Origin of the sequence: Clostridium sp. Marseille-P299 (assembly GCF_900078195.1) — a bacterium.
Taxonomy (GTDB): Bacteria; Bacillota; Clostridia; order Lachnospirales; family Lachnospiraceae; genus Lachnoclostridium.
The window spans coordinates 576716-634386 of sequence record NZ_FJVE01000007.1 but is presented as its reverse complement, the minus strand read 5'-3'; the positions used below and the strand labels follow the sequence as shown (position 1 = coordinate 634386).

At 32.7% G+C, this 57671-nt stretch carries 40 protein-coding genes and 1 riboswitch (2 of these 41 running past the window's edge); of the genes, 13 read left to right on the top strand and 27 right to left on the bottom strand.

Annotation, left to right across the window (positions count from 1 at the left end; all coding sequences use genetic code 11):
• A protein-coding gene (locus BN4220_RS10955) for an MFS transporter (RefSeq protein ID WP_066716027.1) crosses the window boundary here: on the top strand, positions 1-30 show its end. It extends 1143 nt beyond the left edge of the window; the window shows 30 of its 1173 coding nt (coding positions 1144-1173); its start codon lies beyond the left edge, outside the window; it ends in the stop codon at positions 28-30.
• Positions 31-138: 108 nt separating this feature from the next.
• Here the strand turns inward: BN4220_RS10955 and BN4220_RS10950 are convergent, their stop codons facing one another.
• The gene (locus BN4220_RS10950; RefSeq protein WP_066716026.1) at positions 139-1065 is read right to left on the bottom strand and encodes a bifunctional metallophosphatase/5'-nucleotidase; all 927 of its coding nucleotides are present in this window, start codon (positions 1063-1065) and stop codon (positions 139-141) included.
• 302 nt (positions 1066-1367) lie between these two features.
• The gene (locus BN4220_RS10945; protein ID WP_347477083.1) at positions 1368-2759 is read right to left on the bottom strand and encodes an MATE family efflux transporter; all 1392 of its coding nucleotides are present in this window, start codon (positions 2757-2759) and stop codon (positions 1368-1370) included.
• Between the two features lie 290 nt (positions 2760-3049).
• Here BN4220_RS10945 and BN4220_RS10940 point away from each other — a divergent pair, with 290 nt between their 5' ends.
• The gene (locus BN4220_RS10940; protein WP_066716024.1) at positions 3050-3841 is read left to right on the top strand and encodes a Cof-type HAD-IIB family hydrolase; all 792 of its coding nucleotides are present in this window, start codon (positions 3050-3052) and stop codon (positions 3839-3841) included.
• Here BN4220_RS10940 and BN4220_RS10935 read toward each other — a convergent pair.
• The 12 genes from BN4220_RS10935 to BN4220_RS10880 all read right to left on the bottom strand — a co-directional run bounded on the left by BN4220_RS10935 (position 3829) and on the right by BN4220_RS10880 (position 24263).
• Positions 3829-4461, bottom strand: a complete 633-nt coding sequence (locus BN4220_RS10935) for a histidine phosphatase family protein (RefSeq protein ID WP_066716022.1) — start codon at positions 4459-4461, stop codon at positions 3829-3831. The genes BN4220_RS10940 and BN4220_RS10935 overlap by 13 nt on opposite strands.
• 220 nt (positions 4462-4681) lie before the next feature.
• Positions 4682-6160 carry an Ig-like domain-containing protein gene (locus tag BN4220_RS20085; RefSeq protein WP_066716016.1) on the bottom strand — a complete coding sequence of 493 codons (1479 nt, stop codon included), beginning with the start codon at positions 6158-6160 and terminating at the stop codon, positions 4682-4684.
• Between the two features lie 115 nt (positions 6161-6275).
• Entirely contained in the window at positions 6276-11399 is a 5124-nt protein-coding gene (locus BN4220_RS10925; RefSeq protein WP_066716014.1) for a fibronectin type III domain-containing protein, read from the bottom strand.
• A 308-nt stretch (positions 11400-11707) separates the two neighbouring features.
• Positions 11708-12178 (bottom strand): dihydrofolate reductase, encoded by a 471-nt coding sequence (locus BN4220_RS10920; protein WP_066716012.1) that lies wholly within the window; start codon positions 12176-12178, stop codon positions 11708-11710.
• Between the two features lie 255 nt (positions 12179-12433).
• Entirely contained in the window at positions 12434-13639 is a 1206-nt protein-coding gene (locus BN4220_RS10915; RefSeq protein ID WP_066716010.1) for an ABC transporter permease, read from the bottom strand.
• Entirely contained in the window at positions 13629-15677 is a 2049-nt protein-coding gene (locus BN4220_RS10910) for a hypothetical protein (protein ID WP_066716008.1), read from the bottom strand. Before BN4220_RS10910 ends, BN4220_RS10915 begins: the two co-directional genes overlap by 11 nt.
• Before the next feature lie 19 nt (positions 15678-15696).
• The gene (locus BN4220_RS10905; protein ID WP_066716006.1) at positions 15697-16545 is read right to left on the bottom strand and encodes a carbohydrate ABC transporter permease; all 849 of its coding nucleotides are present in this window, start codon (positions 16543-16545) and stop codon (positions 15697-15699) included.
• A 14-nt stretch (positions 16546-16559) separates the two neighbouring features.
• Complete coding sequence (locus tag BN4220_RS10900) at positions 16560-17438, bottom strand: carbohydrate ABC transporter permease (RefSeq protein ID WP_066716004.1); 879 nt, start codon at positions 17436-17438, stop codon at positions 16560-16562.
• A 38-nt stretch (positions 17439-17476) separates the two neighbouring features.
• Positions 17477-19678 (bottom strand): ABC transporter substrate-binding protein, encoded by a 2202-nt coding sequence (locus tag BN4220_RS10895; RefSeq protein WP_066716002.1) that lies wholly within the window; start codon positions 19676-19678, stop codon positions 17477-17479.
• A gap of 37 nt (positions 19679-19715) precedes the next feature.
• A complete protein-coding gene (locus tag BN4220_RS10890) occupies positions 19716-21929 on the bottom strand; it encodes an extracellular solute-binding protein (RefSeq protein ID WP_066716001.1) in 2214 nt (737 codons plus the stop codon).
• 338 nt (positions 21930-22267) lie between these two features.
• Positions 22268-23569: a sensor histidine kinase gene (locus BN4220_RS10885; protein WP_066716000.1), complete on the bottom strand. Its 1302-nt coding sequence runs from the start codon at positions 23567-23569 to the stop codon at positions 22268-22270.
• 1 nt (position 23570) lies between these two features.
• Positions 23571-24263, bottom strand: a complete 693-nt coding sequence (locus BN4220_RS10880) for a response regulator transcription factor (protein ID WP_066715998.1) — start codon at positions 24261-24263, stop codon at positions 23571-23573.
• A gap of 266 nt (positions 24264-24529) precedes the next feature.
• Here BN4220_RS10880 and dpsA point away from each other — a divergent pair, with 266 nt between their 5' ends.
• Both dpsA and BN4220_RS10870 read left to right on the top strand, forming a co-directional pair.
• Positions 24530-25411, top strand: coding sequence for a dipicolinate synthase subunit DpsA (gene dpsA, locus BN4220_RS10875; protein WP_066715996.1), 882 nt, complete (start codon positions 24530-24532; stop codon positions 25409-25411).
• A gap of 16 nt (positions 25412-25427) precedes the next feature.
• The gene (locus BN4220_RS10870; RefSeq protein WP_066715994.1) at positions 25428-26018 is read left to right on the top strand and encodes a dipicolinate synthase subunit B; all 591 of its coding nucleotides are present in this window, start codon (positions 25428-25430) and stop codon (positions 26016-26018) included.
• Positions 26019-26357: 339 nt separating this feature from the next.
• Here BN4220_RS10870 and BN4220_RS10865 read toward each other — a convergent pair whose 3' ends face one another.
• From BN4220_RS10865 to BN4220_RS10850, 4 genes are all read right to left on the bottom strand, one after another.
• A complete protein-coding gene (locus BN4220_RS10865) occupies positions 26358-29495 on the bottom strand; it encodes an AAA family ATPase (protein WP_066715993.1) in 3138 nt (1045 codons plus the stop codon).
• Positions 29492-30634 (bottom strand): exonuclease SbcCD subunit D, encoded by a 1143-nt coding sequence (locus BN4220_RS10860; protein ID WP_066715991.1) that lies wholly within the window; start codon positions 30632-30634, stop codon positions 29492-29494. The genes BN4220_RS10865 and BN4220_RS10860 overlap by 4 nt, the downstream gene beginning before the upstream one ends.
• Before the next feature lie 207 nt (positions 30635-30841).
• Positions 30842-31612: an amino acid ABC transporter ATP-binding protein gene (locus BN4220_RS10855; protein ID WP_066715989.1), complete on the bottom strand. Its 771-nt coding sequence runs from the start codon at positions 31610-31612 to the stop codon at positions 30842-30844.
• Between the two features lie 17 nt (positions 31613-31629).
• Positions 31630-32289, bottom strand: coding sequence for an amino acid ABC transporter permease (locus tag BN4220_RS10850; RefSeq protein WP_242867783.1), 660 nt, complete (start codon positions 32287-32289; stop codon positions 31630-31632).
• A gap of 284 nt (positions 32290-32573) precedes the next feature.
• Between BN4220_RS10850 and BN4220_RS10845 the strand changes: the two genes are divergently transcribed.
• Entirely contained in the window at positions 32574-33917 is a 1344-nt protein-coding gene (locus BN4220_RS10845) for an MATE family efflux transporter (protein ID WP_066715987.1), read from the top strand.
• Positions 33918-34220: 303 nt separating this feature from the next.
• Here BN4220_RS10845 and BN4220_RS10840 read toward each other — a convergent pair whose 3' ends face one another.
• Positions 34221-35090, bottom strand: coding sequence for an amino acid ABC transporter substrate-binding protein (locus BN4220_RS10840; RefSeq protein ID WP_066715985.1), 870 nt, complete (start codon positions 35088-35090; stop codon positions 34221-34223).
• A 203-nt stretch (positions 35091-35293) separates the two neighbouring features.
• A riboswitch (glycine riboswitch) is annotated at positions 35294-35390 on the top strand.
• Positions 35391-35518: 128 nt separating this feature from the next.
• Between BN4220_RS10840 and BN4220_RS10835 the strand changes: the two genes are divergently transcribed.
• Positions 35519-36925: an alanine/glycine:cation symporter family protein gene (locus BN4220_RS10835; RefSeq protein WP_066715983.1), complete on the top strand. Its 1407-nt coding sequence runs from the start codon at positions 35519-35521 to the stop codon at positions 36923-36925.
• A 260-nt stretch (positions 36926-37185) separates the two neighbouring features.
• Here BN4220_RS10835 and BN4220_RS10830 read toward each other — a convergent pair whose 3' ends face one another.
• The 3 genes from BN4220_RS10830 to BN4220_RS10820 all read right to left on the bottom strand — a co-directional run bounded on the left by BN4220_RS10830 (position 37186) and on the right by BN4220_RS10820 (position 41551).
• Positions 37186-38709, bottom strand: a complete 1524-nt coding sequence (locus tag BN4220_RS10830; protein ID WP_066715980.1) for an ATP-binding protein — start codon at positions 38707-38709, stop codon at positions 37186-37188.
• A gap of 31 nt (positions 38710-38740) precedes the next feature.
• Entirely contained in the window at positions 38741-40585 is a 1845-nt protein-coding gene (locus tag BN4220_RS10825; protein ID WP_066715977.1) for a vWA domain-containing protein, read from the bottom strand.
• 75 nt (positions 40586-40660) lie between these two features.
• On the bottom strand, positions 40661-41551 hold the full coding sequence (locus tag BN4220_RS10820; protein ID WP_066715975.1) for a leucine-rich repeat domain-containing protein: 891 nt from the start codon (positions 41549-41551) through the stop codon (positions 40661-40663).
• A gap of 421 nt (positions 41552-41972) precedes the next feature.
• On the opposite strand from BN4220_RS10820, the gene BN4220_RS10815 reads away from it, so the two are divergent.
• The 5 genes from BN4220_RS10815 to BN4220_RS10795 all read left to right on the top strand — a co-directional run bounded on the left by BN4220_RS10815 (position 41973) and on the right by BN4220_RS10795 (position 47225).
• Positions 41973-43145, top strand: a complete 1173-nt coding sequence (locus BN4220_RS10815; RefSeq protein ID WP_066720871.1) for an iron-containing alcohol dehydrogenase — start codon at positions 41973-41975, stop codon at positions 43143-43145.
• 228 nt (positions 43146-43373) lie between these two features.
• The gene (locus BN4220_RS10810; protein ID WP_066715973.1) at positions 43374-44564 is read left to right on the top strand and encodes an IS256 family transposase; all 1191 of its coding nucleotides are present in this window, start codon (positions 43374-43376) and stop codon (positions 44562-44564) included.
• Positions 44565-44750: 186 nt separating this feature from the next.
• Positions 44751-45221: a large conductance mechanosensitive channel protein MscL gene (mscL, locus tag BN4220_RS10805; protein WP_066715971.1), complete on the top strand. Its 471-nt coding sequence runs from the start codon at positions 44751-44753 to the stop codon at positions 45219-45221.
• Between the two features lie 80 nt (positions 45222-45301).
• Entirely contained in the window at positions 45302-46570 is a 1269-nt protein-coding gene (locus BN4220_RS10800) for a hypothetical protein (protein ID WP_066715968.1), read from the top strand.
• Positions 46557-47225 carry a DUF6320 domain-containing protein gene (locus tag BN4220_RS10795; RefSeq protein ID WP_066715967.1) on the top strand — a complete coding sequence of 223 codons (669 nt, stop codon included), beginning with the start codon at positions 46557-46559 and terminating at the stop codon, positions 47223-47225. Before BN4220_RS10800 ends, BN4220_RS10795 begins: the two co-directional genes overlap by 14 nt.
• 143 nt (positions 47226-47368) lie before the next feature.
• Here the strand turns inward: BN4220_RS10795 and BN4220_RS10790 are convergent, their stop codons facing one another.
• Positions 47369-47770: a DUF2500 domain-containing protein gene (locus tag BN4220_RS10790; RefSeq protein WP_066715964.1), complete on the bottom strand. Its 402-nt coding sequence runs from the start codon at positions 47768-47770 to the stop codon at positions 47369-47371.
• Between the two features lie 420 nt (positions 47771-48190).
• Entirely contained in the window at positions 48191-49894 is a 1704-nt protein-coding gene (locus tag BN4220_RS10785) for a methyl-accepting chemotaxis protein (RefSeq protein WP_066715962.1), read from the bottom strand.
• A gap of 302 nt (positions 49895-50196) precedes the next feature.
• Here BN4220_RS10785 and BN4220_RS10780 point away from each other — a divergent pair, with 302 nt between their 5' ends.
• Together BN4220_RS10780 and BN4220_RS10775 are read left to right on the top strand one after the other, a co-directional pair.
• Positions 50197-52275, top strand: a complete 2079-nt coding sequence (locus BN4220_RS10780) for a glycoside hydrolase family 31 protein (protein WP_066715958.1) — start codon at positions 50197-50199, stop codon at positions 52273-52275.
• 522 nt (positions 52276-52797) lie between these two features.
• Positions 52798-54885: a sodium-translocating pyrophosphatase gene (locus BN4220_RS10775; RefSeq protein ID WP_066715957.1), complete on the top strand. Its 2088-nt coding sequence runs from the start codon at positions 52798-52800 to the stop codon at positions 54883-54885.
• Positions 54886-55127: 242 nt separating this feature from the next.
• Here the strand turns inward: BN4220_RS10775 and BN4220_RS10770 are convergent, their stop codons facing one another.
• From BN4220_RS10770 to BN4220_RS10760, 3 genes are all read right to left on the bottom strand, one after another.
• Entirely contained in the window at positions 55128-56393 is a 1266-nt protein-coding gene (locus BN4220_RS10770) for an aminotransferase class V-fold PLP-dependent enzyme (RefSeq protein ID WP_066715956.1), read from the bottom strand.
• Between the two features lie 77 nt (positions 56394-56470).
• Positions 56471-57490 carry a M42 family metallopeptidase gene (locus BN4220_RS10765; protein ID WP_066720869.1) on the bottom strand — a complete coding sequence of 340 codons (1020 nt, stop codon included), beginning with the start codon at positions 57488-57490 and terminating at the stop codon, positions 56471-56473.
• Positions 57491-57656: 166 nt separating this feature from the next.
• A protein-coding gene (locus BN4220_RS10760; protein WP_066715952.1) for a cysteine hydrolase family protein crosses the window boundary here: on the bottom strand, positions 57657-57671 show its 3' end. 510 nt of this gene lie beyond the right edge of the window; 15 of the gene's 525 nt are visible here — the last part of the coding sequence; its start codon lies off the right edge, out of view — the gene reads right to left on this strand; it ends in the stop codon at positions 57657-57659.

Sequence of the window (57671 nt, the reverse complement as noted above, 5' to 3'; positions counted from 1 at the left end):
ATACATAAGCAAGCAAAGAACTTAAAATAATAGAAACAAGTTCTTGCGTTCAATATAAATTTTCCTTGTTTAATGCCTCATTTCATTTAAAAAGGTTGCAAATTCCAAGACTAAATCCTTAGAATTTGCAACCTTTTCTTATTGATAATCCTCGATAAATTTCTCCATCTCAGATTTTTGAATTGTATAAGGATGCATATACCCATCTTGATCTACTACAACCACTCCGATTTCAGTAAAATAATGCAAATTTCGTACGAGAAGCGTTTGATTTCCATTCTCATGAACTAGTCTTAACTTAATTGAACTATGACTGTGGGCATCGATAAACAAATCAATATCTGGTGCCTCTGTTATTACATCCAATGAAGATAGTTCCGATCGATAATCCATCCCAATATGCCCCAAGGCTATAATAATGTCGGCTCCTTCTTTCCTTAACTTCTTGCTTACTTCTTTTGCAGCAATCAATGGATCCGTTAGAGTTAAGGAACCATCACCATATTTTTCAAATCCTGTAATCTCATTTGGTGTAGTAATCCCAAAAATTCCGATTCGAATATTGCCTTTTTCTACTATAATATATCGCTTTGCTGCTGTTTTTTGAGTGGTAGTATAAATTAAGTTTGAAACTACAAGTGGTACCGTTAATTTACTCGTAACATCCAGAAGCCTTTGTCCTCCGTAATCGTAATCATGATTCCCAGTTGTTATAGCGTCATACCCTATTTCATTAATTAATTCCACCATTTTACTACCCAAATCATTTTTAAACATCGGTGTACCAAATATTGTATCACCGGCATCTAGTAATAAAACTTTAGCTCCTACAGATTCAAATATCTTTTTTATTGTTACCAATGACGCTGCGTCTAAGCTTCTTTCTGAATCATTTAATAAAAATCCATGGGTATCATTGGTATGAATAATGACCAATTTGCCCTTAAGATCATCCAAATCAATTTTAAATAAGTTTTCTGCATACACATGATTAGAACTAGTATTTATAACGAAAAATATAATTGCACAAATAAAACTAAGTATGCGCTTTACTCTTTTTATCACACATGCCCCCTTCTATACGGAATCTATTCGTATGAAATTAAAATTATAGTTAGAATCAAACAATCTTTATTAAAAATTTCTCTTCATTTTATTATGGCTTATTTTTCTTCGTTTATGAGTATCGCTATTTTTTTTATATATTATTGTATCTTTTTACATTTTAAAAAAACACACAACATTTTAAGCGAGCGCCCATCCTTAGAGGAGAATTTTTTAATGATAAGACAAAGCATTTATGTTTAATTTCTTCTTATTTTAAAAAAAGGCCATCACATTATATGTGACAGCCTAATCGCTTCGTTCTAAACCGTTGGTATTGCTTTTTTTCTTTTTACATGCTCTTTTGCAAATTTTTCTCCAAAGGCATATTTAATCCATCCGCCTCGTCGAAATCTTGTAAGAAATAGAGTTGCTCGAAAGGCCCAATCAATGGTCATAGCAATCCATACTCCTATAACTCCTATCTTAACAACTTCAACTAAGAAATAACTAAATGCTATTCTCCAAATCCACATAGATATAATTGATACATACATTGTAAACTTTACATCATTTGCTGCACGTAAGGCATTTGGTAAAGTAAAGGAAGATGGCCAAATTATCATACAAAAGATACTATGGTATAACATCAATTGCTTTGCTATTACAGCAGTGCTATCGCTTAATTGATACAAACTTACAATTGGATTTAGTAATAGAATTACACAAAAATTTAATGCAATTAAAAATAGATATGCGTATCTTAATAATTTCCAAGTATACTTTTTTGTCTGTTCTAAATCATTTGCTCCAACGCATTGACCCACAACAGTTATCATTGCTAGCCCCAATGCACTTCCAGGAATTACTTCTAAACTACTAACGGTATTCGCAACCGCATTCGCAGTAACTGCAGCGGTACCAAGACCTGCAATCATACTGGCCACAATAATTTTTCCAAATTGAAAGATACTATTTTCAAGTCCATTTGGAATACCAATTCGAAGTATTCTCTTAACCATCTGGGAATTGAATTTAAAACTGAATTTCTTACTAATATGTATATCATACGTTTGATTGCGCAATTTTAATAGTATATAAGTTGCGCCAATGATTCTAGCAATTAAAGTTGCAATTGCCGATCCCTCGACCCCAAAATGCATCACAAATAGTAAAAACGCATTTCCTGCAATGTTAATAAGATTCATACATAAGGAAACATTCATTGAAATCTTAGAATTATTCATCGCTCGAAATAATGCTGCTCCCGCATTGTACACTGCAATGAAAGGATAGGATAACGCTATTATGTAAAAATATTTTCTCGCATTTGACATAACATCAGCATCAAGTTTTCGGTAAATAAGATAAAGGATTTGCTTATTTAATAGAATTGCAGTTAACATAATTCCAATCGCAACAGTGGCAACTGCTAAAATAAGTTGATTTGCTGCTTCACTTGCTTTATCTTTTTCTTTGTGACCTAAATATTGAGCAGCAACAACTGCGCCACCTGTTGCTAATGCTGAGAATAATCCTATTAAAAGAACATTAATCGAATCCACGAGAGATACTCCTGATACAGCAGCTTCTCCTCTGATTGATACCATAATTGTATCCGTCATACCAACCGTTACTGCAAGTATTTGCTCAACAATTAATGGTATAATTAATTTTTGTAAATCTTTCTTAGAAAACATTTGATTGGAAGACACTTCCACACACCTCTTTTTCTTAAACGTAAGCAGCCTGAGAATAATTATGCTCCGATTATTTTGAAAAATCAAGGTGTTTTATTAATTTGTTTTATTAAAATAGTATCTTTGTAGGCCTCAAAACTTTTAAATTTGCATCAGATAAGAATAATTGCTATAATAACATTCAAAAAGTAAAAAACTATGCTTAGGTTTTAAAAATTTCGTAATTCAAATATCATGTTATATAAATGAGACTACTTATTCTGTACATGTATTAATCTGATAAATAAATTAGAAAGAGGTTTCTTATGATAAAATTAATTGCATCTGATATGGATGGAACATTACTTTTAAACGGTGCACAAAGTATAAGTAATCGTGCCATAGAATTAATCAAACAACTATCTGAAAAAGGAATTATATTCGTTGCTGCAAGCGGGCGTCAATACCCAAATTTATATCGTTTATTCGGTGAAAATAGCAAAGATATGGCCTTCATTTGCGAAAATGGTGCACTAACGATGTATCAAGATCACGTAATATGTAAAGAAGCTATGGATCGTAACTTAGCCATGTCAATCATACATGATATTGATAATAGAGTTGGATGTGAAGTTCTTATTTCAGGCCAAGGCACTTCCTTTATTCGCCCGAAACAAGAAGCTTTCTTACATCGTATGAGAGATGTTGTAAAAAATAATGTAACTGTAATAAATAATTTTGATGACATTAAGGAAGATATCATTAAAGTCTCCGCTTATGAAGTAAATGGAATAGAAAATTCTAGCGATTATTTTACGAACAAATGGGAGTCCAAGTTAAAATGTACGGTTTCCGGTCATCAATGGATTGACTTTGTAAATCCGGATGTAAATAAAGGTTCTTCCCTAGAAAAACTTATGAAAGCCCTTAATGTATCCCCAGAAGAAGTTCTAGCCTTTGGCGATAATTATAATGACCTTGAAATGTTATCTCTTGCAAAGTATGGATATGTTATGAATAATGCTGTTGAGGATATTAAAAAGCGCTATCACTACCATACTTCATCTGTTGAAGAGATTTTAGAGGAATTAAATCGTAATCCCTCCTACCTCCAGTAATTACGTAGCAATTCAGGTTTTACCTCTAAATGAGAATAGTCATTGAAACGTTCCAGATAAAATCTTTTTGAATCTTCATCATAAATTATTTCTGTAATGCTACTATTCTCAAGAGAAACAGCAAACATTAGTTTATCTGCTTGACTCATTTTAAGTAGTCCCGTTACTAATGAACGTATGGTTCCACCGTGTGTTACAACGGCAACTCTCTTAAAATCTAAGGATGTAATTTCGTTGATTACTTTAATTGCTCGATCATAAACTTGTTGCCCATTTTCTCCGTTTGGGAATGCGAGATCTTCTATCATAGATTTTCTTCTTGATAGAAAATCTCCATAATGGGTTTCATTGTACTCATCACTATATCCAGTCAAATCTCCAAAATCGATTTCCCTAAGATCTTCTTCTATAAAGCGTGGTACATCATCAAGATAAGAAGATACAATATCAGCAGTTTCAACTGCTCTTAATAAATTGCTGGAATAAATTGCATCGGGCCTATATTTTGCGATTCGTTCCCCTAATAAGTGGGCCTGCTCAATTCCTTCTTTTGATAAATTTACGTTTACGTTACATAATGTACTGCTTTGTCTTGCATGCCTTATTAAATAAATTCTCATATTTCCTCTCATTCTGCCACCAACATTGACACATCACCAATTTTATCTCTAAATTCAATTCTTCCTTAAATACTTCCTTAATATCCTAGCAGTTTTAAGTATTTACACATAATTTTATTATACCATTTACAATAGAAAATAGAAAGAAGTAAGGGTGATTCATAATTTCATTCCTTAATCACCCTTACTTCTATTTTTAATATTTAAATTAAACCACTTATTATTTCACTGTAACCTTGAAGGTTGTAGTAACTCCATTTGCTTTCGCAGTAATTGTTGCTGTTCCTGCTTTTTTAGCTGTTACCTTACCTGTTTTGGATACTGATGCAACTTTCCAATTGCTAGACCACCAAGTGACTTTTTGACTATTGCCAGTTACAGTCGCTTTTAATGTAAGTGAGTTTCCTATCTTTAAGGTAGCTTTTGTTTTATTTAATTTAATATCAGATACGGTTACCTTACAAGTTGCCTTTATGTTAGATCCATCTTTTGTCTTAGCCGTAATTGTTGTTGTTCCAACTGATTTTGCAACAATTTTTCCATTCTTTACAGTCGCAACTTTAGGATTACTGCTCCACCATACTACAGAATCATCAGTAACCGTTGTTGGTAAAACAGTAGTTTTTAAAGTTGTACTTTGTTTTGGTTTTAATACCAATGAAGTTTTTGATAACTTAAGTCTTGTAGCTTTTACTGTTTTTTCTTTTACTGTAATTACAGCAGTTGCTTTAATATTAGGTCTATCATTAGAACGAACCGTAATGGTTGCAGTTCCTGTACCAATCGCTGTAACCTTACCATCTTTGGAGACTTTTGCAACTTTCTCATTATCTGAGGACCAAGTAACAAGTTTATTACTTGCATTCGTTGGTGCAACTGTTGCTGTTAAGTTTACTGTTTTTCCAATTAGTAACGTTGCCTTTGTCTTATTTAATTTAATTCCTTGCACTGTTACAATGGATGGTGTTGTTGTTCCAGATGAGCCTGTGGATGGATTACTTGTGGAAGGCTTTGATGGTGTTGGTGTAGGTGTTGCTGTAGGCGCTATTGTAGGTGCTACTGTTGGTGTTACTGTTGGTGCTACAGTAGGTGTTACAGTAGGCGTTACAATAGGTGTCACTGTAGGTGTTACAGTAGGTTTTGTTGATGGTGTAAACTCTATAGTTTGTGCTGTTCGATCAACAGTAACAGCATCACTATTATGTTGTAAATCAACAGTCTTTAGTTCTTGTAAAACTAATGACGAATTAAACTTTGTAGTTTCGTCACTTTCTATATTCATACTACCAATGGTAATTTTCCTATCATCAAGTAAATCTTTGCTATCTACAACATAAAGTTTTAGTTCTCCTGTTGTTTCATTGTAAGTATATCTACAATGATTTGCTGCAAATTTTTTATTCCAATCCATTGAAACATTCTTAATCTTACTTTGATCTAATTGTATTAGAACTTCAAAGGAGGTTATGCTCTTATCAAAATCCTCACTAAATTCTAATGCTAAAGTAACGTCATTACTACCACTCTTTTGATTAAGAATTAATGTTGCATTCTCTATTCCTTCAAGGATTTGTTCTAAAAAAACAGCTTCTTTATCATAAGATTCTGCATATACATTTATATGTGAAGTACTATATCCCATAGCAGTTGACAAAGCAACTGACATTGTTAGTACTGTTATAGCTTTTCTCTTTAACATACCCTTTCCTTTTCTCCTTTTTGTATACGATAGAAAGACGCTTTGTAGTCTTTCTATCGTCATAAATTAAAATATTGGTCTGATTTTCAATTTTGCACATCTTAATAACTTAATTCTAACGTGCATTAATTATAATATCCCCTAATTCTTCTGGCATTTCAACCGTTAAAGTATTACTTACAAATCTTTGACCTTCTAAAGTCACTGCATTATCTACTCGGTATAATTCAGCTTTAATATTCTTTGGTAATGTTGGTAATTGGCCATCTTCATCTGGTTCAATGCAATAAATCCATGTTCCGCTACTAACGGCTCCAAGTTCAGCATCCGCTGGATCTTCAGCAAAAATATACTGTGTTCCAGGTACCACCTGATCTGTATCCGCATCAATTAAAAGAACCACATTAAATGCAGGATGTCCACTATAATCACCTGTAAATACAACAGAACCGGCTGGTATCACAACGTTGTTTGCCTCATCTACCACTAAATCATCTTTTAATATACCAATTCCATCCGGTAATAATTCAACATTATCATCTGGCTGTCCGATAAGATCAAGCTCATTGATACTTACTGTACTTTGTCCTTTTGCAATAAGTTTTACATAAGATACTTCCTGAATATCTACACTAGTTCCAAGCTCAGAATTTTCCTTTGTGAAGAATACTGTTTCTTCAGAAAGTTCACTATTAAATGTTCCTGTTTTTATAGATGTCCAGTCAGAACCATTCGTGTTTACTTGAATTTCATAATTCTTAATGGAGTTTTCTGTACCTTTTGTATATTTTAATCCAATGATTTGTGTTACTTCTCCTAAGTTAAGTACTACATATGCATCCCCATTATTCGTAGTACCGGTATAAGTATTGCTGTAATCATTATTAATAGTATCCACTACTGCTTTGATTGGATTAAGTCCACAAGCATCATCACTTACAACCTCATCATTCTCAGAAGTCATATTCGTAGTAGCACTCCACTTAACCTTGTCAATACTTCCATCGTGTTTAATTTTAATTGGGTCTAATTTATATTCCTCTGTTGCATTTAAGAATTTATCATATGCGATGACTGAATAGTTGGCTACCTTATTATTAAATGTAACGGTATCTACGTATTCTGTTGCAGAACCATCTACAAATGCCACAGTTTGTCCATTGCGAATAATTTCGTAACCTAATAAACTATTATCTTCCATACCTGCAACATCGAATTGAATGGTTACCTGTTTTGAATTTGGTTGATTGTCAAGTGTAGCTGAAATTGCAGCACCGCTAGTCACCATGGCAATCTCTTCTGCCTGATCACTATTGATGATTCTATAATCTCTTGCTTCATCTGTGATATATTGAATCTTTCTTGTTTCTTTCTCAAATTGAGATGCATATTCAATGGTAGTTTCGTTTGGAACCATACCCCAGCTTCTAAAGAAATCTAAAAGATCTTTCTTTGCTGCTGCACAAGCTAATCTCATTAATTTGTTATCAGTATCTGTTGCATCACTTAACGTAAAGGCTCTTCCATCTGCAAATTTAGGTGCTAATGAATTATTTCTTGCATATGCATCAATTCTTGCGAAGATTAAATTATTAAATTGTTCTTCATAAGTATCGTAGGTTTTATAGTTATAACCGTTGTCATATGCTAAATGAAGTTGCCAATACATAGCTAAGCTTGTAAATACATTGTCTGCTCTACCAAGAGTTCCAGAAGTTACTTTCTTATAAACCTCATCATAACTAAATCTTACAGAATCATTTGTTTCCTTTGCTTGAGCAAGTATGGAGAAATAATTATTTGTTATTTCTGCAATGGCATAATCACCCTGGTTGATGATATGTCCTATTTCATGGGCAATACCCCAACCAAATAATTGTCCACTTTCATATTTACCATCTACACTTGTTACTGGTTCACCAGTCATAAGTCCTGGTATACTATCCCATTCAATACCAATGTGAAGTCCACCTGCATACATAAATGCTCCTGCAAACATTCTTTGGTATCTAATATTTAATCTACTAGATGGCATTTTGTTTTTATCGCCATATTGCTTTACAAATGCTGCATATTCTGTCTGATCTGTTGGATAATTAACTAATCCCTTGTGCTGATAGAATAAATTAAGCATCTGATCCATTGCATTAAAGTTTTCATATAAAACTTCTACTTGTTGATCAATATCATCGTTTCCAGCCTTACTAAGGATACCTTTCAGTACTTGTTCCGCTGATACAGAATACATCATCTTATCAAGAACGATGTCAGTCACATTATAAATACAATTTGTGTTGTCATAATCGTAATCACAGTTGCTATCTTCATTTCCTTTGTGGCCACTATTATGCTTTTCTTCCAATCCATTTACATATTCGGTTAATTCCTGAATATATGTTTTGATTGCAGCTTTCTTTTCAGACTCAGAATCCATTTTACTGATATCAAGTACAGGAATATCGGTTCCTCCACTTACTCTTACACTCATATTCAATTGATCATTATTACCAGTGAACTCTACATATAAAGCCCCACCATGTTCTGTCGCCATAGAACTAATCTTTGGTATGGTTATCTCATTTTTACCAACCTTTAGATTAGATACAACTTCTTTAAACCAGGTACCGGACTCAGCATGAAATTGTGTTGCAATTAATTTTAAATTACTATTAGAACCTACCTTAGCATCATCTCTACCTACATAGATTATTAATTGCTCACCTTCATGTGCAGTAATTCCTAATGGTTGCCATGCATTCAAACCACTTTGAAATCCTAAATGAGAATCTTTTGCTTTTGTTACCGTTGTATCAACCTTGATTGCTTCTCTTAGTGCCTCTTGATTTAAAATTGCCTTAGCATTATTTAACTCGACCTCTAAGATACCTTTTTTATAATGTAGTTCACCACTTACTTCATCTGGTGTATTTAATCGTTTTTCTAATTCATTAATTATATCAATTGTTACACTTTCTTTTAGGCTGATATGAGTATCATCTTCAAATAGATTATAGATTTCATCTTCAATTGTGTCATACTCATAGAACTTCATTTCAGCGATAGAAATCATTCCATCCGCATATGCTAAATAGTTAGAGAAGTTTATCTGTATTTTATTTGTAGTAATTGGCTCATCTAAGCTAAACTCATAATATATTTTTCCAGCAGAGTCTTTTTTCTTCGTATGTTTTCCACTGATAATATGCTCTTTTCCAGCTTCATCCCAATATCTAACTTTGCTGTAGAAATAATCATAAGTTTGTTTGCTACTTTCTACGATAATGAAACGGTCCATCTTGTAGAAATTATCAAATTCTACAACTGGTCCTACTAAAGAACCACTAAATCCTCCAGATTGCCATGAATTCAAGATCCAATCTGTACCATAATCGTTATCTACAACCGCAAAATTATTACTGTATTTTCCACTATAATAAGTAACGGATTTAATATGAGCTGTTTTTCCATCTTCTTGTGGTACATTTATTAACTTATAATTACTTGTTTTCGCGTACTCTAATTCAGTCGTTTTGCCGATAGATACAGCGGAATTACCGCTGACTCCGATCTCATTGACTCCTCTTAAATAGATTTCATATGTAGTGTTAACCTTTAAGTTACTTAACTGATAGCTATTCTTTGTAATTCCTGTGATTTCTTTATAATCATCGGAAGAACCTTTTTCTCTATAATATAAATTATAACTATCTGTATCTTCCATGCTCTTCCATGAAATATTTAATAGTTTATATCCACCGTTAATGGAAATGTTCTCTGGTGCATTAGGAGCTTTTGTAGCTTTTGGAATTACTACAACCGCTGAACTGTAACCACTTTTCCACTCTCCATTTGTTGACTGAACACGTACCGTATACTCTGTTCCATTTTTAAGTTTATCATTTAAAAATTGCTTTACAGTAATACTATTTGTACCTGTACGAAGAGTTTGTGTACCTTTTTCTGATGTAATCTCAACTTCGTATCCGGTTACATTACTTGCTTTACTCCAAGTAACTGTAAATTCTTTATTTCCGCCTTTTGCAGCTACGTTTTGTGGAATATCCATTGTTGGGGCTGGAATTCTACTTTCCATATCATTTAAGAATTCTACTTTAGCTATTTCAGCTAATTTTCTACTATTCGTTCCAGTTACTTTAATGGATACTTTTTTAATGGCAACTTGATTATTTAAATTAATTACAATTGTTCCATCGGATTCTACCACTACGGTTGCGGCAGCTCTTGTGCTTAATGTAGACAATCTTGCTTTTGCGTTAGCACTTTCATCTACTGTTGTTTGCCCAATGGATACTTCATATGTAACGCCATTTTCATCTTCTACTGTGATAATTCCTTCTGTAATCGCATTTTCTGAATTAGATGGAGGTGCAATTGTGATTCCTTCTGTTGTTGATCCGTTTGAATTAACATCAATATCGATTTGAATCGGATTGCTTTCACTAATCTCTTCTGTATTTTCTGGCTTTAGCTGTACTACTCCTGTGTCAGACAATATGTCATTGATATCACCTACGATATCTCCAGTTATAGGTTCCACATTAATATTATTTGTTGATAATACTAATACAGCCGAACTTTCTATATTCTTTCCGTCTAAATTATATGATATGTAACTTGCATCTGAGATATCTACCATTCCATCTTTGTTCAAGTCATACTCAGTTTGCGTGGAATTACTTGCGATAGCATCCATCATGCTTGTCATATCTTCATCGTCAATATAACCATCGCTATTTACATCACCATATCCAATAACGCCTGGTCTTGTACCATCTTTAAACACTTCATCAAGTTCATGACTATTCTTAATGCTTAACTTAGTAACATAATTTGCTTCAACTTTAATTGCTTGCTCAAATTGTTGGTATCCATCACCTGTTATTGTTAGGGTATAATCCCCTGGTTCGCAATCCAAACTTGATCCATATAATTTTTGATTTGTACTATCATAAGAAAACTCTAAATCATAGCTAGTTCCATATGAATTCTCTAGTACACCTTTAATTCCTATACCCTTGGAATAGTCCACTGGTAAAACTAAATCTATCTCTACCGCTATTCCACCATTCCCAGTGCTTCTCTCCACACTCTTTTGTTGCATTGAATTAACAACACTTAAATTTTCCATTGTTACTGTACTAGCAGCAGATGCTATCGGTGTTGTTTGTAACGTCAGTGTAGCAGCTAAAGCGGCTGCTACGATTCTTGATCTTTGCATTCGCCTCTTCTCCTTGTATACGTATATTATATTATTTATATTAAAAGTTACTCTTCATTGAATCTTCATTAAAAGCAGACCCAATAACGAATAACTATGTTTTCTAATGCTTTTTCTTTGGTATAAAGAAATCTCTTTTTAACAAGAATGGATACTCTTTAAAATAAATACCAGCCGGAAAATTATTTTACAAATACTTTTAATTTTTTTCAAGTATATTTTGTAAATTTTGGCATTTTATATAAGTATTAGTATCCATTACTATTATTAATATTCTTTTTGTACAATGTCAATCTCTTGTTCTTAATTTACGAAATACGTTCGTAGGTGTAATAAGTATACGGTATATCAGCATCATAGGCCTCTTGTTCCACTAATTTAAATTCTTGCTCATTAAATTCCGGAAAAAATGTATCTCCTACGGTCTCCATGTCAATAACTGTAATGTAAATTTTATCCACAATTTCTAATACTTCTTCATAAAGTTTTCCACCACCAGAAATATAGATATCCCCTTTATTTACCATAGCAATAGCTTTTTTCAGGGAAGATGCTGTTTTGATATGCTCTCCCTCATATTTACTAGTCCTAGATATTACAATAGTATCTCGATTTGGTAAAGGTTTACCAATCTCCTCATAAGATCTTCTGCCCATAATTACTGTATTCCCAGTGGTCAATTCCCTAAATCGTCTTTGCTCACCTTTGATTTTCCAAGGAATTTTTCCATCGAGTCCTATGACTCTATTTTTAGTCATTGCTACAATTAATCCAACCATAACGTATATGTACCTCCCTTTTTACCCACAAATCAAAGTATTCGAGTGTAGGATTTTCCATTTATCATAACTCTAAATCTTTTGCTAAATCTATTATAACTGAAAAATAACTGAAAAATGATTCGCAATTTGACGTTAAAATATCCGCCCCTTAACTTAAGAGACGGTTATTTCTTAGAGGTACTACTTCCCCTCGTGCCATTATATTATATAAGATATGTAAGAACAATCGTCTTAATTTACTACAGCTCATTCTTATGCCTCATATTTGTTTCGGTATGCAAAATAAATTAGCAGGAGAGACATAACGCTAACGATTGAAATACCTATATTAAAAGTAACACCTTCTAATAATACGGTATCTTTTTTAATCGGCATGATTGATACAATCTCATTATAATGCTGTTTGAAATTGTTTATAATCGTCGCCCAATGAGAGAAATCTGACCATCTTGTAGGTATAAACCGTCTTGGTATGTATATAAAAGTTCGAACATAATAAAGAAAGAAATAAAAAACTGCAATGGAACAAGAAATACATATACCAAAATATTTTAATACGTTTGCTCTACTAGTTTCTTTTAATGAGAGATTATTTTTATGTTTTTTTAAAAAACTCAAGACATAATAAATACCATATACTATTATCGATAAATACGGTAAGCCTACAATATTGCCTAGCAGTCTAACAATATAGCCTCCTTCAATAATCGTATAATCTGTAGAAAACATATTCATAAACTGACTCGTTAATTCTCTTGCTGTTTCTTGCTCTTTATATTTTAATTCAAAATTCCAAAAGATATCATCTTCCTCTTTCGATTGAAACATAAAAACAGGAAATGTATTGGATACAATACCGCGTATATAATACGTTCTTTCCTCCCACTTAATAGGTAATCCAAGAACGTTCACATTTCCAAACAGAGAAAGTGCAGTTTTTATATCAATTACACAACCATAAGTGTCTTCCATGGATGGTAAAGTACCATGAATAAGCTTCATTGGCAGCACCTGCTCCATAAATCCAAAAACATAGTACAAGGTGACACTTTTCTTACGATTAAATTCAGACTCATACACCGTTTGACGTTCTAAAATTCCAAAGGAATTAATCTCTGTAAATTTACTGTCTTCTTTTTTTTGCTCATTCTCAATTATATTTATTAATTGATTTCGTGTAATACCTTTATCATGAATACGTACACTGATTGTATTAAACTGTGATCTGAGGTTTAAAAATGTATTTAAATTTAGTACAAGTAATATAATTGCAATTATAAATAAAAACAGCTTTTTTAAGGATATTTTTCTTAAAGATATTCTTTTTAAAATTGACTTATTTAAATCTGTTTCATTTAAACTTAACTTTTTTAATTTAAGCTTGTTTATACCCGAATTCTTTAAATCTACCTTATCTAATTTTGCTTTTTCAATAATCTCAATATATTCATTTGACACGTACCCTATCTCCTTCCTCAATCATATTATTACTACCAGTAATAATTATTGTATCTTTGGAGATCGCATCTTGAATCGCAGCCATCTTATAATCTGAATTAATAACATTTACATTCATACGAAAGACTGTTTTATTATCGCCGAGAATACTTGACTTATCAATTACGGTTAAAATATAGTTATTGCCATCAAAATCTCGTCGGATTGCCTCTATTGGTACACATGTATCATAGGTGCCAGACTTTTTTGTTGTATAAAATTTACCCGAATGACCTGGTGTATATTCACCCTCTGGTAAGGAAGCGGTAAAGAGATTTTTATTCGTAGCTCTATCATACCAAATCCTAGTTACAGTCAGCGTTAATTCCTTTTTTTCTGAATTTAACATACAAGTCATCGTGTTTCCTTCTGTAATGTAATCAATTGCTTCTTCCGATAATTCTCCTTGAAAATGACAATCTTTTGATGAAATACTTACTTTTTCCTCTCCCGTTGTTTTAGAATGCTCCATAATACCAAGTTCATCAATGACCCCATCTTTTGGTGCATTTAATTTACCACCAAAATCATAAATCTTTTGCAATTCCTCTAATTTTTTTTGCTTACGTTCCATGGTATAACGTAGGTTCTCTAAATTTAGTTCATTGATACGATCAAGATATATATCATTATTCTTTGCAGTTTTTAAATTATCCTTCGCCGCAGTTAAGGCATCGTCTGCTGCTTCATATACCTCTTTCGCTTGGTCATATATCTTTGTAATATTTTCTATGCCTTCTTCATCTTCATAAACTTTATTCAAAATTTCTTTATAATGCTTTGTTTGTTCTTTTACATTTTCTTGAGCTTTCTCAATTTTTTTATCATTTTCAGCTTTTAAATTAATTATTTCCTCTTGTTGTTTTGCAATTTTTTTATCATAATTTACCTTAGTATCATTTAGTTTTTCCGTCAAACGTTCTACTGCCTGTTCCGCCTTATATTTTTCAGAATCACTGACTTGATAAATATCCGTTACTTCTTTCTTCAATACTAAATAGCATTTTACTTCTCTTTCCGAATCATTTGAACTCACAGCACCTTCATAGTTACTTGCAGCCATTAAAATACTTGTAAACTTATCCGTATTTGCATTTTCTTCATCTGCGTTTTCAGTTAATTCAATAAATTCGGCATATCCAAAATATGCAATCATTAGCTGTGCTAAATTTTTTTGCATTGACTCTATATTATAAACTTTTACACTGTCTTGATAGTTATTTAAAGCCGTAATCATATTATTATAATCGCCAACTAACTGCTCTAATGAAAACTTAGCATCTTCTAAATTTTGCGTAGCTGTTTTTACTTCACTTTCTTTTAACTGTTTTAATTCTTCTAATGACTCCTCTGCGTTTTCAATACTTGTTTCACACTCTTTTAGTATATTACTATAGGTTTCATCAGCATCATTTAAAAGTTTTAACGCCTTATCATATTCGTCTTTTTGCTCCTTCGTTAAGTTCTCTTCGATTTTTTTTATCGCCTTTTCATACTTCACCTTTGCTTTGGCAAGCTCTGCTTTCGCTTTTTCTTTGTTATTTTCTGCTTCTATTACTCCCTCGTTTGCAGACTCTATAGGATCCTTGGTTAGTTTATTGTTTAGAATTTGGGTTTCATAGATCCTTTTACTTGATTCTAAATCTTCTGTTGCATTATCAATCAGCTCTTGTAAATATTCCATATCATAGGTTGCAAGAGTTTCTCCCATAATTACGGCCTGCCCTGATTTTACCTTTACTCGATCAATTTTTACTCCCTCTGGAACTTTAATGTATGTATTTTCATCAGAAACTAACGTTCCAGTACCTTCAATCTTAAATTCTAGCGTTTCTTTCCCTGCTTTTCCCACCGTTACAACAGGTATTGTTAAGGAGTCTGCAACTCTTGAAAGAATCGTTAGAAAAAACATAGCCACAAAAAAGAGTATTATTATTTTTATCCCTGTCTTTTGAATTCTTTTCTCATTTTCCGCATTCTTTATGTGATTCGATTCCATAACGCTTCTCCTTATTCTCTTACTGTTTAATTCCTGATGCAACAATTCCTTGTTCCAAATAAGTTTGACCACTCAAAAAAATAAGTAATGCAGGTAACATCATTATGACAGATGCAACAAAGGCAACTCCCACCCGGTCCGCTGAAATCTGAGGTAAATATAACGATAAGGGCCACTTAGATTTATCTCTAAGAAACGTCAGTGGCTGTTCGATTGCATTCCAATTTTCAAGATAAGAAAGAACCACCGCAGATATAATTCCTGAATTTCCAAGTGGAATTCCAATTTTTATAAACGTATTAAAATCCCCTGCCCCATCCAGTTTTGCTGCCTCAATAAGTTCCTCTGGAATTGCTTTGAAAAATTTAACCATAATAAATACCGGAAAGGTTGAAAAAATTCCTGGTAAAATAATTGCTAAATGTGAATCCATGATTTTAAATTTATTTAATACAAGATAGCTAGAAACCATCGTTACCTGAAATGGCATAATCATTAATATAATATATAAAATAAATAAGATTCTCTTACCTTTAAACGTAAATCTAGCAAAACTCCAAGCTGCTGGAACCCCCACTAGTAATTGTCCTAAAATAGTAGGTATTACCTGAAAACAGGAATTCCAAAACATCACAAAAAACTTAGGAGAATCTAATAATAACTCAATATATGGTTGTAGCGTAGGATAAGAAGGAAGAATAGGAAAGGTGGCAAGCCCTCCCCCTAAACCTAATACAGAACCAATGTTTTCACCCATTTCAGTTGCATCTGTAAACGAACCCGTTACCATCATCCAAAGAGGAATCCATATAAGTAATGCCGCCAAGGCTAATATAAAATAAGTAATAAACCTTATTCTTTTCTTCATAACCCCATACCTTTCTACCCCTCTTCTTGCTTTGTTACTTTTTGAAGTATAATAATAAAGACGCTCATTACAATTGCAACAATTACTGCTGCTGCACTCATTTTTTGTATATCAAGTGCGATAAACCAATTATTGAATAAATGTTGCAACATATATATGCTTTCATGAGGGTAATCACCTGCAATTAAATAAGCTTCTCGAAATACTTTAAAAGAATTGATTAAGGAAAGGACCGTTATAATAAATAGTGTCGGAAGCAAATTAGGAAGTGTTATATAAATAAATCTTTTTATTGCACCTGCTCCGTCGATACTTGCAGCCTCATATTGCTCTGCTGGTATTCCATTTAAACCAGCAATCCACAACACCATATCATAACCGACATTCTTCCATAAATATGTAAAAACTAATAAATAAAACGCCCGATCAGAATTAATGAAATCTATTGTATTTTCTCCAAAAGAATCAATGATACGATTAAGTAATCCATTGTTATGAAAAAATATCTTCCATAATAGAACAATCGATCCTGCGGGTATTGCCATTGGTATCAAATACGTAGTTTTAAATACAGTTTTAAAAGCTGGTATTGTAAATATAAGTAATGATAGCAGCAAAGAAACAATAAGTAGTAGAGGAATACAAGTTAATATAAAATGCAGCGTGTTACTCATTGCTTTATAAAATGCTTGATTCGTAAATATTGTCATATAGTTTTTTAGCCCAACGAATTTTGTAGTCATTACCTCGCTAAAGGATCGCCTTACTACATCTAAAAACGGAATCAACACGAAAATACTAACTCCTATAAAACTTGGCGCTAAAAATATATATCCAAGTATTTGTTCTCTTTTTTTAACATAAAACAATTTATGCTTACCTTTACTACTCAAAATCCTCTTCTCCTTTCATTAAATGAGTAAGGCCTTTTTTACTCAGAAAGATATGTATTAAAGAAGTTTTGCATCTCTTGTGCTACTTGCTCTGCCGTTGCACTCCCCTCCAAATATCTAACTATATTCTCAGCAATGCCCTCGCTTAATAATTTATTATAGATAATCGGTGTATCAAGCCGCTTTACTTTACTCAAAATTTCTATAACTTCTTTTGAACTAGGATAATCTATAATTTTAATACCAGAAGTCAGTTGTATATACGTTTGTCTACCTGCAAAATTATATTCGACCATCCATTTCATAAAAACATTTTCATTTACTGGAAAGCCATCATCAAATATCGAATCTTGTATCTCCTTCGTAAACAATAATTTCATAAAATCTTTTGATAATTCTTTATTTTTACTAGCTTTATTTAATCCAATTAATACCGATGGTACAAACTGATTATTTATACTTTGATAAGTAAGTTCTTTCTCACGAATTACATAAGCCGGCCTAATATAATTCACACCACTTCTTAATTGTAAAATTCCAGCTTCGGTTGTTTCTTCTAAGATTTCAGGTTCTTGAAATTCAAAGGCATTATCAAGCCTTATCATGCCTTTATATATTTCAGTACTTGCCCTATATAATTCATCAGTAGCTCCTATATTATTACTTACTACTTCTAGATTCTCCAAAAATGAAATTAGTGCATCTTTGTCCATCCCTCCATCCTTATTCACTAAATTATCGTAATTTAGTTGAAAGAATGTAGTAGCAAGTTGCTCATAAGTAAGGGGAGATATGACTCTTTTATCAGGATTCTTATTTATGTACTGCACTAATTCATCCATGCTGCTTAATGCATCAAGCACTTCCGCACTACCATAAAAGAATGGCGCTTGAAATCGAACTGGAACGACATACATTGATCTATCATTCTCATAAAAATCTTCAACAATGTTTGAAATTAATGTTCTATACTCTATCATGGGATTTATAATATCACTAATATCTTCTAGTACTCCCTTTTCTTTTAGCTGGTTTATCGGAAGTCCATCTAGTACTAATATATCTGCCCCTTCACCTGTAATAAGCTCTGTATTCAGTGCGCGAATGATATCGCTGATTGTAGCTGAGTTTTCTTCTTCCATGGCCACAATATAATTTACTTTGACATCCCTATTATTTTTTTGGAATACATTAATACCCTGTCGTATCGTTCCATTCTCATATAAGGAATACACGGTTATTTGATTTTCGGGTACTGACGGAATCGTCTCATCAAAATAGTAATGATAAATCCATTGGTTTTGACCGTCATTCCCCAGAACATAATACTCTTCTTTCTCCTTTTCACTAACATAAAAACTAGTAAATGTATTTCTTGGATTGGAAATTGATGTTAAGGCGCCATCAACAACGGTCTGTAATAGAGTTCCATCTTTCTCTAAACGATGAATCCCCTTATCATTTAATATATAAAAAGCATTGTCTGTAACTACTATTTTACCGCCTATTACGTTACTATCTATTTCCATTTTCTTTTCTGCACTAGAGTAATGTGTAACAGCTTTGTCATCAGGATTTGTTGCCCAAATTTCATTTCCTTTTATTACGAATGGCTCATCATTATCAAATTCAGCAAGAATCTCACCGGTATCCTTTGAAATATATAATAATTTATTTTTGAATGCATCGTTGACAATAATATTACCATCCTTAGAAACTCCAAACGAGCTAATAATCGGTGTAGTGATAAAATTTGGTCTAGCTTCATATGGTGTTACAAAATAAGGGACATTTATTTGGACTGGATCAGCATCCTCTGTATTACATTGGTATATATAAAAAGTATTATCTTTTCCATCAATATAATCATATATAAGTGCATAATAAAAACCATCTTCACCAAGTATAACTTGCATTACATAGGTTAGGTTCTCAGTTTTTATTTTAGCAAGCCATGGTTGTTCTTTAGCCTCCCACTGACCGTCCTCATTTAATGTTAACTTTATATATTTTTTATTATCTGTCATAAAAACTTCTATAGTATCATTCAAATTTTTAACCATATTGATTGTATAATATCTATAATATTTCTCTGGTATCTTGATTTCCTCTTCTACATACCTTCCCATAGATTTGCTTCCATTCATTTCGTCCACTTTACTACAAGCTGGTATATTGACTAGTGTTACTAATACTACTAAAATAAATGGTAATAATTTTATTTTCATTTTCTTTTCCATAATCCCCACCCTTTATCTTTGTAAGTTTATCGCTAATTTATTCTGAAAGGTACGTATTAAGTAAATTAAGTGTATCCTGAGTTGCTTGATCAATAGAAGTATCTCCATTTAGATATTTTGTTATATTATCAATAATTCCATCAATTAATAACTTATTATATATCAAAGGCGTTGTTAATTGTTTTGACCGTTCAAACACTTCTTCTATCTCCTCTGTTTTTGGATATTCTATTGAGGTAATTTCCTGACCAACATAAATAGAAATCGCACTATTGCTATAATCCATTTTCCCCAATTCAGTAAGCATTTTCTGATTTACAGGTAATCCATCTCCTAATACAGCTTTTTGTACTTCATCTGATATCAACGTTTTTAAAAACTCCTTTGCTAAATCTTTTTGTTTACACGCCGAATTTAAACCTACAGTTAGACTTGGTATAAAAAGATCATTAATATCAGTATAAGAAAACTTCATTTTTCTTATGGTATCTACTGGCATTACTAAATCGTTAACTGATCTTATTTGCATAATACCAGCTTTCGTATCTCCACTTAGCATTTCCAGATCTTGTAACATACTCCTACTATCAAATTTTACAAGTCCTTCCTGTAATATATTGCTACCTATTGAATCTATAAAATCTTTAGACCCGCTATTTTTACTTACAATACTAAGATTGCTTAGGAACTGAATGAAGGTTTCTTTACTCATTTGTTCCTTCGTATCTATTAATTTATTGTAATTTAGTAAAAAGAATGTACTTGCTATTTGACTATAATTCAATTCTGAAAATACCTTTTCCTCTGGGTTATCATTCATATATTGTGCTAGAGTATCTAAACTTTCTAAAGCATCTATTACCTTCTCCTCACCATAATAGAATAGTGCCTGAAACCTTGCTGGTAATACATAAGTTTTACCATTTTCATAAAAGCTTGATGCAATCGATTGAATCAATGTTCCATCATCAATAAATGGTGATACCACATCCGTAATATCTGCAAGAATCCCCTTTTCTTTTAACGAACTTAATGGCAGACCATCAAGAACTAAGATATCAGCACCTTTTCCACCTAATAATTCTGTGTTAAGAGCTCGGATTGTATCATTTATCGTTGTAGAACTTTCTTCATCTAATGCAACTTGGTAATTAACCTTTACATCACTATTCGCCTTTTGAAATACATTAATGGCTTGTCTGATTGTACTATTTTCATATAAAGAATAAATTGTAAACTCTTCTTCAGGTACAGCCGGTACTGATTCATCGAAATAGTAACGATAAACTTTCATAATTTGATTGGAATCTTGTAACAAAACAAAATATTCTTCCTTTTCTTTCTCAACGATTTCTAAACTTATAAATTCTGTCTGTGGAATCGATAAAGAAGAGAGACCGCCATCCACAATCGTTTGCCATATCGTACCATTGTTTTCTAAACGATGTACTCCTTCTTTATTTAATACATAGATTGCTTTGTCTGTAACAGCTAGCTTTCCATCAATAACATTATTTTCGGCTGGTATTTCATTTTCAACATCGGAATAACAAACTATCGTCTTATCTTCCGACTTTGCAGCCCATAAAGTATTCTCTTTTTGTGTAAACGGAGCTATACTATGATATTGTTTTAGACTTTCTCCTGTTTCCTGAGAAAACAAACTAATTTGTCTTGCAATTGCATCATATGCAATAATATCTCCGTTCTTAAGAACACCCATATTATTAATAATAGGTTTACTAACAAATCCACCGAAATCGCTTTCTTTCTCCAAAGCAGGAATATTGATTTTTTTAGGATCTCCATTCTCAGCTTGACATTTAAATATTAAGTTACTACCATTCATGCCATCATACACTCGAACGAGGGCATAATAGATTCCATCTTCTCCACGGATAACACTTGATATCCAACTACTATCATTAACTTTAATCTTACTTAGCCATGTTTGTTCCTCTTCTACCCAATTTCCTGTCTCATTCCTAATTAATTTAAAATATGTATTTTTTTCATAAGCGAAAAGAAAGACTTCAAGATCACCATTTGCATTCTTTATAAGATTTATTATTTCACTATTTTTATAGTCGTCCGACAATAGAAGTTCTTCCTCTACGTATCTTCCCATCGCTTTACTTTTTTGTCTTCCATTGGCCTCTTCGGAGTTTTTACATCCAAGTAAACTTGATATAACAACAATCATCATTAGTAGTAGTGCTATTAATCTCTTAAACTTTTTTTTCGTATTCATTCACTTCCATCCTCCATTTTCATAATTTCAGAACTACGTTGATGATTACTAAATGTAAAAACACCTGTTATTATGCCATTTAAGATGTTAATCTGATTCATCATAATCATAATATCAATCAATTCTCTAAAAAATCTGTAAAAATAGGGAAAGTAATAATTTCACAGTTTTTTCACAGAATTAAAAAACATTATTTGATTTAGCTTACCCCGAATAAAAAGTAACAAAGAACATGCAAAATAGGAAGACGACAAGCGGAATGCGACAACAAAAAACGGACAATCAGCGTGAAGCCGATTGTCCGTTTTTTGCGTTGAGAGGGGCAAGGCGAAGCCATACTATGCCATTCCATTTGGTATTGGAAGTTTTATAATAAAAGTACTTCCTCCACCTTCCGTATCATCAATCGTTAATGTACCACCATGTAACATCACTAATTCCTTTGCAATACTAAGACCAAGTCCAAAATGTTCTTTATCATTCCTGGAATTATCCATACGATAAAATCGATCAAAAATATGTTCTTTCTCTTCGTCCTTAATACCGATTCCATAATCTATTACTTCAATATAAATATAATTTCTTTTAGTGTAAGCTTTCAGAGTTAATTTATCTTTTGTTTGTGAATGTCCCAATGCATTATCCAGTAATATCATTAAAACCTGTCTTAGTCTTACAGAATCACCATATATCTTAGGAATTACTTCATCCGGTAATACAATTTCTAAGGTAATACCTTTTGTTTTACAAATTTGTTCATACCCTTCAAATATATCAATTAGCATTGTGTCAAGTTCTATTGTACTAGATTTTAACGACCACTGTTTTGCATCTGTAGATGATAAGATTAATAAGTCATCGATTAATCTGGCCATACGCATACATTCATTTTCAATATTATTTGTATATTTAGAAGCTTTTTCAGGAATTTTAAGGATGGCTGAGGCACTGGTTCGAATTACTGCTAATGGAGATTTTAGCTCATGGGAAGCAGCTGCTATAAATTCAGTTTGTTTCCTTCTGCTTTCCTCTACCGGATATAAAGTTCTATCTATTAATACTTTACTAACCAAATAAAAAGCTAAAATACCGAAAACATCTATGCCTACATATATGAGTATTTGGCGTATTAAAACATATAATGGTCGATTAAAATATTGAAATAAAATAGCGCTACGAAAGCCATTTCCTTTTGGTATCAAAATAACTGCTGAATAAAACTTCATACCGTCTTTACTAACAATATTATAATAATTTGTCTTTAGATCTCTGTAGGAAACCGGAGGTATACTAATATCTAAGCCATCTATTTTTGCCTTTTCCCTCGCTATATTTACTAATTCCTTTCTGGTATCCTCTAAAATCCAAGTTCCATGAGGCCTTAACGCTTTCCCATCGTCTTCAATATATATAACCATATTATTTTTAGACTCTGTTGCAGATAACCACGTATTTGTTATTGTATTTTCCGATTGAAGTTTTACAGCAATGGTGTATACGTTATTCCGAAAGGTTTCTCTTTGACTCATTTTTAGTTGGTTTTCGGAAAGGAAGAATACAATAAACATTACTGTCGTTAATATGCCTCCCGCCATTATAGTATAGATAAGCCTTAGCTTCCTATTTATTTTTATGTACATCTTAGTCTCCATGGTGCCCCTCGACAACTTCTTCTAGACGATAACCAATCCCATAGACGGTCTTTATTTTTGCTTTACTTTTTGCAGAACTTAATCTTCTGCGTAAAAAATGAATATAATTGTCAATGTTTCCATCCTCTACATCATCATTTCCCCAAACCCTAGATAGAATTTGTTCTCTCGTTATAATCTGAGCTTGATTTCTAATAAAATATTCAAGTAATGCGCCTTCCTTTTTTGATAGAGTCATCTCTTTATCTCCAACGCATAATGTTTTTTTAATGACATCAAATTCTAAGTCTACAAACTTTAAAATTTCTATTTGCTCTATTGTCCTAGGTCTTCGCAATAACGCACGGATTCTTGCCAATAATTCTTCCATCGCAAAGGGTTTTACTAAGTAATCATCTGCGCCAGCATCTAAACCATCAATCCGATCATAAATACCATTTAAGGCAGTCACCATAATAATTGGTATTGTAACCCCTTGCTTTCTGATTTTTTCAGTAATGGTTCGACCATCCATTTCAGGTAACATACGATCAAGTATAATAATATCGTGTATATTTTTGCTTACATGATTAATAGCTTCATCTCCACTATAACATGAATCGATTTCATATCCTTCTTTTTCTAATTGATGACTCATTGCCTCGCTTAGCTCTTTATCATCCTCTACAATCAAGATTCTCATATTAAATCGTCTCCATTTCTCAGTAATATCCCCTATACAGTTATGTCAATTTATTATCCCCTATTTTAATGTCTGTTACTTTTTAATTTCCATATGATTCCATTAATTAAAATGAATTATATATGATTATAACCTGAAAGTAAAGCATACACATTATATAGATACATATGGTCCTAAGTCCGTTTAAAAGTTCCCTAACAAATTAACATATGGCTTAGCACCACCTGTGTAGTTCCTCATATATTATAGAAGAAGGAGGTACCAAAATGTCTCATGTTTTAAAATTATCGTTTATCGGTGGCGATTTAAGACAGTATTACATGGTACAGCAATTACTTTCTAAGGGTTTTCTCATAGCAGTATATGGGCTTCCATTAAACGATTTAACGGAGCACGTATATCATGCAACATCCTTAAAAGAAGCAATGAATTTTAGCAACACAATAATTACCCCAATTCCATTCTCAAGAGATCAAAAAACTATTTTCTCCAATGACACAGAGTGTGATTTAAGCATTGAAAATTTTCTTTCAGAGCTTAACTCCTTTCATCAAGTATTTGGCGGAAGTTTTAGTAAAGGAATTCGGGACGAATTGAAAATGAGAAATGTTCCTTTTTATGATTTCATGCAGATGGAGTCCGTAAGCATTGCAAATGCAATAGCTACTGCAGAAGGAAGTATTGTAGAAGCGATTACAAGAAGTCCTATTAATCTTCATGGCTCTGAGTGCCTAGTACTTGGCTTTGGTCGATGTGCAAAAATTCTTGCAGATAAACTAAAAGGATTAAATGCCTCTGTTACCATTGGCGCTAGAAATGAAGAAGCACTTGCTTATGCAGATGCCTATGGATATCATGCCCTACCAATTTCAATGTTGTCAAAAGGACTGGATAATTTTCAATTTATTTTTAATAGTATTCCTTCAATGATTTTAGATGAGTCCTTATTAAGTCATGTAAAAAAGGATGTAACAATCATTGATATTGCATCAAGCCCAGGTGGAACTAATTTTAATTATTGTAAACAGATGAAGATAAATGCTTCTCTTTGTCTTGGTCTCCCTGGTAAATATGCAGCGAAAACCTCAGCTGAAATTCTTAATTCCGCTATCCTAAACATCATTGGTGACACCTCCTCGGTAGAATAGGAAAGAACGTGATTTCATGACAATTAAAGGTTTAAATGTTGGAGTTGCTCTTACTGGCTCCTTTTGTACATTTGATGCCGTTATCGAGCAAATAAAACAGATAAAAGCAGAAGGAGCAAATGTTATTCCAATATTCTCTTTCAATTCACAACACATTAATAGTAGATTTGGTAAGGCTAGTGATTTTATGAAAACAATCACTGAACTCACTGGAAATGATCCAATACTTACGATAGAAGATGCAGAACCCCTAGGTCCTAAAAATAAAATAGATATCCTTATTATTGCTCCTTGCACTGGTAATTCCTTAGCAAAATTAGCAAATGGTATCACAGACACACCTGTATTAATGGCTGCAAAAGGACATATTAGAAATGGTAAACCATTAGTTATATTTCTCTCAACCAATGATGCCCTTGGAATTAATTTAAAAAATGTAGGCTCCCTTATGAATCTAAAATACCTATATTTTGTTCCATTTGGTCAAGATAGTTATCAGAATAAACCTACTTCGATGGTTTCTCATATTGATTTAGTAATACCTACTTTGGAGAATGCTCTTGATGGTGTACAAATACAGCCAATCATTCGCTCACCAAAACAATAGTAATTAAGCTTGTTCTAAAAAGTTAGAATACAACTTCCTATCATTAGATTGCGATGCAAACTGCGCGCCTTTTATCAGAAGTAAAAAACAGTATTTGATAAGCACGCTTCTTAGACGTTAAAAAACAACTTCTGATAAGCTATATGTAATTCAACTTAAAAGAATGGCTATCGTAAAACAGCCTGTTTCATATGATATTCTTTGTTTTTCTTGCTTTTGAATAAGAAACTCAAAGTATATACAAATATGAAACACTACTTTACGATAGCCATCTTTTGCTTTATAAAAATCTACAATACCTTTTTGCATCCACCTATAACTAACCCTAATAAATCAAAATTATTTAACCTTAATCTTACTTCCCTCCATACTTTTCGTTAATAATATTTGCTTCTCAATTCTCTCCTTCAATTCACTAACATGGGATATGATTCCTACAAGTCGATTGCCATGTGAGAGTGATATTAAAGTCTCAATTGCCTGATCTAGCGAATTACCATCAAGTGATCCAAAACCTTCATCTATAAACATAGTATCAAGTTCAATGCCTCCAGCAAAACTTTGAATCACATCAGATAATCCAAGAGCCAAGGACAGGGATGCTTTAAAAGATTCACCACCAGAAAGAGACATTACTGATCTGGTTTTACCAGTATAGTAATCCATAACCTCTAGTTCAAGTCCGGATACCACACGGTAATTGCTTGCATCTTCCTTTCTTCGAAGTTCATATTGACTATTTGTCATATGATACAATCTTTTATTTGCTTCTGCGATTACTTGATTAAAATAAAATGCCTGTACATATTGTTCAAATGGTAGTTTCGCTTTCCCACGCAATTCACCATTGGCTGTATTTGCTAAATCGTTCACTTGTAAATAAGAAGCTCTCACTTGTTCCTGCTCTTTATAACGCTTCATCGTATTATTATAAATCGCTTCATTATTTTGAATTCGGTAATAGATTTCTTGAATTTTGTCATCACATTGCTTACGTTTTTCTTGTAATTTCTCTTGCTCTATTAAATAAGAAGAAACGTCAATCTTACTCTTATCTTTCGTTACATTTTCAAGATAATTCAAACGTTCTATTATACTTTGGCAACTTCTTTGATAATTTACTACCTCTTCCGTTAAAGTTTCAATTTCTTCTTCGCTCATTAAAACTGTTTGAAAATCATTGATTGACTGGAACGAAGCTTTTTCTAAGCTTATATGAAACGATTGTTCTGATTCTTTTTGTCTATTTGATAATTCTATCTGCTTTTTTATGTTTTCTTTTAAAACAGAATTTAAACGTATCCACTCATTATCGCACGCAGTAAATGCCTCTACTGCATCATTGCGCTCTTTTTGCATATGGCTATAAGACCTTTGCTTCCTTTGATACGCATCCTTTGCTTCTTCTAGTGATTTGGTTTGCAAATCATTTTGTATCATTTCTAAACTTGCTTCTTTGGATGTAATGATTGATCGAACTCCTTGAACTTTTTCTTTGTCCGTCTGAATTCTTTCCTCTAAAAGCTTTAGTTCATTTACAATATTACTTAAGTTTTCCTGAGCTTTTTCTTTGACTTTTAAATCTTCTACAACTTCACTCATAGAATTTATAACTTGTCCATACTGTGATTTGTACTCATTAAAGGCTTGTATTACAAGCTCTTTACTATTTTCTTTCGTATGATTTGGCAGAATTTCATCCAAACTACTTTCTACATTTTCTAATAGGTAGGTAATCTTATTTCTTTGTTGTCTACACTCACCTAAGCATTCCGCTAATTCTTGATTTGTTTTCTCAACTTCTGCTTTAAATTCCTCAAGCTTATCTTTGCTTAAAATTCCTTCCAGCTGTATTGCTTTCTTAGGATGATGAAGAGAACCACAAACAGGGCAAGGCTCATTCTCAGATAACTGTGTAGCAAGAATTCCAGCTTGTCCGCGGTAATATAAAAGCTCTGCTTCATGAAAGCTTTTATATAACTTAGAGTATTCTGCTTCCTTTTTTGAATAAATTTCATCAAGTTCTTTTTGTCGTGATTCTTCATTCTCAATTACTTTCATTTCTTCATAAATTGATTTCAATTGCTTTAAGAATTGCTCTAATCTACTTTTCTCTTCCTTTATTTCAAAGAGCTTTGTTTGGAGTCGCTGATATTCTTTTCCTGCCTCCATTGCTTCTGTTTGCTCTTTTTGCAATTGTTCCTTGCGCATTAACAACTGTACTTCATTTTTCTCTAACAAAACAATATTGTTTTTTGCTTCACTTAATTGCTTTGTAAGTACAATGGATTGTTCCCACTTTGTTACTTCCTCTTGCAATTTTGTTATTGCTATTGAAAGTTCTCTCATCTGTTCTGGATAATCTTCTGTTTTTTCTTTTGCTTCTTTTAGTAATGCATGCTTTTTATCAAGTTCTTGTTCTTTTATTTGTTGATCAGATATTATTTTTTCTAACTGATTTAGCTCCACCAATACTCTTTGTAAATTATCATAACTTGGTTTTACCGTATATAAAGCTTTTTTAGCTAATTGTATCTTTTGCTCTTTTTCTGAGATTTCACTAGAACGTTTTAATAAAATATTTTGTTGTTCCTTAACCTCTTCTATTTCATCTAAGAAACGGTTTACTTGTACCGCATCTTGATATTCCTTGATAAGCTTCGTTATAACTTCATTTAACTGGCCTTTTTCTTCTATTAATTTTTCGTATTGCTGTTTATCTTCTTCTAAAATAGCAACTAAAAGTTCCATTATAATACTTGTCTGGTGAATATCTTTATCTTTTGCTTCTTTAAAGCTTGTAATGCGCTCATAATTGCTATTATTTTCATCACAAAGAATACCTTCTAAATACTGAACAATACTCTTATCAATAGTTTTGCACTGATTTCCAAGTTCAATTGCCATACTCTTAACTTTACGTTGTACTTGATCATAAATTGATGTGCCAAAAACCTTTCTTAAAATTGGGCCTCTCTCTTTACTATCTGCGGTTAAAAGTTTCATAAACTCACCTTGAGCAATCATTGCAATTTGTTTAAACTGTGCCCAATCAACTCCAAGCAATTCTATTACCTTACTTGTAACAGTACTAGCACCAGTAACTACATTCCCATCTGGTAAATATAAGGTAGCATTTGCTTTTTCCTCTGTTGTTCCTTCTCCAACTTTCTTTGGTCTTTGATAGGTAGGATTTCTTGTAATTTTATATTCCTTTCCTTTATGAAGAAATGTTAGTGTTACAAAAGTCTTAATATCACCTTTTGCATAATCGCTTCGAAAGGAATCACTCGTACGATTTTCACCACTTGCATTTCCAAATAGTGCAAAAGAAATTGCATCAAAAATTGTTGTTTTCCCTGCCCCAGTATCACCACTGATTAAGAATAAGCCATGGGTTCCTAGCTCATGAAAAGGAACGTTAACCTCATCACCAAATGGTCCAAAGGCACTCATTGTTAATTCAATTGGTTTCATTGGCCCATCTCCTTTTCTATAAATAATTCCTTCATTATATTTCTTTGTTCTTCTGTCATAGGTACGTTATTCTGATTTTCATAAAACTCTTCAAATAACTCCAATGGATTTTTATTGGAAATCGTCTGAGCAGAGGTTCTTGCCTCGTCATTTTTCCTTGTCTTGCTATTTTCAAACTCTAACTTCATAATATTGGGATAGACTCTTCGAAGTTGTCCAATTGCATCATAGATTTCTTCTTCATTTGTAATGGTTGCGTGAATATAATCACTGGTGTTTCCCTCACTATAATATAGAGGGTCAATTAGTTTCTCAATCGGACCTTTAATAATTCGCATATCCCTCATTGGTCTTAACGGAACTAATTCATAACTTAAATCGTCTTTTGTATTTATCGTTACTAAGGTAACTGATTTGTTATGATTTGCCTCGGAAAAAGAATATTTAAGAGGAGAGCCCGCATATCGTATCATGTCACTTCCAATCTTTTGAGCTCTATGTATGTGTCCTAATGCCACATAATCAAACGCCGCAAAGGCTGACACATCGACATTATCAAGTCCCCCAAGAGAAATCTGTTCCGAATCACAACGTTCTGGAGACACTCCAGCGCTTGTCACAAATTGATGTGCAACTAAAATGTTTCTATTATTTATATCAATTTTACTTTTATCGATTACGGTATATACAGCATCATGATAACTCTCAACTTCATCATAATATACGCTTACATTCGCAGGTTTTATAAATGGTAATAGATAAAAGTTCACTGGTCCGTAAGAGTCCTCTAATGACACCTTAGTTAAAACACCATCAAAAGTTCCTCCGATATACACCTTACTATCTTTTAAAATTTGATTTCCAAAATTCAATCGTTCTGCAGAATCATGATTTCCGCTTACAATAAAAATTGATAAATTTCTTTTATATAACTTTGACAAAAAATCGTTAAATAATGTTACCCCTTCAATGGTAGGCATGGATTTATCATATACATCACCAGCAATAATGACTGCATCTGGTTTTTTGTCATCAACAATCGTTAATATTTGTTCCAATATATATGTTTGATCTTCAATCATTGAAAACTCATTTACTCTTTTACCGATATGCAAATCGGATAAATGTAGAAATTTCACTTTTTCTCACCGTTCCTTTATGTTAACTAAACTGTTACTACATATTTTAAATATAACATAATGAGCTTATAATGAAAAGAAAGTATGATATCCAATTACACTTAACGTAAATAGATAGCATACTTTCTCTCATTTTAATCTTTAAAAACTTCTTATTAAGTCAAATATCGCAGTTTCAAAATCTATACTATACTGCGAATTTTATATTTAATTCTCCCAAATATCATTATGATAGCGCTGTAAGAAATCCTTCGTTCTTTGATTCACTGTATTTGAAAATACTTCTTCTGGGGTTCCTTCTTCCACAACAACCCCACCATCCATAAAGACTACTCGGTCAGCAACATCTTTTGCAAATGCCATCTCATGGGTTACAATCACCATGGTCCAATTGTCTTTTGCTAAGTCCTTCATTACCTTTAAAACTTCGCCAGTTAATTCTGGATCTAGTGCTGATGTTGGTTCGTCAAAGAATAAAATTCTAGGGTTTAGAGCAAGTGCTCTAGCAATAGCTACTCGCTGCTGTTGTCCTCCGGATAATTCACAAGGATATGCATTTGCACGCTCTGTTAGATTCAACTTTAAAAGTAATTCTTTTGCTTTCGTTTCAGCGGAATCTTTATCCATCTTTAACACTTTCATTAATGGATGGGTAATATTTTTCATTACCGAATAATGTGGAAATAGATTAAAGTTTTGAAATACTAAGCCAACTTCCATAATGATTTTATGTAAGGTATCATTATCTGCAAACTTTACTTTCCCATGTTCAATGCTCATTAGCGTTTTATCGCAGATTTCAATATTTCCTGCATCTGCTCGTTCTAACTGAGTTAAACAACGAAGTAAGGTGGATTTTCCCGAACCAGAAGGTCCTATAATCGCAACAACTTCGCCCTCATTTACGGATAGAGAGATATCTTTTAGTACCACCGTATCATCAAATTTTTTCTGTATTCCTTCTGCTTTTAATAACACGAAATCTCCCCCTGTCACTAGTTTTTATAATAATTATATCGTTTTTCAATCTTCACAAAAATCAATTCAATTACAGTATTCATCACTAAATAAAATACGCCCGCTATAATAATTGGTACGGTTGATAAATACTTTGAACTTGCGCCTTGGGCCACACGAAATATTTCACTCACCGCAATTACTTGTGCAAGTGAAGTATCCTTCACAAGCGTCATAAGTTCATTCCCTGTTGTAGGAAGTACATGCTTAATAACTTGTGGCAAAACTATGTAAAAGAAAGTTTGTCTTTTTGAATATCCAAGTACTTTTGCCGCTTCGTATTGACCCTTAGGAATGGAAGCAATTCCAGAACGAAAGATTTCTCCAAAATATGCAGCATAATTTACCACAAATGCTATAATACATGCTTGAAATCTTCCAAAACTAAACTCAAAAATATAATAAGGAGCATACATAAAAAAGATTAATTGTAACATCAACGGTGTTCCACGAAAAATTAACTGATAAATACGGGTTGGAACACTAATAATCTTATATTTACATCTTCTTCCCAATGCTACTACAAAACCTAGTGGGATAGAAAATATAATTGTTAAAATAAAAATTTTTAATACTTCAATCGATGCTTCTAGCATATTTCCAAGAAACAAATCAATTGGAACATTGTCAATAATCATAAAATCTTACCTTTCATTCCCTTTCATGTGCTACCACGTCTTTCAATTAGCACTTTACCATACTACCACACTATAATAAAAATTACAAATAGAAATTATCTTTTCTAACGTGCATTTATTTGTACATTTTATTCATAATACTCTTATACGATTATGCTTACTTAAACATTACTAGTATGGAGGAAATTATCTAAAAAATAAAAACCTATTTTCACAGGCAAGTTTATTCTTGAAGATCACAAACTTATTATGCGCAAAAAACATGTGCAAGAATGGGGAATAATATGTTTAAAAAAACAGAAGAAGTTCAATCGATTTTTAAAACCTTTGTTCGATATGTATCATTAAATGTTATTGGTATGATTGGTCTTTCCTGCTATATACTAGCAGATACAGTCTTTATAGCAAATGGTGTAGGTAAAGATGGATTAACTGCACTTAATTTAGTTCTACCTATTTTCAGCCTTTTGAATGCTATTGGTCTTATGCTTGGAATGGGCGGTGCTACTAGATATACTATTTTACGAAGTAATGAAAATGAAAATGAAGCGAATCGAGCTTTTACACAAACAATTCTATTTACTGCTATTATTGCAGCTATTTTAACTATCATTGGATTTTTTTTCTCGTTTCGCATTTCTGAAATACTGGGTGCAGATGAAACAATAAAACCTATGTCTGGAAGCTATTTAAGAATTATTTTAATGTTTTCCACTGCATTTCTTTTTAATAATGTGTTAATTTGTTTTGTTAGAAATGATGGAAATCCAAGGCTTTCTATGACAGCAATGCTGGTTGGAAGTTTTAGCAATATTTTTTTAGATTATATTTTTATTTATCCTTTAGGTTTAGGCATGTTTGGCGCAGCTATTGCGACAGGGCTATCTCCGATCATTAGTATAGGCACACTTTCTATACATTTTCTCAGAAAGAAAAATAATCTAAAATTTGTTCCTACTACACTTAAGTTGGATATAATTTTACGTATTTTATCACTAGGCTTACCAACTTTCGTCACAGAGCTATCCTCTGGTATCATTATGCTTTGCTTTAACATTGAAATACTTCACTTAGCTGGAAACACAGGTGTCGCTGCTTATGGTATTATTGCAAATATTGCACTTACTGTAGTGGCTATGTTTACTGGTATTGGTCAAGGAATTCAACCTCTTCTTAGTAGCAGCTATGGTGCTGGTAAAACACATCATGTAAAGTCTATCTATCGTTGGGCTGCATCTCTTGCATTTATATTTGGATTTATATTTTATATTTTTTCACTCATCTATCCGGAACCAATTGTATATATTTTTAATACCGATAATGATCCATTGCTTTCTAAACTAGCCATAGAAGGAATGAAAATATATTTCTTTGCCTTCCTCTTCATGGGAATAAATATAGTCACCACCTCATTTTTTACATCTATCGATAAGCCATTGCAATCCTTTATTATCTCTGTTACACGTGGAATTGTTGCTATAATACCATTGATATTCATACTTCCTATTTTCTTAGAGATGACTGGTGTTTGGGTTACGATACCATTGGTAGAAATAATTACTCTCTGTATTAGTGTATTTCAGATTTTATTTTACTGGAAGAAACATGCAGTAAAAGTATATAGTTAAAGTAGTATAGTTAAGGAATAATTCATTAATTTTGATAGACAATGTATGCACATTACACATTACCACAAGAAATACTTCTAAGAGAGTATCCATTTTCACAGCATAGTTTTTTCTGTGTAATTGAGTGGAGCATAATTTAATTTAATCGAGTAGAACCAAGAATGTACAAAGCACATTCTTGGTTCTTTTTATTGCGACACAATCAGGACCACCGACTTAGCTGGTAATTTGTTTTTATTTCGGCACAAAAAAATCAGGCGCTAAAATATCTGAAACATTTTAACACCTGAAAAATGAATTAAATTATTGAATCTTTGTTATGTCTTCGCCAAACCATTTCTCTGCGATTTCTTTCACTTTTCCTTCGGCTTTTAACTCTGATAATGCATTTGATACTGCATCCGCTAATGCCTGATCACCTTTACGGAATCCAATACCATATTCATCTGCTGCTAATGCTTCATCCAATACCACAAAATCTTTTCCAAGCTCCCCAATCATGTACTTAGCAACAACAGAATCCATAAGGACTGCATCTGAATTTTTTGTTTCTAAATCCATTAATGCCGTTGCATAATCACTAAATTGTTTAATTTCACCTAAAGAATCTTTAAATTCTTTATTGCTATCAGCATCTAATGTTTCCTCTGCTGCAGATCCAGCCTGAAGTGCGATGTTTTTACCTGCTAAATCAGCCATGCTCTTAACGTCACTATCTTTGCGTACCACCATGGAAATAGTATTTTCTAAATATGGCTCTGTCATAGTTAATGCTTCCTTACGTTCATCCGTAATAGAAAAACCATTCCAGATACAATCAATATTTTTCGTACTAAGTTCCATTTCTTTTGCATCCCATTCCACTGTTTGAACAACTAATTCTACTCCTAATTTATCACAAACAGCCTGTGCAAGATCAATATCAAATCCTACGATTTCATCGTTGTCATTGCGAAATCCCATTGGTGGGAATTTATCATCTAATCCTAAGATAAATTTTCCCCTATCTTTAATATACTGTAATGAATTATCTTCACCTGTAGTTGCCTCATTATTTCCATTTACTAAAGAACTATCGCTACCTGATACCTTATCATTGCCTTTTGTTCCACAAGCCGTCAAGCCAAGAACTAAAAGTGCAGTAAGTATAACACATGTTATTTTCTTCTTCATAAAACATTCCTCCATAAGCTATGTAATTTTTATCAGTTATTATAATGATACGTTTCTAAATATGCAAGCATATTTTAAAATTAATAAATATTTGTTAGTTGCTTATAAAAATACAAATAATCAATAATTTGTTTTGACAAAATAAAGCAATGTGATATAATACGCTTGTGATAAAGTCATAAGAAATAATTATTCATGAATTTTTTCACAACTCTGGAGAGTCTCATTATGAGCGCCGAAGGTGTAACATGGTAAGGAAATTACCATCTATCTCTCAGGCAAAAGGACAGAGCAGAATATGCGAATGTTCCACTCTTTTAGAGAGTATTTCAAAGAATTACTGTTGAATAAAAATAACAGAACTTCATTGGAATACTTATTTTTTGGCTAATTTTATAGCCTAATAATCTAAAAAGGAGAAAAGAACAATGTTTAAACAAATCGAAGAAATTTTAGTCTCTATTGACAACCTAGTATGGGGAGTACCACTGATTGTGTTAATCCTTCTTGCAGGCATCTTTTTGACAATCCGATTAAAGGGATTGCAAATCACTCAATTACCCAAAGCTTTAAAATTTATGGTTAAAAATGAAGAAGGTGGAACTGGTGAGGTTACTAGTTTTGGTGCATTGTGCACTGCTTTATCAGCTACCATTGGTACTGGTAATATCGTTGGTGTAGCAACTGCGATTGTAGCTGGTGGACCTGGGGCACTTTTCTGGATGTGGATTGCAGCATTTTTTGGTATGGCAACCAAATATGCCGAAGGAGTACTTGCCATAAAATATCGTGTCATTGATAATGATGGCCACGTTCTTGGAGGACCATTTTATTACATACAAAATGGAATGGGTATGAAGTGGAAATGGCTAGCTAAGTTATTCGCCTTTTTTGGTGTAGGCGTTGGTTTACTTGGTATCGGAACTTTTACTCAGGTAAATGGTATAACTAGCGCTGTAAAAGACTTTTTTGATCCTAATAATGCTCATACCATTCGAATTTTTGAAACTGATTATTCAATCAGTGTGATTATTGCTGGTATTATATTAACCATTTGTGTGGCTCTTGTTTTAATTGGTGGAATTCAACGTATTTCAACGGTATCTCAAATCATAGTACCATTCATGGCGATATTTTACGTTGTATCTTGCTTAATTATAGTTGCTCTAAATATTAAAGAAGTTCCAAGTGCAATCGCTACCATTCTAAAAAGTGCTTTTGGCTTTGATGCTGTTGCCGGTGGTGTGCTTGGTTCTATTCTTATCTCGATGCAAAAAGGGATTGCAAGAGGTATTTTTTCAAATGAAGCAGGTCTTGGTAGTGCACCAATTGCTGCAGCTGCAGCTCAAACTAAAGAACCTGCACGTCAAGGTTTAGTATCTATGACAGGAACCTTCATCGATACAATTATCATCTGTACACTTACTGGACTTTGTATTGTACTTACGAATTCATATAATATTGGATTAGAAGGTGTTTCTGTTACAACCAATGCATTTAAACAAGGTTTACCTTTTAACGGTACTGTAAGCTCATTTATACTAATGATTTGTCTTGTTTTTTTCGCATTTACGACAATTCTTGGTTGGAATTATTACAGTGAACGCTGCCTTGAATATTTAACTCATACTAATCAAAAAATCGTTAAAACATATCGTTGGATTTATATTTTAGCAGTATTTACTGGACCATTTATGACGGTTAGTGCCGTTTGGACAATCGCGGATATTTTTAATGCACTTATGGCTATTCCTAACCTAATAGCTTTATTTGCACTCAGTCATGTTGTGGTTGCTGAGACTAAGTCATACTTAAATAAATTAAAAACAAACTAAGTGACTTGCATCCTTTAAGTAATTTGTACAAAGCCAAAAGACTTATGCTACGATTTCTATCTAACACATTAACATAGGCTCATTTGTTCTTTTGTTTTGTGCAATATCCGATATAATTTAAAATAAGGGCTTTTGACAGTCAAAATTATATACAAAAAATCATGCTACAAAATATTAATTCAAATATTTTTGCAGCATGATTTTTTTATAAAACTATATCTGTTTTTTACTTATTAATTGCAACTAATCATATATTTAATTTAACTTTCCATAATACTCCTTACTTGTTCAATTTCTTTACGAATATCTCGCTCTGTTTCATGGAATAAGAGCCCTCTACTATATTTATAATAGGAGTCCGATCCATTGTCACTTATAAATTTCATGCTATAGTAATTAGCTGTTAATTCCGTTACAAAGACTACCATCTCTGCACTCTCAGCAAATACTTGTTCCATAAAATCAAATCCTGATTCAAGCATTGCTTTTGCTTCATCAATTTGAGATTTTCTATCATCGACTATTTTATTAAATCGACTTCGAATACTCTCCATTGCCTCTTCATTTTTTCGAATGCCCTCTTCCTTAATCATCTGTCCATATTCTTCTAATGTCTTAATTACATGGCGATAGCATTCTTCTTTATTCCGATCAAGTAAACCAGCTACTTTTTTCTCTTCAAATTCTGTTTCTCGTTTTGAAATAATATCAGTAAGTATTTCAATTGGAGTAACATTTGGATTTAATAATTGGGATTGAATTTTCTTTAATACTCCAAACAATTCCGTTACGTATAAATCAATTGTATACGCCTTATAAAAATGCTCAGAAAGCTTACTAAGTAGTAATCCAACTACACTTAATTTCTCATCAAATGGAGCATCTTGTAATTTCTCTTTCGCCATTGGGGAGATATTTCCCTTTAATATTTCCTCCATCTGATAATCGCTTTGATATTTATAGTATAAATCTAAATAATTTGCAAAGTCTTTTGCAACTCTTTCATGTTGTATATATTGATAAATAACCTCTTCATCAATTGTAAGATTTAACTCTTCATACACCAAAATGATATTGGATAAATCCTCCCACCCTCTTGCTGTTACAAATCTTGCACCATCAATGGTTGTCTCTATCACATAAAAATTCTCTTTTTTAATCTCAAGATAAGAAAGAATTGCACCATGGATTCCTTGCTTGTATGCATATTCTTTCCATACTGAAAAATCAACACTAACATCTATTTTTTTCACACGGTCTAGGGTTACGATATCAAATTCACGAACGGATTTATTGTATTCTGGTGGATTTCCAGCTGCTACGATAATCCATCCTTTAGGGACTTTATGGCTACCAAAGGATTTTCCCTGTAAAAACTGAAGCATCGTTGGAGCTAATGTCTCTGATACGCAGTTGATTTCATCGATAAATAAAATTCCTTCGGTAAGTTTAGTTTCTTCAATTTTGTTATATACCGAAGCGATAATTTCACTCATTGTATACTCAGTGATGGAGTATTCTTTACCACCAAAATCTTTTTTCTCAATAAGTGGTAATCCAATGGCACTTTGTCTCGTATGATGTGTTATCGTATATGAAACAAGACCAATATTGCATTCTCTTGCAACTTGTTCCATAATTGCAGTTTTACCAATCCCTGGAGGACCAATTAAAAAAATAGGTCTTTGTCTTACTGTCGGAATTTTATATTCACCATAGGCATCTTTTAAAAGATAAGCCTGAATTGTATTTTTAATTTCATCTTTCACTCTTTTAATATTCATTTGTTAACCTCTTTCTAACTAGAGTAATGGGTTAGTTATATGTCATTATATCTTCTGTACTTAATATTAATTTCATCGCCCATGATGGTACATTTGCATCCGAATAATCATCTTTTAAAAATATAAATGCAACATCATAATTTGGTCGCTTTGTTGGATAAGTGCCAAATCCATCTGTAAAATAAAGCATACCCTTTAATTGTTTGATTTGCTTAGCTTTTATAAGCTGATCAACATATTCAAACACTGGTCGGAAATCCGTACCACCAAAGCCTTGAAACGTAAAATCTTTCATATATGTTTCAAATTCTTCAATGTTTCGAATTATGGTATCGTCTTTAATCTCCATATCGCATTGAATTATATGGATTTGCACTTTTTTTAGAAAACTTTCAGTCGTCCTAAGTACGGAATAGGTTTGTTCTAAAAATTTTTGTACTACTTCTCCAGAACAAGAACCAGAGGTATCAATTGCAATTACAAATTCCTCAATTTTTTCTACTTCTTTATATTCTAAGTGTTCCATCAATGGCATATTCCCATAAGTCTGAATTCCATAATTATAAAAGCCATAATCAAATGAATCCGTATCTACTTGCATTACTTCTTTTTGTACTGCAAATTTTCTTAAAAAACTCTTATAATCATAACGTTGTCTTAATTCAACATTTAAGGCTTTTTGTAAGTTTAGAGCTTCACTTCCATTTTTAAATGAAAATGTTTCTAGATTGGTTTTCATTTTTTCTCCAATCTTACTCCACTCTTTTAATTTTTCTTGCTTTCTTTGATTTTCTAATCTTTTTTGTAATTCGTTATCTTCTAAATTCTTCGTTAACTCTTCGTTATGTGAATTGTTTTTATTAACACTGGATTCATTATTTATGTTACTCAAAGAATTATCCTTAGGATTATTCTTTGGGTTAATCTTTTGGTTATTTATAGAATCGTTTTTATCATGATTCAAAGAACCATTCTTGGAATTGTTATTTGAACCATTTTTTGAATCATTATTTGAGCCATTCTTTGAATTGTTCTCGGAATCTTTATTCGAATCATTTACTGAGCTGTTTTTAGAATTGCTCTCGGAATTATCCTTAGAATCATTTTCTGAGCTATTCTTGGAATTATTCTCCGAATCATTCTTCGAATCATTTTCTAAGCCATTCTTTGAATTGTTCTCGGAATTATCCTTCGAATCATTTTCTGAACTATTCTTGGAATTATTCTCCGAACCATTCTTAGATTCATTACTCTCTTCTTTATTGTTTTCATTACCATTAGAACCTTGCTGATCCTCACTCGCATCCGCATTTCCCTCAGCAGGTTCTTCGCTTCTTCTTTTCTTCCAAAATACATGGTCATCCGATAAAAATTCTGTGGTTAATTTCACAAAATCAGCATACGGTATCTCTTCTTCCATAAGTATTTTATAGATACCTTCGGCGTTTAAAACCTTTAATCTTTTCTCAAGACCATTGTATACTTCTTCACGATAATCACTTACAACTCTAGTAATCGCCTTATAATTTAGTGAGTCAATGATATATTCCGTTGCAATATCACATGCAAGGTTCCACTCCTCTTCTTCCTTATCCTCTGCTTCATACATATGTCGAAATATGCAATGCAAAATCATATGAAGATAGGCACGATTAATAAGAAGTGGCTGTGTCTCATAACGTTCCATTAAAAACCTAGGATTGTAATAGATATTTACCCCATCGGTGCCTACAAAAAATGTTGTAAGATTGAATTCATATGAGAGAGCATTTAAGGCAACGTCTAAAAAACGCATGGATAAATATAATTCATTTCTTGCGTTTACAAGAATACGTGTACCTATTTGCGTTAATTTTTCTTTTACATCGTTTCCCATGAAATAACTCCATTTTCTATTGAAACAAAATTGGTATCTTTAGGAGCTTAGCTTATTAGAAGTGTTCCTCCTAAATCACAATTCAAATGTTTTCTCTATATTATTAAACTTTAACTTTTTATATTGCATAAAAAAGTTTGTTGCTTCGATACGGTTCACGCTATGTGCTAATTCAATCATATCGTCTATATTATTTTCTGTAAATAAATCAAGATTTGCCAACTGTTCAAGATTTGTTATATCATCCTCTTTTAATAGTTTACGAACGATGAACGTTAACTCATTTTGAAGATAACTATAATACTGTTCTTTCGCTTCCTTTAATAACTTAAACGGATAACTTAATCGATTTATTGCTATGTAGCAAGCAGTATCTTTTGTATCATTCGCCATTACATAACGAAATAAATCGTCATATCGTTTATAATCCACGTCCTTTTCATTCATGCATTCTCTATAATGAACACCTGCACCATAGGTTACTTGATTAATAATTCTAGCTTCCGTATTCTCAACATAATCATGTAAATAGCTTGGAAAAACCAGTTTTGAACAACTGTTATCCTCTTCCTCACTGCTATAAAATAGAGTGAAGAACATCTCACCGTTTGTTTCAGCTAATATATCCTTCATACAAGTGGTTCTACCTTCAATCATATATAAGGTTATACAACTCAGCATTTCACAGTTTTTCAGGGATCCATCTTCCATTGTATGAATATGATCCGATACTGTTAGAGCCTTTAATTTACGACAATTATAAAATGCATGACTTCCGATGGAAGTTACTGACTTTGGTAAAATCACTTCTGTTATATTTCTACATTCTGAAAATGCATACTCTCCTATTCGACTAACTTCAATTTCATCAATGTTTTCTGGTACTTTTACAATGGTAGATGAACCAATATATTTCGTTATTGTAATTTTATTATTATCAATTCTATATTCAAAGTTTTGTTGCATCCCTAAATCCTTTCAAACAATAACTAATAACCCAAGATTTACCTATGCACAGTGAAATGCATCATGGTTTAACAAATCTAATAAGTTATTATTAATTTATTCTATACTTTTATAAAATAATAATCAATCCTATTATTAAAACAAATTGATAAGGATTTAACGTAAAATATTATTATTACTAAACTGATAATTTACTTTTATTTCAAATAATATAAGTTTCTCGACTAATTTTTTCATTTTTTATATTTTTATTGTATTTTTCACCATTTATTTGAATATTAAATGGCATAATAAAAAACTTATCTTCTTATGGAATTTTTTTCAATACCCTATTGTGTTATTTATTTAACGATGTTATAATTCATATGTACATAAAATTTTGTTTACTATATTAACTTATTACTATAAAGGAGGATGTGTTATTATGCGTTTTACATTACCAAGAGACATCTACTATGGTAAGGGATGTTTAGAACAAATAAAACATATTGACGGTAAGAAAGCCATTCTAGTACTAGGTGGCGGTTCTATGAAGAAGTTTGGTTTTGTTGATAAGGTACTTAATTATTTAAAAGAAGCTAATATTGAAACTATTCTTTTTGAAAATGTTGAACCAGATCCATCAGTTGAGACAGTTATGAATGGTGCAAAAGCTATGAGAGAATTTGAACCTGATTGGATTATAGCAATGGGTGGAGGCTCACCAATTGATGCGGCAAAAGCAATGTGGGCATTTTATGAGTATCCTGACATCAGTTTTGATGATTTAATAATCCCATTTAACTTCCCTACACTTCGTACTAAGGCTAAATTCCTTGCAATTCCTTCCACTTCAGGAACAGCAACAGAAGTAACCGCGTTTTCTGTTATCACAGATTATGCAAAGGGAATCAAATATCCTCTTGCTGACTTTAATATAACACCAGACATTGCTATTGTAGATCCAGAATTGGCTGAAACTATGCCTACTACTCTAACTGCTCATACTGGTATGGATGCACTTACACATGCAATTGAAGCATATGTTTCTACGCTTAATTCACCATTTACAGATCCTCTTGCAATTAAAGCAATTCAGATGGTATTTGAATATCTGCCTGATTCTTATGAAAAGAGCATGGAGGCTCGTGAACAAATGCATTATGCACAATGTTTAGCAGGTATGGCATTTTCAAATGCATTGCTTGGAATCGTTCACTCTATGGCACATAAAACAGGAGCTGCTTTCTCCACAGGTCATATTCCACATGGCTGTGCGAACGCAATTTATCTTCCATATGTTATTAAATACAATGCTGTGGTAGCTAAAAATCGCTATGCAGATATCGCAAGAAGCATTGGTATCACAGGAAATGATGACGAATGTGTAAAAGCTCTTTGTGATAAAATAGATCAATACAATGTTAAATTAAATATCCCTAAATCATTACAAGATTTTGGAATTGTAGAAGCCGAATTTAAAGAAAAAGTTGCTAAAATTGCTGAACTAGCGGTTGGTGATGCTTGTACTGGCTCTAATCCAAGACCAATTACTCCAGCTGAAATGGAGAAGTTGCTTACTTGCTGTTATTATGGAACAGAAGTAGATTTCTAAACTAAGGGAATTACATAAAATCCAAACCTTTTTAGGCTGATACAATATATTTTCATAAATATATTGTATCAGCCACTTTTATTTAACTTCATATTATCTTGTTACTTTTGTTTATTCTTGTTAGATAGTGTAAAATATTTTGTGTAAATAAAAATAGAGAAGTTCCATCTGACATGGTAAAATGTTTAACGACGAAGAAAAACATAACCAAGAAAGAAGGACTTCCCTATGACTAATAATAACAAAAATCAAAAAGAAAATCTAGACTTAAACTCTTTTTTTGAAGAGTATATTCTTGGTCTATTAAAACAAACCATGGAAACCTTGATGAAGGAAGAACTCACTAACATTCTCCAGTACAGTAAATATAGCTACGAAGGACATGGTACTGGCAATTCACGCAACGGATACTATACCCGTAATTATGAAACCAAATACGGTCTGATTGAGAATCTTAAAATTCCTCGTGACCGTAATAATGAGTTTGAACAACAACTCATTCCACCATATGCAAGAAGAGATGATTGGCTAGAAACCATGATCATCCGCATGTATGCAAGTGGAGTATCTACACGTGAAATTGCTAACATCATTGAAAAACTTTATGGAAATTCTTATAGTGCGGCTACAGTAAGTAATATCACTGATGTTGCTCTTGAAGAAATTGAACAGTGGCATAAGCGTCCTCTAAAGAAGAGGTACAGTGTCATTTATATTGATGCTTTACATCTTAAATTAAGAAGAGATACAGTATCAAGTGACGTCGTTTACTTCATTTTAGGTGTCGATGAAGATGGATACCGTGAAGTATTAGACTTCTTTATCGGTGTAAATGAAAGCGCTTATGTTTGGGAGGATAATCTTCGCCAGATAAAAGAACGAGGCGTAGATGAAGTTCTCCTCTTCGTCATGGACGGTCTCTCTGGACTTGACGATGCTGTTCATAGAGTATATCCAAAAGCGGATATTCAACGATGTATTGTCCATAAAGTTCGTAATGCAATTCGTAGTGTTCGTAAGAAAGATATCAACGATTTTACAGCTGATTTAAAAGTTGTATACGAATCTCCAAACCTAGAGCAGTGTAGAGCAGCTTTAGACGAATTTGCTGTTAAATGGAGTAAATCTTATAAACGTGTAGTGGAATCCTGGTTAAATGACGAGGACTTATTCACATACTATAAATACCCTGTTTCTATGCGAAAATCCATCTATACAACGAATTGGATCGAGCGCTTTAATAAAGAAGTACGTCGTCTTGTAAAAACTAAGGATGCACTACCCACAGAAGACGCATGTAGTAAACTCGTTTATTATAAAGTGATTTCTTATAATGAATCATGGTCTACAAGAAAGCTTAGAGGCTTTGCTTGTTCATCAGATAAACTTCAGGATATGTTTACCGAAAGGTACGCATAAACTATTTACACAAAATTATTGACACTACCTCTTGTTACTTTTTGTTTTCCTTTTATTATACTTTATTATTTAATTTTCGGTTAATTTCTCAAATTCAAAACTTCTCTCATTTTAGCTATCCAATCGCTTGACCTTATGATATACTGACCTTATAATTATAAAAAAATACATAGAAAGGATAAAAAAATGTTAAAAGAATTTAAAGAATTTGCTTTAAAAGGTAATATGATAGATCTTGCCGTTGGTATGATTATCGGTACTGCCTTTAACAAGATTGTAACTTCGCTTGTTAATGATATGATTATGCCGTTGCTAAGTCTTTTTACAGGTAAAATTGATTTTACTTCTTTATTTATCGCTTTAGATGGCAACCATTATGATAAATTAGCGGATGCGGAGGCTGCTAATGCTGCCATTTTTAAGTATGGTTCATTTATTTCGGGAATCATCGACTTTTTAATAATGGCTTTTGTTGTATTTATTTTAGTAAAACAATTAAACAAGATTCGTAATTTAAAACCAAAAAATGTACAACCAGTGGTTGCAACTACAAAGACTTGTCCTTATTGTTATTCTGAACTTAATATCCATGCAACACGTTGTCCACATTGCACCTCTGTATTAGAAGACTCTAGTTCTTCCAATACCATTGAATAAAAATATAATTAATACTTATAATTTTGATAATGCAATCTTGCGGATTTTAAGAAACACATTATTGAAAGGTAGGCGTATTTATGAAAAAGAAACAATATTGGTATAGTTTGGACAATGCTGCAAAAGTATTTCCAGCGGTATCAAGCGCAAAGAGAGCAAGCGTTTTTAGACTTTCCTTTTATTTAAATGAGTCCGTCGATCCTTTAATATTAGAACAAGCCGTTAATGAAGTGCTGCCACGCTTTGAAACATTCGCAGTTACTTTAAAAAGCGGCTTGTTTTGGTATTATATCGCAGCGAATAAACGTCATTTTAAAGTAAAAGAAGAATCACCAATCTTTTGCAAGTTTGTTCCATGGGCTGAAAACAACGGTTATTTATTTTCCGTATATTATTACGAAAACAAAATTACATTAGAAACATTTCATTCCTTAAGTGATGGTACTGGAGCAATGGAATTTTTGAAATCCATTACTTATACGTACTATAAATTACGTGGATTTACATTAGACCACGAAGGAATTATTATAAGTCAGTCACCATATAGTATGGAAGAAACTTCTGATATGTTTGTAAATTCTTATGATTTATCAAATAAAATGAAGTTAAAAGAAGAGCCAGCGTATCATATTACTGGCGAGAAATTTTCAAAAAATTTTACACTTGCAGTTCGTATGAAAGCATCAACGGATCAGCTGTTGGAACTTACACGTAACAATCAAGCAACGATTGGTGAATATGTGGCTGCACTTATGGCTTATAGTATCTATACTCAAATACCAGATAAGAACAAGTTAAAAAGACCAATAAAAATGTTCATACCTGTAAATTTGAGAAAATACTTTAAATCAAAAACCTTAAGAAACTTTTCTTTATATATTAAAGTAACCTTTTCTCCAAAAGTTGCTTGGGATTTTGAATCTATGCTAAGTGAAACGAAAAAGCAATTCAAGGAACAGCTTAATAAAGAAGATTTACATGCTAGAATGAATTCAAATGTTGGAATTGAGAAAAACCCTTTGGTTAGATTGCTTCCTCTTCCAATTAAAAATTTGGGATTTAAACTTGGATACTATTTTTTAGCTGAAAATATTAATACCTTCTCCATTTCAAACCTTGGAAATGTCAAACTTCCAAATGCAATGAACGAATTGATACAGGATATTGACTTTTCCATTGGTGGTACGAATATGGGAATTGCCTCTGTACATGGACATACTAACCTTTTGCTTAATACTCAATTTAAAGATATCAGTATCATACAAACATTTATTAAGCATTTAACAGATGCTGGACTGGACTTGCAAATTGATACGAATTATAGGGAGGGTCTTGATGAAATATTGTAAACACTGTAAATTATCTTATCATACACCTTTAAAAACATGTTTGTTTTGTAACAATGAATTAGATACAATGAATAATTTATCCGAAGGCTATTCATATCCTCCCTTTAAAAAGGAGCCTCATGTAAGAAAAACAATATTAAAAATAATATTTTTTCTACTTTTTGTGGCCAATGCAATTTGCCTATATCTAGACTTTTCACCAAAACCAGGTACTCTTTCTTGGTCACTTTATGTATTAAGTGCAAGTATTTACACCTTCTTTTTCGTACAGGTATTGACTAGGAAAGCTTCTGCTATTTATAAGGTATTCATTCTTGTTACAATAACAATACTAGAAGTACTTTCCATCGGCTTAATAACAGGAAGTTATCATTGGGCAACTGATTTTGTTTTACCGTTTAGCATTATATTATTAAATATTACAATGACAAGCTTTATAATTGGGAAAAGAACAAGGTTATATGATAATATAATCTATGTATTTACATCTTGTATTTTTTCAATTTTCCCACTTTTACTTTTACTCTTTCATGTAACGGTTACTACTTGGCCTTCCATTGCTTGTATTATTTATAACATTATCATATTGATTTCACTTTGTTATTTTCGTCCAAATGAAATCAAGAATGAATTATTCCGAAGAATTCATTTTTAAAAGGGACCGTCGTAAGACAGTCCCTTTCTTTATTTTCCTCTATCGTTCACTTTTTCTTTATGAATCTTTTTCACTCTATTTTTTCTTTATATTCTCTCCATCTTTTTCATACTATCTTTTTCACTCTATCTTTTACTTTTTCTCTAATGTTCTCTTACAAATCCTTTATATCTCGTACCTTGGAATGTTATCTTACCTACATCACCCTCAACAATCATACCATACTCATTATCAGGTACCAAAAATTCCATTCGGTCTCCACTTGCTACCTGAAAGGTAATGTAATAATTAGTACTCGAAGATGTTGAACTTAAATTATCTCCATTTCCTTGATGATGATGTGATACATTCATTCGTTTTGAAACAACCGTTGCATCCACTGTAAGTACTGGTTGATTATTATTTTTATTCCATTGGGAAATCCCTTTCACAATAGATAAAACTATAATTACAATTATGATTGAAAATACTATAAAAAATAGAATAAAAAATACATTAAACATTGAATCTACTTTTTCAAAACCATAGCCTGGAAAATTATCCATCGCTCTCATCCTCCCGATTTTAAACCTAAATAACGTCACATCTGCTGCCTTTTAAGTAGATAAAGATATTTTAATATTCGTTCAACTTTCTTGGATATAAAACATCTAAACACCTTATAAAATAAATTAATTTAATATCATTATATGTTAAATTAAATAATCTGTAAATCTTCTACGACATTATTTAATCTATAATTAACCTGAATATAACATAAAATAAATTTTATAGAGAACAAAAGTGTGCTTCGCACACTCTCGCGAGCAAATACTGCCCTAGCACAGCTTTTGTTCCGCGCGCGTAGCTGCGCATCATTTGCCCGTAGGGCTTTTATATAATAGGAAATGCAGAGCAATTTCCTATTATATAAAAAAGAGGTTACAACTAAAGTTTTATCCTAATGTTGCAACCTCTATTCTATATTATATATTCGTAAATTTCTCGATTGTTTTATTCATATAATCAACTGTAATTAAACTATACTTCATCATCTTACTAATCTCTTTTACATTTTCAACAAGTGTAGCAGAATGATTACTTACATCACTTACGCCCTTTGAACTTTGATCAATCACATTCGCAACTCCATCAATTGCAATCGATACTTGCTCCATGGTAACTTTTAAATATTCTGCTGTTTTTGTGAATTCTTTCATTAAGGTATCTACTGTTTTTGCATCAATATCATAGTTCTCTCCAGTTTGAACCAAAACGTCGTAATCTTTAAGAACTTTAGTATCTACAAATTCAAGTAAATGATTTGAATCACTTGCTAATCCTTTTACAATTTCAATGACAGAAGCACTAATCTCTTGGATTTTATTTGCTGTATTTTTAGAATCTTCTGCAAGATGTCTTATTTCTTCTGCTACAACTGCAAAGCCTTTTCCAGCTTCTCCTGCTCTAGCCGCTTCAATCGCTGCATTAAGTGCAAGTAAGTTTGTTTGCGATGTGATATCTAAAATCGTATTTGTAAGCACGTTAATCTGCTCTACTTCTTTTGATTGCTCAATTTTTTCTTTCACATGATTACCGATTTCATCGATAATACACTTTGCACTTTTTTGTGACTTTATTGCATTTTCTTTTAAAGTACTTGCTCTTTTACTAATTTCTACTGCTAAAGTTAATCCATCGTTGGCTTTACTTGCTACATCTTGAATTGAATCATTAATTTCAGTGGAAGAAGCTGTTATTTCTTCGATGTTTGCTGCAGCATCTTCTATATCAGCAGACATCCTTTTCATTGTAAGTGATGTTTCTTTGACATTAGTATCTGCCACTGTAACATTATTCTCTAATCGTGCCATATTATCTTTTAATGTACTATTTACTTTTATCATTGATTTAATGATACCTTGTAGATTTTCAATAAACGTATTTACTCCGATAATAAGTTGTCCAACCTCATCATTTTGAGCTACTGTTAATCTCTTTGTTAAATCACCTTTGGATTCTTCAATCTCTTTTGTTATTATATCAATTTCTTGTCTTGCTTTTCTTGCAGGTAATACTACGGTAAATAGCATAAATAAATAGCCGATAGCTCCAATCACAGCAATGGAAATTAAACAAACAATCGTACTGATATCTGCTCTATCTTTATACTCTTTAATCACAGCTATGTGTTCTTTTGAGTCCAAACTGATAAACTCACTGGCATCTGCTAAATAACTTATTGCTTCATCCGCTAGTTTTGAAATCTCAGTGATATCAACTTGAGATATCATGCCTTCCCCAACTTTTAAAATCAGCTTATCATAAATTTCCCTTAACCCTTGGGTCTTTTCTATGTAATCACTATCATTCATAACTTGTAGTTTAATAAACTCATTATTCACTACTTGTTTGTACTGATTTATTTTATTTGTTAATTTCCCTCTTTCTTCCTCACTCTTAGTTAGTGATAATTCAAGAGACTTAGAATAGATTTCTAATATCTTCGTATTAATTTTATTGAAACTATCCTTATACTGTGTCATATCAGTGACTAAGTACTCTGTCATTTTATACTCTTTGTTCAATTCAATTTTTATTGAAATAGTCGTAATAATGGCAGAGCAAGCCAATAAAAGAATGGTGATTAATACTTTCGTACCTATCTTTAAATTCCTTAGCTTTTTCATGTTTACCTCTCATTCCCCCGCACATGGCGGTACAAAGTTAAATGAAAGAAGCCGCATCGCGGGTTCTTTAGAGTTGATAAAACTTTACTCTTTCTCCTATGTTCTATCGTTTTTTTAATATGCTTTTGTTCATTCTTACTAGTATATCATACAAATCTATTTTGTAAATAAATTTACACTAAATATATTCTACTAAAAAAGGACTATCTATATTTTCTACATGAAATAATTACAATAACACATTTACATTTTTCCCTAATTTGCGTTATAATAATATACAAATAATGGTAAACGGAGGGCGTATGAAATTTCATGAACAAAGTCAACGTTTGATTGTTACATATGGACAGAATACTCTTTTTATAGAGCCTTGGGGTGAAAATTCACTTCGTGTACGAATGACTATGGAAGCTAAGATGGATGAAAATGATTGGGCTCTTATGGAATCTCCCCAAGTAACAAATTCATACATCGAATTTAAAGAAGTTGATCTAACAGAACCTTGGTATTACGGGGATGATCGAATTACCCATAAGAAATCTGGGAAAGAAGCTTATTTAACCAATGGAAAAATCACAGCAAAGGTTTCCCATGAAGGATTTCTCTCCTTCTATAATCAAAACGGGGAAGTATTGTTAGAAGAATATTGGAGAAACCGCAATCGCATTGATCGTTATTGCGTTCCATTACGCATTGATGCTAGAGATATGCGCCCGATTACAGGAACTACAGATTACAGCTTAACCATGCGTTTTGAAGCCTATGAAGATGAGAAAATCTTTGGGCTTGGTCAATATCAGGAAACCAATCTAGATAAAAAAGGGGCAATCTTAGAATTGGCTCATAGAAATAGTCAGGCAAGTGTACCATTTATGTTAAGTAATCGAGGTTATGGCCTATTATGGAATAATCCGGCCATTGGAAGTGTAACCTTTGGTGCCAATAAGACAGAGTGGATTGCTAAAAGTACAAAAAAACTTGATTATTTTATTACGGCTGGTAATACTCCTGCTGAAATCGAAGAACAATATGCAAAAGTAACTGGTACAACTCCTATGATGCCAGAATATGGCCTAGGTTTTTGGCAATGTAAGTTACGTTATCGTAATCAAGAAGAACTGCTAAACGTTGCAAGAGAACACAAACGAAGAGGTCTTCCAATGGACGTTATCGTAGTCGACTTTTTCCATTGGACAAGACAAGGAGATTTTAAGTTCGAACCACGAGACTGGCCTGATCCAGAAGCTATGGTAAAAGAATTACAAGAGTTAGGAATTACCCTAGCGGTTTCTGTATGGCCAACCATAGATGAAAAATCAGAGAATTTTAATGAGATGGCTGATAACGGTTACTTAGTAAGTTCTGATCGTGGCATGGGATTTCATATGAACTGGATGGGGGATACTGTATTTTTTGATGCAACAAATCCAAACGCAAGAGATTTCGTATGGCAACGCTGCAAAGAAAACTATTATAATAAGGGTATCAAACTCTTTTGGTTAGATGAAGCTGAACCAGAGTTTGGACCATATGATTTTGATATTTATCGCTATCATCAAGGTCCTGCCCTACAATGTAGTAATATTTATCCGGTTATGTATGCCAAAGGTTTTTACGAAGGGTTAAAAGCAGAAGGTGAAGAAGGCACTATGAGCTTAATTCGATGTGCTTGGGCAGGAAGCCAAAGATACGGAGTACTTACTTGGTCTGGTGATATTCACTCTTCTTTCTGTGCGATGAGAGAACAATTGCAAGCTGGTTTAAATATGGCGATTGCGGGTATACCTTGGTGGACTACAGATATTGGGGGATTTCTTGGTGGTGATATCCATAATGAAGATTTTCGCGAATTACTCGTACGTTGGTTTGCATGGGGTGTTTTTTGTCCTGTATTCCGTCTTCATGGTGAGCGTTCTCCTTTTTATGAAATAGAACAAGAATATATCGATGGCGTAAGACAATTAACCTCTGGACAAGATAATGAAGTGTGGAGTTTTGGTGATGATAATTACGAGATTTTAAAAAAATTCTTATTTATGAGAGAGCGTTTACGTCCTTACATACGTAATTGCATGCTAGAAGCACACAAGAAAGGAACTCCTGTAATGCGTCCTATGTTCTATGACTTTCCAGACGATAATATTTGTTGGAACGAACAATATCAATATATGTTTGGACCTGATTTATTAATTGCTCCTATTTTTGAGGCTGGTGCAACAACTAGAACCCTATACCTTCCCTTTGGTTTTACTTGGAAAGATGCTAAATCAGGGAAGCTTTATGATGGAGGTCAATATATAACAGTAGACGCCCCGATGGATGTTATTCCTGTTTTTATTAAAGATAATAAAGATTATATTATATATCCAGAAGCAGATTAAAAATTTGGAACTGCCAGTAGTATTGTGTAAATAATACCTTTGGCAGTTCCAGAAATGATATTCTTATAACAATTACTTTTTCGTTCTTTATGATTTTACTCCATTTATTACTAACTCAATTAATTTTACTAATTTATTTTACTCAATTTTTTTAACTAAATTTAATTTATTTTACTCCATCTATTATACTCAAATTTTTTACTCAATCTTCTTCACTTATTATCCACTTGATTATCGACTTAATTTCTACTAAATCTTTTACTTAGTCTAAATACTTGCTTCCTACCTATTCAACTATTTACCGGCTTTAAACCCTATTATTCTATACAAAAATTATAACTAATCATTGATGCACTTATATTATGTAAATACTTGTCTGATATTTGACATTATGCTTGTTTTATAAGGTACTCTTTTTATCATTTGCCATATTTTTATTAATATAATATATGGAGGGAATTTGTTTTTGTATCACTATTTCTATGCAGTTATAAAAATTCTAAAAGGAAAGAGGTAATCATTATGGACCCAGATTTACTAATTTTTCAGGTACTCTCAATTGTTATCGCCTTCATCTCTTTTTTATTTGCTGCTTGGCTTTATCGTTGGGTAGTACGGCAACCACAAACAAACAAAAGAATTAAAGAAGTAGGAACACTGATTCAAAAAGGTGCTAGTACCTTCTTAAAAAAGGAATATCAAGTTTTAGCAAAATTTGCAGGTATAGCGGCAATTCTTATTTTTATTTTTCTACCAAGTCCTATTTGGAATGGTAATATCGATAAAAATGCTACTATGGCTATTACTTATCTCTTAGGTACTGTATTTTCAGCAATTGCAGGTAAAATAGGCATTCAAATTGCAACGATTGCTAATATGAAAACTGCTGAGGCTGCAAAGCATAGTATTCAAAAATCATTTCTTTGCGGATTCCGTGGCGGTGCAGTTATGGGTATGTCCGTAGTTGGAACAAGTCTTTTAGGTGTAACACTTATATTATTGGTAACAAATAACTCAACTGCACTCCTTGGCTTTAGCTTTGGTGCAAGTTCACTTGCTTTATTTGCAAAAGCTGGTGGAGGTATTTTTACAAAAACAGCGGATATAAGCGCTGACCTTACTGGTAAAGTAGAATTAGGAATTCCTGAGGATGACCCTCGTAATCCAGCAGTTATCGCAGATAATGTTGGTGATAATGTTGGCGATGTTGCAGGAATGGGTGCTGATTTATTTGACTCAAACGTTGCTTCCATGGCTGCTGCCTTTGTTCTATCAACATCCCTGGATAAGTCCGGTTCAACCACCAATACTTCTATGGTATTTTGCTATGCTGCCCTTGGACTTTTAGCTTCTATTATTGGAGTTGGTTGTGCAAGAATGGGTAAGAAATCCGGACCAACAAAAGCTCTTAATACTAGTACATATACAACTACAGGTGTGTTTGTTGTTTTGACAGCGATTGCAACTGCTGTTTTCAATTTTGAATGGAGAATCTGGGGCGCATCCATTATTGGTTTAGCCGTTGGTGTTCTCATTGGTATTGCAAGTGATTATTTTACCAATGATAATAAAAAACCAGTTCACAATGTTGCTCGTGTATCAAAAGATGGTCCAGCCTTTACAATTCTATCTGGTATTTCCTATGGTTTTTTAAGTGCTCTTCCTGCGATGGTAGGTATTGCCGCTTCTGCTCTTGCTGCATATAAGTTATGTGAACCAATTGGACCAGGATATGCTATGTTTGGTATATCCATGGCAGCAGTTGGAATGTTATCCATTGTTGGTATGATTATATCAAACGATGCTTATGGCCCAATTGTAGATAACGCAAGAGGACTTGCTGAAATGGGCAATTTAGGTGATGATGTCCTTGAAGTTACGGATTCTCTTGACAGTGCAGGAAATACTGTAAAAGCAGTAACAAAAGGCTTTGCAATTGGAGCTGCTGGACTTACTGTAATTTCGTTATTAGGTGCTTTTCTAAATGAAGTAAATGAAACTGCCGCCGCACTTGGAGTAAAAGGGATTGAAGGCTTTGATATTATGAACCCTACTGTATTCTTTGGTCTATTAATTGGAGCCGCTATACCTGCTGTTTTCTCTGCCATGTTAATGCTTGGAGTAAATCGAAATGCTGGACGTATGGTGCATGAAATCCACCGTCAATTCAAAGAAATTCCTGGCTTACTTGAGGGAAAGAAAGGTGTTACTCCTGAGTATGATAAGTGTATTGAAATTGCTACAGTAGGAGCTTTAAAAGAATTAATTCCAGCTGGTTTAGTAGCAATTTTATCTACCATTGTGGTTGGTATGGTTGGTGGCGTACAGGCAATTGGTGGCTTCTTAACTGGTAATATCGTAAGTGGATTATTACTTGCATTATTTATGTCAAACGCAGGTGGCCTCTGGGATAACTCAAAGAAATATGTTGAGTCAGGTCATGAAGGTGGAAAAGGATCTGAGACTCATAAAGCTGCAGTCGTTGGTGATACCGTTGGTGATCCATTTAAAGATACTGCTGGTCCTTCCATTAATACGCAAATTACTGTTGTATCATTAATTGCATCACTTATGTGTAGTATCTTCTTAACCTATTCAATATTCTTTTAGTTAATTTAAGAGTTTATCAAATAAAATTATTATTAGGGTAAAGACGTTATCAAGATAAATACCTTGCCGAAATATATACCTTACCGAAATATACACTTACTAACATTAACACCTTATCAAAATTAACACCTTACCGAAATATACACCTTACAAAAATTAACGTAGTATCAAAATAAACATAAAAAAGACTGCCATCGGATAGATTAGAATACCTATTCGATAGCAGTCTTTTTATATTTTCATTAATTTTTATGACAGTTTGAAAGATGTTTTAAGAAAACATTTGCTTCTTCCATAGTATTATAAAGTCCTAAACTAATCCTTATCATACCAGTTTCTTCCTCTGTTTTCTTATATGTTGTTTTATAACGTTCACCTAATAATCGATCACAGTATGGATGAGCACAAAACTTACCATAACGCATACTAATTCCTTTTTGCTTTGCAAAATCTTCTGCCAAGGTTTCAAAATTATTATCTTTAACGTTGAAGCAAATAATACCTAAGCGGTCATCGATATTGTTGGTATCACCATATAAAATAACGTGTTCCATTTCCTTCATCTTAGAAAATAAATGCTCCTTGATTTGTTTTTCATGCAAAGCAATGTTATCAAAACCAATGGATTTTAAATCCTTTAGGGCTCTTGCCATAGCGATAACGCCTAAAAAGTTCTGCGTTCCCGCCTCTAAGCGTTCCGGTATTCGATTCCACTCTAGGGAATCATCATAAACATGTTCCACAATGCCCCCACCTTTTAAAAATGGTTCCACATCAGCTAAGTATTCCTTTAAACCAACGACTGCCCCACTACCAAAAGGTGCGTATGCCTTATGTGCTGAAAATACGAGAAAATCGATTTGTTCCTCTTCACATTCACCTTGCATATTAACTTCCTGATGTGCTACGATCTGGGCTCCATCTACTACGATTTTTGCTCCATATTTATGGCAAATCTTCGCTATTTTATTAATATCATTAATATAACCGGTCACATTGGAAGCAGCAGTAATAGACACATATTTAACCTGTCCACGATATCTCATAAGCTTACGCTCAATATCTTCCATCCGAATTCGTCCAAGATCATCAACATCAACATAATCCACTCTTGAAGCATATCTCCAAGGGAGGTCATTGGCATGATGCTCCATTCTAGTAGTTAACACTAGCTCTTTTTTATCCTTTATTAATACGCTAGCAAGTAGATTTAAGCCCTCTGTTGTGGATTTTACAAATACAACGGTATGTTTCGTTGTTTCTTTTACATGAAAAAACTCTAGAATATCTTCCCTTGCTTCTTCAAATTTTTTCGTACAGAAATCTGCTTTTGGTCCCGCGCCTCTTCCAATGGAAGCATAATTTTTAATATTACTATTTATCGTAGCTACCGCACTTTTTAAAGGTGGAGTAGTTGCGCCATTATCAAAGTTAATCGGAACAACAAATCTTCCATTTTCTAATTTAATCGGATTATTTACACCATCAAACAAGTTCCTATAGTTCATAAGCTGCCCTCCATATAGTAATATATGCTTTACTAAAATAGAGGTTCCCTAAGTTTAAGTAAACTTAAAATATCAACTTATTTTGCTAACGTATATGCCTTTATTAAATCAAGGGTATTCTTCACTCCATCTTTATGAGAACGTTCATATCCATGAGACGCATACACACCTGGTCCAATAAGGGAATGTTTTAAATCATGACCTGCTGCCAAAGCTGCATCTGCATCGGAACCATAAAATGGATAGATATCTACTGCGTAATCGATATTGTTCTCTTTGGCACATAAAATAAGAGCAGTAGTTACTTCATAATTGGATGGGCCTCTGGAATCTTTTGCACAAATAGATACCTTAAATTCGTTGCATGTTAAACCTTCACCAACACATCCCATATCAACAGAAATAATTTCCTTCGCATCCTCAGGAATTCCAGATGCACAACCATGACCAACTTCTTCAAAAACAGTAATATAAGCATATACTTTACGTTTTAAAGTAACATTATTTTCTTTTAAATACTTTGCGTATCCAAGTAATATAGCAACACTTAATTTATCATCTAAGAAACGACTTTTTATAAAACCGCTTTCCGTAATCACAGTACGTGGATCAAAACATACATAATCACCAACAGAAATTCCAAGCTTTTCTGTGTCCGCCTTACTAAAGGTTCTCTCATCAATGACAACTTCCATATTTTTATAATCACGTTTTTGCTCGCTATACTCATGGTTTACATGAACAGAAGGATCATTCATTTGCATTGTTCCAGAGTACTTGTTACCAAAGCGTGTGAAAATTGTACAGTTTTCTGCTTCTATGTTATTTGCTTGTAAACCACCTATGTTCGTAAGTCGCAGTCTTCCATTTCCTTTTACTTCTGCAACCATTGCACCTAATGTATCAATATGAGCTGCAAGTATCAAAGGATCCCCTTCTCCACCTAAATCAACAAGTACGCAACCCTTATTTGTCATTTCTGGGTTATAACCCAAACTTTTAAACTGCTCCATTGTATATTCAGCAACTTTTCTTGTAAATCCACTTGGGCTTTCAATTGCTGTTAATTGTTTTAATTGATCTAAAATATAATCCATAATTTCTCCATTCCCGCACATGCTTTTAAACGTTTTTTCCTTTTGATTTTTCTCTAAAAAGCATTTTATTGAGTTTCTTCTTTTTAATTGTTTTTTCTTTTTAAGTGTTTTTTCTTTTTAAGTGTTTTTCCCTTATGCGTGTTTTAACTTTTTAATATCTAAATTTTTATATCACCGTTAC

What these genes read in the sequence shown, in the direction of transcription:
- BN4220_RS10910 (WP_066716008.1), bottom strand. Translation starts at nt 15,677, where the DNA reads ATGGAATCGAATCACATAAAGAATGCGGAAAATGAGAAAAGAATTCAA.
- BN4220_RS10835 (WP_066715983.1), top strand. Translation starts at nt 35,519, where the DNA reads ATGTTTAAACAAATCGAAGAAATTTTAGTCTCTATTGACAACCTAGTA.
- BN4220_RS10795 (WP_066715967.1), top strand. Translation starts at nt 46,557, where the DNA reads ATGAAATATTGTAAACACTGTAAATTATCTTATCATACACCTTTAAAA.
- mscL (WP_066715971.1), top strand. Translation starts at nt 44,751, where the DNA reads ATGTTAAAAGAATTTAAAGAATTTGCTTTAAAAGGTAATATGATAGAT.
- BN4220_RS10790 (WP_066715964.1), bottom strand. Translation starts at nt 47,770, where the DNA reads ATGGATAATTTTCCAGGCTATGGTTTTGAAAAAGTAGATTCAATGTTT.
- BN4220_RS10880 (WP_066715998.1), bottom strand. Translation starts at nt 24,263, where the DNA reads ATGAGAATCTTGATTGTAGAGGATGATAAAGAGCTAAGCGAGGCAATG.
- BN4220_RS10845 (WP_066715987.1), top strand. Translation starts at nt 32,574, where the DNA reads ATGTTTAAAAAAACAGAAGAAGTTCAATCGATTTTTAAAACCTTTGTT.
- BN4220_RS10765 (WP_066720869.1), bottom strand. Translation starts at nt 57,490, where the DNA reads ATGGATTATATTTTAGATCAATTAAAACAATTAACAGCAATTGAAAGC.
- BN4220_RS10820 (WP_066715975.1), bottom strand. Translation starts at nt 41,551, where the DNA reads ATGCAACAAAACTTTGAATATAGAATTGATAATAATAAAATTACAATA.
- BN4220_RS10940 (WP_066716024.1), top strand. Translation starts at nt 3,050, where the DNA reads ATGATAAAATTAATTGCATCTGATATGGATGGAACATTACTTTTAAAC.
- BN4220_RS10785 (WP_066715962.1), bottom strand. Translation starts at nt 49,894, where the DNA reads ATGAAAAAGCTAAGGAATTTAAAGATAGGTACGAAAGTATTAATCACC.
- BN4220_RS10775 (WP_066715957.1), top strand. Translation starts at nt 52,798, where the DNA reads ATGGACCCAGATTTACTAATTTTTCAGGTACTCTCAATTGTTATCGCC.
- BN4220_RS10920 (WP_066716012.1), bottom strand. Translation starts at nt 12,178, where the DNA reads ATGGTTGGATTAATTGTAGCAATGACTAAAAATAGAGTCATAGGACTC.
- BN4220_RS10780 (WP_066715958.1), top strand. Translation starts at nt 50,197, where the DNA reads ATGAAATTTCATGAACAAAGTCAACGTTTGATTGTTACATATGGACAG.
- BN4220_RS10825 (WP_066715977.1), bottom strand. Translation starts at nt 40,585, where the DNA reads ATGGGAAACGATGTAAAAGAAAAATTAACGCAAATAGGTACACGTATT.
- BN4220_RS10770 (WP_066715956.1), bottom strand. Translation starts at nt 56,393, where the DNA reads ATGAACTATAGGAACTTGTTTGATGGTGTAAATAATCCGATTAAATTA.
- BN4220_RS10925 (WP_066716014.1), bottom strand. Translation starts at nt 11,399, where the DNA reads ATGCAAAGATCAAGAATCGTAGCAGCCGCTTTAGCTGCTACACTGACG.
- BN4220_RS10865 (WP_066715993.1), bottom strand. Translation starts at nt 29,495, where the DNA reads ATGAAACCAATTGAATTAACAATGAGTGCCTTTGGACCATTTGGTGAT.
- BN4220_RS10895 (WP_066716002.1), bottom strand. Translation starts at nt 19,678, where the DNA reads ATGGAAAAGAAAATGAAAATAAAATTATTACCATTTATTTTAGTAGTA.
- BN4220_RS10840 (WP_066715985.1), bottom strand. Translation starts at nt 35,090, where the DNA reads ATGAAGAAGAAAATAACATGTGTTATACTTACTGCACTTTTAGTTCTT.
- BN4220_RS10935 (WP_066716022.1), bottom strand. Translation starts at nt 4,461, where the DNA reads ATGAGAATTTATTTAATAAGGCATGCAAGACAAAGCAGTACATTATGT.
- BN4220_RS10800 (WP_066715968.1), top strand. Translation starts at nt 45,302, where the DNA reads ATGAAAAAGAAACAATATTGGTATAGTTTGGACAATGCTGCAAAAGTA.
- BN4220_RS10850 (WP_242867783.1), bottom strand. Translation starts at nt 32,289, where the DNA reads ATGATTATTGACAATGTTCCAATTGATTTGTTTCTTGGAAATATGCTA.
- BN4220_RS10885 (WP_066716000.1), bottom strand. Translation starts at nt 23,569, where the DNA reads ATGTACATAAAAATAAATAGGAAGCTAAGGCTTATCTATACTATAATG.
- BN4220_RS10830 (WP_066715980.1), bottom strand. Translation starts at nt 38,709, where the DNA reads ATGAATATTAAAAGAGTGAAAGATGAAATTAAAAATACAATTCAGGCT.
- BN4220_RS20085 (WP_066716016.1), bottom strand. Translation starts at nt 6,160, where the DNA reads ATGTTAAAGAGAAAAGCTATAACAGTACTAACAATGTCAGTTGCTTTG.
- BN4220_RS10870 (WP_066715994.1), top strand. Translation starts at nt 25,428, where the DNA reads ATGACAATTAAAGGTTTAAATGTTGGAGTTGCTCTTACTGGCTCCTTT.
- BN4220_RS10890 (WP_066716001.1), bottom strand. Translation starts at nt 21,929, where the DNA reads ATGAATACGAAAAAAAAGTTTAAGAGATTAATAGCACTACTACTAATG.
- dpsA (WP_066715996.1), top strand. Translation starts at nt 24,530, where the DNA reads ATGTCTCATGTTTTAAAATTATCGTTTATCGGTGGCGATTTAAGACAG.
- BN4220_RS10810 (WP_066715973.1), top strand. Translation starts at nt 43,374, where the DNA reads ATGACTAATAATAACAAAAATCAAAAAGAAAATCTAGACTTAAACTCT.
- BN4220_RS10905 (WP_066716006.1), bottom strand. Translation starts at nt 16,545, where the DNA reads ATGAAGAAAAGAATAAGGTTTATTACTTATTTTATATTAGCCTTGGCG.